We start from the raw sequence: 57,671 nt of genomic DNA, 5'->3' as shown, positions 1-57,671 counted from the left end.
GTAAGTACACACATTAAATTCGTTATTATACTTCTTGTTTTTCTTACTTTTGTACGCTCTTGGTACGGTGCTGGTATCGGGAATTTCTATCAATTTTACTTAATAGAGCATTACGGTTTATCTATAAAAAATGCACAGTATTTCGTATTCGCATTTATGATTGCTGGTGTGTTAGGAACTTTCTTCGGAGGACCGTTAGCAGATCGATTCGGTAAGAAAAAGATAATTGTATTTTCAATGCTTGGCTCAGCTCCACTTGCACTTTTATTACCTCACGTTTCGCTCGTGTGGGTTGTACCGTTATTTTTATGTATTGGTTTTATTAGTTCAAGTAGTTTTAGTGTAATTGTTGTATATGCACAAGAGCTTGTACCTGGAAAAGTGGGAATGGTGTCAGGATTAATCGTAGGTCTTGCGTTTGGACTTGGAGCATTAGGTGCAGTAGTTCTTGGGAAATTAGCAGATATATATAGCCTGCAATTTATTATGCTATTATGTAGTTGTCTACCATTAATTGGACTCACTTCATGGTTACTGCCAAGTGATAAGAAAACGATAGAATAGGGGATGCGCTATGAAATTGTGTGGAAACGTTACGGAATTAATAGGAGATACACCTGTCGTCCGATTATCTAAATTTATTCCGGAAGACGCAGCAGATGTGTATGTGAAACTAGAAATGTTTAATCCATCGCGCAGTGTGAAAGACCGTGCTGCTTATAATTTACTTCACGTTGCAGAAGAAAATGGTCTCATCAAACCAGGAGATACAATTATTGAACCGACAAGCGGGAATACAGGGATTGGTTTAGCGATGAATGCAGCAGCTAAAGGGTATAAAGCGATTTTAATTATGCCAGATAATATGTCAAAAGAGCGTATTAATTTATTGAAAGCATACGGAGCAGAAGTAGTTTTAACACCAGCAGAACAAAGAATGCCAGGAGCAATTGCGAAGGCGTTAGAACTGCAAAAACAAATACCGAATAGTTTTATCCCGCAACAATTTGAAAATCCAGCTAATCCGAATATTCACCGTTATACGACTGCGCTTGAAATTTACGAACAAATGGATGGAGAGCTGGACGCTTTTGTTGCAACGGCAGGAACAGGCGGAACGATTACAGGGACTGGTGAAACGTTAAAAGAGAAATTACCAAACTTATATATTGCAGTAGTGGAACCGAAAGGATCTCCCGTTTTATCAGGTGGTGTACCAGGTCCTCATAAACTAGTAGGAACAAGCCCAGGGTTTATCCCGAAAAACTTAAATACAGAAGTGTATAACGAAATTATTCAAATTGCAGACGAAGAGGCTTTAACGACAATGAGAAACTTAGCTAGACAAGAGGGATTATTAGTTGGGCCGTCTTCTGGAGCATCTGTTTACGCTGCAATCATGATAGCGAAACGTCTAGGCGCTGGTAAAAAAGTTTTATGTATTGCGCCTGATACAGGTGAACGTTATTTGAGCATGGGGTTATTTGAATAAAAAGGATAGAAACACCTTAATAGTGAATAGCTGCTATTAAGGTGTTTGTTTTATGGAATGAAGAGGGAGAGAAGAACAATGAAACTATTAAAACCAATCCATGAATATAGTGAGCATATTATGGCGTATAGACACGCATTTTTACACTCAGGGGAACAACCACATGGAAGTAGTTCTTTACAAAACTTTGATTCTCTTGATGAATGGTTTGAAAAAGTGAGTAAACAAGAACTAGGAGAAAATTTACTAGCTAATCGAGTGCCATCTAGCCAGTTTTTAAGTTTTGAAAAAGGGGAACTTATAGGCTTTGTGAATATTAGACATAGATTAAATCCAGAATTATTACGGGAAAGCGGTCATATTGGATATAGTGTCCATCCAAATAAACGTCGCCACGGTTACGCTACGAAACAACTAAAGCTTGCATTAGCTGAAGCGCAAAAATTAGGATGACAGAAAGTGTTAATAACTTGCGATAAATCCAATATCGGTTCTGCTAAAACGATTCAAAAGGTTGGTGGTGTGTTAGAAAATGAAGTAGTTTCTTCTCATACTGGTGAAATTGTTCAACGTTATTGGGTAGAAATATGAAAAGGTAATGCAAGCTGTAATATCGAAATAGATAAATGAAATATAGGGGATTACTGCAATTTTAGGGGGAAATGAAATGGGATTAAAAGAGAAAGCAATAGAGATGTCAGGGATTTATAGGCAAAATCCGAAAGTAGAAGCTATTATTTTAGCAGGTTCAGTAGCTAGAAAGCTAGAAGATGAACATTCAGATATAGAATTACATATTTTATGGTCAACACCGCCAGAAGATGAGGACCGTAGGGCTCCTATTCATCATATTGATGGGACAATATTATCGTATCATCCGTATGAGGAAGAAGAATGGTCGGAAACGTATTTAACGAAAGAGGGAATCAAATTAGAGATTAGTAACTTTTTAACAGAGACAGTAGAGAAAGTGATTTCGGATGTGGTGAATCAATATGATATAAGTTATGAAAAACAATGTATTGTATCATCCGTTCATGATGGTGTTAGTTTGTATGGAGAAGGGAAAGTGAATGAATTAAAAGATAGAGTAGCGGCATATCCAGATGAACTAGCAAAACGAATGATTTCAGAAAATCTATGGTTAAGTAATCGTTGGCACAATCGAAAGGCGCTTTTAAAACGGAAAGATTGGCTTATGCTTTATGACGTTATTTGCGAAGTACAAAGGAACGTATTCGGTGTTTTATTTGGTTTGAATAAAATGTACGTACACCATCCGGCGTTTAAATGGATGCCTAATAATGTGGAACGAATGACTATTAAACCTGAAAAATTATATGAACGTATGGCAGATACATTAATAGGGAATCCAGAAAATAGTGTGCAGGAGTTAGAGTTGCTAATAGAAGAAGTGTTGCAACAAGTTCATACATACGCGCCAGGAGTAAATGTGGATGAGCAAGAAAAATCTATTTTTTATTTTGTGAAATAGAAAATAGTAATAAGGGGGAAGTTATGGGTTTTTTTAATAGGTTTTTTAAAAAAGTTGAAAAAGTAAATGAGCAAGAAGCCACTCTTCATGAATTAAGTGAAGAATTGTATGTTGAATCACCGGTAGAGGAAGCGACTAGTTACTGGGTATCAATGGCACAAAATATAATTGTTAATGCTGTAAAGGCGGCTGACAATGATGTGGAACGTGCCTTCGTATTATTGAATTTGAAGAAAGGTGAGGCTTCATTTGATATTTTTTATCAAATAAATGGACAATTGTATTTCTGGGATCAGCTAGAAAATGAGGCGATAAGAATTAGAATTCAGAACGAGTTGTTACCGCAAGCCCTAGAAGTTTCAAAGGCAGTAAATGAGCAATTTCGTGAAGCTGATCACCCTATAATTTCGTTCGCACAATTGCAGTTTGAATGGGAAACGAAAGCCTGGTTCTCACATATAATTTGGGAAGATAGCCTTGCTGCTCAATTGTCCAAAACTCAAATTCTAAATGAATGGTTTTGTGTAATTAAAGAAGAAACGAAAAATAGGCCACTGGATAGTGATGCAAAATTTTCTTGGTATCCATCAAACTCTTAAAAAACTAATACAGATAGAGGCAGGTTATGTTTCTAGGTCAGTTGTATTATTGAATAAGTATCAATAATACGTAATTCTTTTTCTATTGCCTGTTAGAATTCGTTATGTACTAATCCACTTGTTTTCTAAACTAAAACTCACATTTCGAATTTTTAAATAGATTGTAATACATAAAAATTCAAAATATAAGTTGACACTATTTTTAATGTGTGATAAAAATGATAGTAATCAATTCGGAAAATAATATTTGGGCAATGAAAGGGTATAGTAGTGAATATCTCCCTATTTCAGAGAGCTGATGGTTGGTGTGAATCAGTATATAGATTATTCATGAAGTTCGTCCTGGAGCATCTTTCATAAATCTCACATTATGAGGAAATGAAAGACGGTAGTTTATACCGTTATCAAATAAAGTGGTGAAGATCTTTTCACAACTAGGGTGGTACCGCGATATTTATCGTCCCTACGTATTTACGTAGGGACGTTTTTTATTTAGGTCCTAACTTTGGTGTGGCTTCATAACTAGGGTGGTACCGCGATATTTTATCGTCCCTACGTTTTTGCGTAGGGGCGTTTTTATTTAGGTTGCTTCTTAGTGTTCTTCACAACTAGGGTGGTACCGCGATATTTTTGTCGTCCCTACGTATTTACGTAGGGACGTTTTTTTATTAGGGAGGAAGTGAGCGTATTAGAAAAGAGTATTGATAGAACAATATAAATACCGAATTGTAACAAAGAAAAAGAGACAGAGAGGAGATTAACAAATGAATTCACAGCAATGGACATCGAAATTAGGTTTCGTATTAGCTGCAGCAGGTTCGGCAATTGGCCTTGGGGCGATTTGGAAATTCCCATATATGGCCGGCATTGGAGGAGGCGGAGCATTCTTCCTTATTTTCATCGGTTTCACATTATTAATTGGTTTACCGCTATTATTAGCTGAATTTGTTATTGGAAGAAGTACACAAAAAGAGGCTGTGGATGCGTATAGAGAGATTGCTCCTAAAACGTTATGGCCTTGGTTAGGTAAATTAGGAATTGTAACATGTTTCATATTACTTTCTTTCTACAGTGTTGTAGGAGGCTGGATTATATTATATTTATGGAATGCAATTACAGGTAGACTATGGGAAGGAAATGGAGCATACGAAGCTACGTTTGGTGAAATCATTTCCAATCCATATTTAGCAGTTGGATCACAGCTATTATTCATCCTTATTACTATTTTTATCGTAAGTAAAGGTGTACAAAATGGTGTTGAAAAAGTAAATAAATATTTCATGCCAGCACTATTCGTTTTATTCTTTGTATTAATCGTTCGTGCACTTACGTTAGATGGTGCTGGAGAAGGCGTTCGTTTCTTCTTACAACCTGATTTCTCACATGTAACATCAGAAGTTATTTTATATGCAATGGGTCAATCGTTCTTCTCGTTATCTGTCGGAGTAGCCGTTATGGTAACGTATAGTTCATACTTACCGAAAGAAGAAAGTTTACCACGTTCGGCATTTTCTATCGTAGCTTTAACTCTTGTTATTACATTACTTGCAGGACTTGCAATTTTCCCAGTTGTGTTCGCATTTGGAATGGAACCATCTCAAGGGCCGGGACTATTATTTATCGTATTGCCAGCTATTTTCAGTAAAATGGCGTTCGGAAAATTATTCTTCATCGTTTTCTTATTACTATTCTTCTTTGCTACGATTACATCAGCAATTTCGATGTTAGAAATTAGTGTTGCATCTTTAACTGCAAAAGGTAAAGGGAAACGTGAAAAAATGGCCTTAATCGTAGGGTTATTAATCTTCGTTGTTGGGGTACCATCAGCATTATCATTCGGTATATTAAGTGATCTGAAGATTTTTGGAAAGACAGTCTTTGATTTAGCGGACTATGCAGTTAGTAACGTACTAATGCCACTTGGTGTATTATTAGTTTCTATCTTTGTTCCTTTAAAAATGAAGAAAGATGTATTAATGAAAGAGCTTGGTGTAAGTGAAAATAAGGGTTATAAACTGTTCGTATTATGGTTATTCTTACTTCGCTTTATCGCACCAATTGCGATTATTATCGTATTCTTAAATGTACTTGGCATTATTTAAAAAGAAAGGTAGCGTATCGTTATATGATACGCTACCTTTTTATTTCCCCCTTTTTTGTAATTCGTTTACTGTTACGAACTGATAGCCCTTCTTAGATAAAGAGTCTAAAATACCTTCAATTGTTTGTAAATTTTCATTAGACTCATCATACATAGAGTGCAGTAAAATGATAGAACCTGGTTTTACATTTTTATTAACGTATTCAATTTTATCAGCCGCAGATTTATAAAAAGTATCGGGCTCAAGATCCCATATAATTGTTTCGATATTATTTTTATTTAAATAATAGGGTAGTCCAATTAATTTTTTTCCGTTAGGGGGCCTAAAATCAATTTCGTTTGTAAATCCTGTTTGGCGGATTAATGAATTCGTTTTTTCTATTTCATCTTTAATAAAAGAAGGTGTTTTGAAAACCATTCTATTATGAGAATATGTATGGTTTCCAAGTTGGTGCCCAGATTGCGCGATAGCTTCTCCTAACGATAGATTTTTCTCTAATTCATTTCCAATTAAAAAGAAAGTAGCTTTAGCGTTGTATGTATCTAGTAGCGGTAATATTTGTTTTACATTGTTAGTAGGGCCATCATCAAAAGTTAAAGCGATCACTTTTTCATTTGTTTCTACGCGTTGTGTTAAATCTCCAAATAATTGAAAGCTTCTTGCGTTCATCAATTTGTATGTTCCGAATAATGCCGTGATAATAAAGAATAGTGTAACGATTGTAATGATAATTTTTTTCTTCATAATGTAACCTCACAATGATTTTTGATTCAATTAAAAAGTATTATATCAAACTAAGTAATTTCGTGCTTTAAGAAGGGTGTGGATGCAAGGAGAAGGAATTTATCATATAATAAAATGCAAAAGGTATATTAGGAGGTGTTTATATGGCGATTATAATTCAATTGCCAGACACTGCAACGTCTCATGCAAAGCCAAGTATGGAAATGGCGATACTTTGCGTGAGGTAGACCAGTAATATACAATCGCCTAGATGAGCTCGTATCATTTTTTATATTTGGCTTTGCACCTTATTGAAATGAACCATAAAAAATAAGGGGCGAGCAGAAATGAAATACGTAAAAGCTAATGCTGTTTTACCAGAGAGTTTAATTACTGAAATTCAAAAGTATATACAAGGTGAAACAATTTACATTCCGAAACAAGAAACGAAACATTATAAATGGGGTACACGATCTGGCGGAAGAAAACAACTAGATGAAAGAAATAAAGCGATTAAAGAAGCGTTTAAAAGTGGGATTGCTATTCATCAACTTGCAGAAGAATATTTTCTTTCTGGGGAAACGATTAAAAAGATTGTGTATTCTAAATAAGAGGAAAAGAGTCTGATTCATATATTACTTTGAATCAGACTCTTTTTGTTTTATATGTATTGGATATATGAAGTGTGAACGGGCATGATAATAGAAAAAATGTGCCGTTTTTTTATTAAATGGTATACAGAGCACTTGAAGAGTAGAAAGGTGAACATATATGAATCATATTGGACAAATAACGATAGAGCTTTTAATTGGTTTTTTTGTTCTATTAATTGCTACAAAAATATTAGGGAAAACACAAATATCTCAGCTAACGCCCTTTGATTTTATTTCTGCAATCGTCCTAGGTGAGCTCGTTGGAAATTCAATATATGATCCTAAAATTAAAGTATGGTCTATTTTATATTCAGTATTTGTTTGGGTCATTTTAATTTATACTATTGAAGTGATAACACAAAAAGTAAGAGGAACAAGAAGGTTTTTTGAAGGATATCCTTCAATTATTATTCGTAATGGAAAGATTGATCGTGAACAATTAAGCGTAAATCATTTGGATATAAATCAATTACAACAAATGCTTAGGCAACAAAAAGATATATTTTCAATCCGAGAAGTTGAATATATGATATTGGAACCTAACGGAAACATAAGCGTTTTGAAAAAAAGTAAATACGAATCTCCTACTGTAAATGATTTAAGTTTAAAACATAAGCCTGTATACTTACCAATTTCATTAATTAGTGATGGAAAAGTAGTTAAGGATAATTTGAGGGAAGCCGGATTTGATGAAGGGTGGCTTTATAAACAAATAAAGCAAAAAGGAATTACTAAATTTGAAGACGTATTATATGCGGAATGGAAAACAGATGATGGCTTCTTTTGTCAGGAAATGCAGCGGTAGAGAATAAGTGATATATGTAATGTTTGTTTCTAAGTTATCTTTTACATATCAAAAAACGTAATCATTGTATACAATAAAACTAGATCAACAATTTGTATGGAGTGATAAAGATGGAAGCGTTTATTAGAAGTGATCAATATAATTTTATAAAATCACAAGCTTATATTTTAGCAAACGGGCATGCGACGGCAAATGATAGAGGTGTAATTCAAGCGTTAAAATCGCTTGCGATTGAAAAGATAATACATGTATTTGAAAATTTAACGGATGAACAGAAAGAGTTAATTGATACGGTATTAACAGTTCAGAATAGAGAAGATGCAGAATCATTTTTAATGAAAATAAATCCGTATGTAATTCCGTTTCAAGAAGTTACAGCACAAACATTAAAAAAATTATTTCCTAAAGCGAAAAAGTTAAAACTTCCTGATATGGAAGAAATGGATATGAAAGAAATATCTTATTTAAGCTGGATTGATAAGGGGTCAAGCAGGAAATTTATTATAGCGAAAAATGATAAAAATAAATTTGTTGGTCTGCAAGGAACGTTCCAAAGTTTAAATAAAAAAAGCATTTGTTCGTTATGTCATGGACATGAAGAAGTAGGAATGTTTTTAGTTGAAATTAAAGGTGATGTACCAGGAACTTTCGTTAAAAAGGGAAACTACATTTGCAAAGATGGTGTAGCTTGCAATCAGAATATGAAATCGCTAGATAAATTGAACGATTTTATTGACCGCTTGAAAAAATAACGAGAAAACCTCTAGTATTTAAACTGGAGGTTTTTATTTTTGGAAGAAGTAAAATAAGCTTTCTTTGTAAATGTAGATTTATAATGAAATTTGATAAAAATATCTATTATGATACAGTTGCTTATATGCAAGGAGGTAAAACATGGATTACCTTTTATCGAAAGAAAAAGTGAAACGCTGGCCTAAAGATACGATAGCGGCGGGGCGTTGTCATACTGTTGGCCTTAAATCGGATGGCACAGTAGTAGCGGTGGGACGGAATAAAGAAGGGGAATGTAATGTAAGTGATTGGCGCGATATTGAAGCAGTCGCAGTGGGCAATGTTCATATGGCAACGAACACGGGTAATGCTCATACAATCGGTCTTACATGTGACAGTACTACGGTAGCAGTGGGTTGGAATAAGCATGAACAATGTGATGTAAACGATTGGCATAATATTGTAGCGGTTGCGGCGGGCTGGCGTCGTACCATTGGCCTTAAATCGGATGGCACGGTAGTAGCGGTGGGCCGAAATAAAGAAGGAGAATGCAATGTAAGCAGTTGGCAAGGTATTGTGGCAGTCACAGCGGGTGACTGGCATACAGTCGGTCTTAAATTGGATGGTACAGTAACGACTGTGGGGAATGATCGATATGGTCAATGCAATGTAAGTAGCTGGCGAGGTATTGTATCGGTCAAGGCTGGTTATCTTCATACTGTTGGTCTTAAACGAGACGGCACGGTGACGGCAGTGGGGAATGATAAACATAACCAGTGTGATGTAAGTGGCTGGAGAGACATTGTAGCAATAGCGGCTGGTACGAATCATACAATCGGACTTAAATCAAACGGTACCGTGGTGGCAGTGGGCTGGAATGAGTATGGTCAATGTAACGTAAGCGATTGGCGCGATATTGTAGCGATAGCGGCTGGTTGTGCACATACAGTCGGTCTTAAATCAAACGGCACGGTGGTCGCGGTAGGTAATAATGAATTTGGCCAATGCGATGTAGATAGCTGGCGCGACATTCGGTTGCCTGGCGAATAGTCAATTTACAATAAATAATTAGTAATATTATTCTATTTTAGGAGTAATTATGGAATAGGATATGTACAAAATAATTAAACTTAAATCTACTGAATAAGAATCTCTTTTGAAAAGGGATTCTTATTATTTTTCATAAAATGAGGGTCTAAATGGAATTTTTGAACAAACTATATTTCAAAATTACAGTAGAAGATATAAATAAAGTATAGAGGAGATAAAGGAATGCTTAAAAGGTTTTTACTTTCTTTACCGGATGTTTTACTTATATGTATCGTTCTCTACATAACGTACACAAATTCTTTTAGTTTTGGACAGATGTTAGTAATTTCAATTGCAATCGGAATTATTGGTGGTCTTGCTATTAGAATTTGTAAGGATGTATTCACGTATATAAGGTGGTCAATTAAACAAAGAACAACTTGAATATGTTCAATAGTTTTTAGGAGGGAATGAAATGACTAAGAAAAAGAATAGAGTGAAAAACGAGATAGTACTTTGGTCACTAACAGCAATTGTTCTATTAATTGTATGGTACTTTTATCAAAAATAAAAACGCATCGTACTAAAAAAGCACGATGCATTTTTATTATTTTTTTTGCCAATTTTCTTTTATAAAGTCTTCACGCCCAGATTTTTTTTGCTCAGTAGCATATTTCTCTGGATTCTTTTTATAGAAATGTTGATGGTATTCCTCTGCTTCGTAAAAAGGTGCAGCAGGACGAATTTCAGTCACGATTGGATCTTTAAACATACCGCTTTCTGCAAGAGCTTGTTTTGATTTTTCAGCAAGCCCTTTTTGTGTTTCGTTATGATAAAAAATAGCGGTACGATAAGATGAACCACGGTCAAAAAATTGTCCGCCATCATCAGTTGGATCGATTTGTGGCCAATATAAGTCTAGTAATTTTTGATAAGGAAAAATAGAAGGATCGAATGTAATTTGAACAACTTCTAAATGTCCAGATGTTCCAGCTTTTACTTGTTCATATGTTGGGTTTTCTACATGACCTCCTGCATAGCCAGAAAGTACTTTATGAATACCAGGAAGTTCATCAAATGGTTTTACCATGCACCAAAAGCAACCACCTGCGAAGGTTGCGAGTTCGTATGTTTTTTCGGACATTGCTGTAATCCTCCTAAATGTATATGTTTTATATAGTATTATATAAATTGTTTTATTGCGCAATAAAAAAGATTTGAAAATATATGTTTTTTATAAACAAGATCCTCCGCTCACATCAATTAATTGTCCAGTAACCCAGCGGCTGTCTGGAGAAGCAAGAAATGCAGCAGTATCGGCAATGTCTTCTACTTCACCTAAGCGATTGAAAGCGGAAATAGTAGTAGCGTACTGCTTCATCATCGGGTCGCCCAAGAGTTCTGCATTCATATCTGTTTTAATAAATCCTGGAAGTATTGCATTCACCGTTATTCCTCGTGCTCCAAGTTGTTTTGCTAGCGTAAAAGTCATTGTATTAATAGCGCCTTTCGTCATACTATATGCAACAAAATCAGGTAAAGAAATGCGGGTCGCAGCGGATGAAATATTAATAATTCGGCTATTGTCACGTAAACGTGGCAGTGCTTGTTGAATGATAAAGAATGGTGCTTTTGCATTTACTGAAACCATTCTATCAAAAAATTGTTCAGTCGTTTCTTCAATAAAAGCACCAGGACCAATGCCAGCATTGTTTATTAAAATATCAAATTGTATTTCACCAGTGCGCTTTTGTAATTCAGTATCTAAAGCGTTATAAAGGTTTTCTAAACCGTGTAAGGATTCTAGATTTGCGCCGATAGAAAAAGCTTGGCCACCATTTGATCGAATTTCATGAACAGTTTCTTCAGCGTCATCTTTTCGATTACCGTAATGAACAGCAACCAATGCACCGTCATTTGCTAAACGTTTAGCGATCGCTCGTCCAATTCCTCGGCTTGCTCCTGTAACTAACGCTACTTTCCCTTTTAACATAGTTTCCTCATCTCCTCATAAATTTTTCTTTATGTAGTAGTGCAAACATACTTAAGCAATATATGAGTGTATGTAAGTAATTCATTCCAATTTTAATTTGAGAAAAAATAAATAGGCTCTTAATAAATAGAATGAATTTCGATTTTTTTGAAAAAACATGTTGACAAGGAAAAGAACAACGTCCTATAATACGTGTAACAAATAAAAGTTAATTAAGAATTTTCTAACTTTATATGTTGTATATGCAAAGAAGAGGAAAGTAGATGATTATGATCGTTTCAGAGAGCTACTCCAAGGCTGTGAGGGTAGTAACAATCGAATCATTGAAGATCGCCTCGGAGCATCGCTTGCGAAAGGGAAACTGAGTAGAGGGCGGCGGCATCGTCTCCGGTAAAAGGACGGAGGTCTGATTGGACCTACAAAGCTTATATTTCGTGAGAAGTATAAGGAAGCTGAGTGGTAACGCGAAACTCTCGCCTCAGCAATCAAAGCTACTAAATTGTAGTAGTTGATTGCTGAGGCGAGAGTTTTTATTTTAAAAAATAGAATAAGAGAATGCGTGGAAGAGGAGAGTAAATGATAAAGATTGTTTCAGAGAGCTGCCCCGAGGCTGTGAGGGTGGTAACAATGCACTCATTGAAAATCACCTTGGAGCACTACTTTTGAAAACTAGTAAAAAGTAGCGGGGTTGTTCCCGATAGAAAAACAAAAGTCTAATTGGACTTGCAGAGCTTATATTTCGTGAGAAGTATAAGGAAGCTGAGTGGTACCACGATTCCCTCGTCTCAGCAATGGATTGCTACAAGTATGTAAGTAATCGATTGTTGAGACGAGTATATTTTTAATATTTATATACTGAATATTCTGTTAAAAATACTCATCTCAGCAATCGATGTAGAAATAGATTGCAAAAAATAGAGAAAAAAAGAGGAGCGATGTGAGATGGGAAACCAGTACATTTACATGAATGGGGAATTTGTAGAAAAAGAAAAGGCAGTTGTTTCAGTATATGATCACGGTTTTTTATACGGAGACGGTGTATTTGAAGGGATTCGTAGTTACGGAGGAAATGTATTTTGTTTAAAAGAACATGTGAAACGATTGTATGAATCAGCGAAATCTATTTTACTAACAATTCCAATGACGGTAGAAGAAATGGAAGAAGCAGTTTTACATACACTCCAAAAAAACGAATATGCTGATGCTTACATTCGCTTGATTGTCTCAAGAGGAAAAGGTGACTTAGGGCTCGATCCGAGAAGTTGTGTGAAGCCGAGCGTAATTATCATTGCAGAACAATTAAAGTTATTCCCACAAGAATTTTATGATAATGGGCTAAGCGTTGTATCTGTTGCATCAAGACGTAATACGCCAGATGCGTTAGATCCACGTATTAAGTCAATGAATTATTTAAATAACGTACTTGTAAAAATTGAAGCAGCACAAGCAGGAGTGTTAGAGGCTCTTATGTTAAATCAACAAGGATATGTTTGTGAAGGTTCTGGTGATAATGTTTTCGTTGTGAAAGATGGAAAAGTGTTAACCCCGCCATCCTATTTAGGAGCATTAGAAGGTATTACGAGAAATAGTGTTATCGAGCTATGTGAGCGACTGAGTATTCCATGTGAGGAAAGACCGTTCACTCGCCATGATGTATATGTAGCGGATGAAGTATTTTTAACAGGAACAGCAGCGGAGTTAATTCCAGTTGTAAAAGTTGATTCGAGAGAAATTGGAGATGGGAAACCAGGAAGTGTAACGAAACAATTGACCGAAGAATTTAAAAAATTAACGAGAGAAAGAGGAGTACGTGTTCCCGGGCTGACGGAAAGCTTAGCGTAAATAAGGAGAGGAGTTAATGGAAATGAAGCAGCAGTATACAGCGTATGAGAAATTACAGTATGAAGAAATGACAGGCGCTGGGCATGTGATTCAATGTTTAAAGAGATTAGGTGTAACGTCCGTTTTCGGCTATCCGGGCGGAGCAATCTTGCCAATATACGACGCTTTATACGAAAGTGGTTTGAAACATGTTTTAACTCGTCATGAACAAGCTGCCATTCATGCGGCTGAAGGATATGCGAGAGCTTCTGGAAAGGTCGGGGTAGTCTTTGCTACCTCTGGACCAGGGGCGACAAATTTAGTTACGGGCTTAGCAGACGCTTATATGGATTCGATTCCTTTACTTGTCATTACCGGGCAAGTTGCAACGTCTTTAATTGGTAAAGATGGATTTCAAGAAGCAGATGTTGTTGGAATTACAGTACCTGTTACGAAGCATAATTACCAAGTTCGTGATGTAAATCATGTATTACGAATTGTGCAAGAAGCTTTTTACATCGCCGAAAGCGGAAGACCCGGACCAGTATTGATCGATATTCCAAAAGATGTTCAAAATGCAAAAGTCACCAGTTTCTTTAATGAAGAAGTTGATATTCCGGGGTACAAACCAGAACTTGTACCAGACAGTATGAAACTTAGAGAGGTGGCTAAAGCAATTTCAAAATCAAAGCGTCCACTTCTTTATATTGGAGGAGGTGTCATTCATTCAGGTGGATCCGATGAACTCTTCGAATTCGCAAGGGAAAACCGTATTCCAGTCGTTTCAACTTTAATGGGACTTGGTGCATATCCACCGGGAGATCCATTGTTTTTAGGGATGCTTGGTATGCATGGGACATACGCTGCTAATATGGCGGTAACAGAATGTGATTTACTACTTGCATTAGGTGTTCGCTTCGATGATCGTGTAACAGGAAAATTAGAACTTTTTTCTCCGAACTCGAAAAAAGTACATATTGATATTGATTCTTCTGAGTTTCATAAAAATGTAACTGTAGAACATCCGATTGTTGGTGATGTAAAAAAAGCGTTACACATGCTGTTACATATGTCTATTTATACACAAACAGACGAATGGCTTCAGAAAGTAAAGACATGGAAAGAAGAATATCCACTTTCTTATAAGCAAAAAGAATCTGAGTTAAAACCACAGCATGTGATCAACTTAGTAAGTGAACTAACGAATGGTCAAGCGATTGTCACAACAGAAGTAGGTCAGCATCAAATGTGGGCTGCTCACTTCTATAAAGCAAGAAAACCTCGGACGTTCCTTACCTCTGGAGGATTAGGAACAATGGGGTTTGGTTTTCCAGCAGCAATTGGTGCTCAGCTAGCTAAAAAAGAAGAACTTGTCATTTGTATTGCAGGTGACGCTTCTTTTCAAATGAACATTCAAGAACTACAAACAATTGCTGAAAATAACATCCCTGTAAAAGTATTTATCATAAATAACAAATTTTTAGGGATGGTAAGGCAATGGCAAGAAATGTTTTATGAAAATCGTTTATCAGAATCAAAAATTGGATCACCAGATTTTGTGAAAGTAGCAGAAGCTTATGGAGTAAAGGGATTAAGAGCAACAAATTCAACCGAGGCAAAACAAGTGATGTTAGAAGCATTTGCTCACGAAGGTCCTGTCGTAGTTGATTTTTGTGTAGAAGAAGGTGAAAACGTATTTCCGATGGTTCCGCCAAACAAAGGGAATAACGAAATGATTATGAAGAGGTGGGAAGAATGAGTCATACTTTTTCACTCGTTATTCATAACGAGCCAAGCGTCTTATTACGTATAAGTGGGATTTTTGCTCGGCGTGGTTATTATATTTCTTCTTTACATTTAAACGAAAGAGATACTAGTGGTGTTTCTGAAATGAAACTCACAGCAGTTTGTACTGAAAATGAAGCGATATTACTTGTTAGTCAGTTGAAAAAATTAATTGATGTTCTGCAAGTAAATAAATTATAAGGGGTGTATGGAATATGAAAACATATTATGAAAAAGATGCAAATGTAGAGTTATTACAAGGAAAAACTGTTGCAGTAGTTGGTTATGGATCACAAGGTCATGCGCAAGCACAAAATTTACGTGATTCTGGTGTAGAAGTTGTAGTTGGTGTTCGTCCTGGTAAGTCGTATGAAGTAGCGAAAGCTGATGGATTTGAAGTAATGTCTGTTTCAGAAGCGGTTCGAACCGCACAAGTTGTACAAATGTTATTGCCAGATGAACAGCAAGCTCATGTGTATAAAGCAGAGGTAGAAGAGAATCTTCGTGAAGGACAAACGTTACTTTTCTCGCATGGATTTAACATTCACTTCGGACAAATTAATCCGCCAAGTTACGTAGATGTAGCGATGGTCGCGCCAAAAAGTCCAGGTCATCTCGTTCGCCGTGTATTTCAAGAAGGAAATGGTGTTCCAGCATTAGTCGCAGTGCATCAAGATGCGACGGGAACAGCGCTACATGTAGCACTGGCGTATGCAAAAGGTGTAGGGTGTACACGTGCGGGGGTAATTGAAACGACATTCCAAGAAGAAACCGAAACGGACTTATTTGGAGAGCAAGCTGTACTTTGCGGCGGGGTAACTGCACTTGTGAAGGCTGGATTCGAAACGTTAACGGAAGGTGGGTATCGTCCTGAAATTGCATACTTTGAATGTTTGCATGAATTAAAGCTAATTGTCGATTTAATGTACGAAGGTGGATTAACGACTATGCGCCATTCTATTTCAGATACGGCAGAGTTTGGAGATTATGTAACAGGATCGAGAATTGTTACAGATGAAACGAAGAAGGAAATGAAGCGTGTTCTTACAGAAATTCAGCAAGGTGAATTTGCGAAGAAATGGATTTTAGAAAATCAAGCAGGGCGTCCGACGTATAATGCAATGAAAAAAGCAGAGCAAAATCATCAGTTAGAAAAAGTAGGAGCAGAGCTTCGTGAAATGATGAGCTGGATTCATGCACCGAAAGAATTAGTAAAGAAATAGAGTAAGAGAGTATAAATGAAAAATATGTAAGAGGGGATTTGACAAGATGAGAAGTGACATGATTAAAAAAGGTTTTGATAAAGCGCCGCACCGTAGTTTATTAAAAGCAACTGGTTTGAAAGATGAAGATTTTGATAAACCTTTCATAGCAATTTGTAATTCTTTTATTGAAATTATTCCAGGGCATAAACACTTGAACGAGTTTGGGAAACTTGTAAAAGAAGCCGTTCGCGCGGCAGGTATGGTACCATTCGAATTCAATACAATTGGAGTTGACGATGGTATTGCGATGGGACATATCGGTATGCGTTATTCTCTGCCGAGTCGTGAAATTATTGCAGATTCAGTAGAAACGGTTGTAAATGCACACTGGTTTGACGGCATGATTTGTATCCCAAACTGTGACAAAATTACACCAGGTATGATGATGGCTGCACTTCGTATTAACATTCCGACTGTGTTTGTTTCAGGCGGCCCGATGGCGGCTGGAAAAACGTCAAAAGGAGAAGTTGTTGATTTAAGCTCTGTTTTTGAAGGGGTAGGAGCTTATCAATCTGGGAAAATTTCAGAAGAAGAATTAAAAGATATTGAAGATCATGGCTGTCCATCTTGTGGCTCTTGTTCGGGTATGTTTACCGCGAACTCTATGAATTGTTTATGTGAAGTGTTAGGTTTAGCTCTTCCTGGTAACGGGAGTATTTTAGCAATTGATCCAAGACGTGAAGAGTTAATTAAACAAGCAGCAGAGAAATTGAAAATTTTAATTGAAAGAGATATTAAGCCGCGTGATATTGTAACAGAAGAAGCAATTGACGATGCTTTTGCACTTGATATGGCGATGGGTGGATCAACGAATACAGTATTACATACGCTAGCACTCGCACAAGAGGCAGGACTAGATTATGATATGAACCGTATTGATGCAGTTTCAAGACGTGTACCTCATTTATGTAAAGTAAGTCCAGCCTCAAATTGGCATATGGAAGATATTGATCGTGCGGGCGGGATTAGTGCAATTTTGAAAGAGATGAGCCGGAAAGAAGGAGTACTTCATCTTGATCGAATCACTGCTACTGGGCAAACATTAAGAGAAAATATTGCTGAGGCAGAGATTAAAGATAAGGAGGTTATTCACTCTCTCGAAAACCCTCATAGTGAAGAGGGGGGCTTACGTATATTAAAAGGAAATCTTGCTAAAGATGGAGCGGTTATTAAAAGCGGTGCAACAGAGGTAAAGCGTTTTGAAGGGCCTTGCGTTATTTTTAATTCACAAGATGAGGCACTTGCTGGCATTATGCTTGGGAAAGTGAAAAAAGGAGATGTAGTTGTCATTCGTTATGAAGGACCAAGAGGTGGCCCTGGTATGCCAGAAATGTTAGCCCCAACATCAGCAATTGCTGGAATGGGATTAGGTGCTGAGGTTGCATTATTAACGGATGGACGTTTCTCTGGAGCTTCACGTGGAATTTCAGTAGGACATATTTCACCAGAAGCAGCAGCTGGCGGGATGATTGCACTTCTTGAACAAGGGGATATTGTATGTATTGATGTTGAAGAACGCTTACTAGAAGTAAGAGTGAGTGATGAAGAATTAGAAAAGCGTAAAAAAGAATGGAAACGACCAGAACCGAAAGTAAAAACTGGCTGGCTTGGACGTTATGCACAAATGGTAACATCGGCGAATACAGGGGCTGTTCTGAAAATCCCACATTTTGATTGAGCCAATTTAAAAGAGATAAGGATGATATATAATGGTGCAAAAGGTAAAGGAGAGAGTGAAAATTGAAGATATCTTAATGGCGCATAATTGCCTGAAAGATATCGTTATTAAAACACCGTTACAACGTGATACAGTTTTATCTGAGAAATATGATTGTGACGTTTATGTAAAACGAGAAGACTTACAATTAATTCGCTCTTTCAAAATTCGTGGTGCGTACAATTTAATTCAAAGCTTACCGAAAGAAAAATTACAAAACGGTGTTGTTTGCGCAAGTGCTGGTAATCATGCGCAAGGAGTTGCTTATACGTGTAATTTATTGAAGATTACGTCAAAAATATTTATGCCCACAACAACACCGAAACAAAAAGTATCACAAGTACAATTTTTCGGTGGTGATTTCGCAGAGATTGTATTAGTTGGTGATACATTCGATAGCTCTTTCCAAGAAGCACAGCGCTATTGTGAAGAAAATAAGATGACATTTGTTCATCCGTTTGATGATCCGTATGTCGTTGCAGGTCAAGGGACAGTGGCAGTTGAAATTATGCATGATATGGAGAAATCAGTTGATTATATCTTTACAGCAATTGGCGGTGGTGGATTAGCATCAGGAGTTGGTACATATGTAAAAGGTGTTAGTCCTACTACAAAGGTTATTGGTGTAGAGCCAATGGGAGCTGCATCTATGAAAGAGGCTTTTCTTCAAAATGAAAATGTCGCATTGGAGAAAATAGATAGTTTTGTTGATGGGGCAGCTGTTAAAAAAGTAGGAAAGTTAACATTTGAAACTTGTAAAGATGTAATTGACGATATTATTTTAGTACCAGAGGGGAAAGTTTGTACGACGATTTTAGAACTGTATAAGAAAAATGCGATTGTAGCTGAACCGGCTGGTGCACTCTCTATTGCAGCGCTTGATTTATATAGAGATGAAATAAAAGGTAAAACAGTTGTATGTACGCTAAGTGGTGGAAATAATGATATTGATAGAATGCAAGAAATGAAAGAACGTTCTCTCGTTTATGAAGGGTTAAAGCATTATTTCATCATTGAATTTCCGCAGCGTTCAGGTGCGCTAAGAGAATTTCTTGATAAAGGATTAGGACCAGAAGATGACATTACGCGCTTTGAGTATATTAAGAAACATAATAAAGAAAATGGTCCAGCATTAGTCGGCGTAGAATTAAAACATAAAGAAGATTATGAGCAATTAATTACTCGCTTTAAAGAAAATAATATTCAATTTATGGAGCTTAATAAAAACCCTGTTTTGTTTGATTTACTTATTTAATAGAAGGAAAGAGTTAGCACCCAAATAAAAAAGATAGATACAAGCGGGGAAAAATAATGCTTGTTCTATCTTTTTTATAGTTAAACTAGATACGCATTAAATTCAAGAAGAATAAAGCTAGCTAACCAAAAAAATATCGCAATGCGAATAATTACATACATTGTAAATTCAAAGGGAGTAAGATTTCTCTCTCGCTTTATTTTTTTTAATAGTCTCACAGAATAAAAGGAACATAAAAGCAGGATTGCTATAGACATTTTATAGATGTTTTCTAAGAGGTTTATATTTTCTAATAACTCTTTCAGCATGTTTATCACCTATTCTGTAAAGTATATTACAGAGAAATAGATCTTGAGCTGTCTAGTTTCGTTTGTTTTTTATTTTCCCTGTATCATCAATTTCTACATCAGTTGAAATTGTTTGTAAATATTGAAGAGCTTTTTTCTTTTCTCCTTCATTTACAGGGGAAACTTGGTTGTTGCGAATGATATAAGGATTGAATGACATTTGGACATCCTTTCCTTTAAAAGTTAAAGTTAATACGCCAGTTTCAGCGCTTTTCCCATTCACATAACTCGGGAATAAAAAGTTACCTAATGAGTAAGCGATAGGAACTTTATTATAATACTCAAACCCTTGTAACCAATGTGGATGGCTTCCGACAATTGCGTTAGCTCCTGCTTCAACCATTTTAGGTACATATTGCTTTTGGTATTCTACCGGACGATTTGATTTTTCAACGCCCCAATGCATATAGACGATTAAATAGTCTGCATCTTTCTTTTGTTCTTTAATTGTTTTTGTTACAAGATTTAAATCATAGCCATTCGCAACGCCAGGTTTATTCTCACCAGCTACCCAATTAGAATCAGGCATAAATCGAACGAAGGAAAGAAATTTGAACTTTTTCCCTTTTACGGTCATTTCTCGTGCTGTATATGCATCTTTCGCATTTTTTCCGGCTCCAATGTAAGGGAACTTTAATTTTTCTACGTGAGAAATCGTATCTAATAATCCATCTTGCCCATAATCAAGTGTGTGGTTATTCCCAATATTTACGATGTCATATCCAGTGTTTTTAATAGCTTGTAGTGTAGATGGATCACTTTTAATCCAAAACAATTGCCCAGGTGCTTTCTTTTCTTTCGTTGTAAATGCCGACTCTAAATTCACAAAAGAAATATCAGCTTTTTTTATTTCTTCTTTTACATGTTGGAATGGGTAATCAGCCCCATTCTTTTCGATTATAGGACGTAATTGCCAATCAAACATTGTATCACCAGAGAAGGTGAGCGTGATTTCTTGGTCTTCTATTTTCTTTTCGCTTTTTGAAGCGGTTTTACTAGATTTGTTTTGCAAATCGGGTTTGTCTTTTGCTTTTGAAATAAAAGAGTAATTGATTAATAAAACAATCGGTGTAATGAAAAAGGCTATTAACAAAAATCGTTTTAGTAAAGTTTTCATATATACCTTCCCTTTTAATATTATCCCGCAATTAAATTAACACTGAATCTATTAAAGGTAATTAAAGTTACAAAAAATAGCGGGTTATGTAGTGGAAAACATTTGTTAATATTCTCAATATTAAGTTAACATATAGATAACCTGTAAATCAATGTATAAACCAAAATATAGAAATAAAGAATTCGAAGGGTGAAGAATGAGAAATGGTTATATTAGGAGCAGTTGTAAATGGGATTTGTATTATATTTGGTACTTTACTTGGTAAATTATTTAGTAGGATTCCAGAAAGTATGAAAGGGACGATAATGCACGCAATCGGTTTAGCGGTTACTGTGCTTGGACTTCAAATGGCATTAAAAAGTGAAAACTTTCTTGTTGTCATACTGAGTTTAGTGATTGGTACGGTAATTGGAGAATGGTTACAATTAGAAGAAAAGTTAAAACATTTAGGGGATTGGCTAGAAAATAAAGTTGGATCGAAAGGGAAAGGTAGCATATCAGAAGGTTTTGTAACAGCTACTTTAATTTTTGCAATTGGCGCGATGGGGATACTTGGTGCACTTGACAGTGGGATTCGCGGAAATCATGATATTTTATTTACAAAAGCGATTATCGATGGATTTATTTCTATTATATTAACGACAACTCTAGGAATTGGCGTAGTATTTTCGGCGATTCCAGTTGTTTTATATGAAGGTGGTATTGCAGTTTTTGCAACACAAATTAATAGTTTTGTCCCGAAAGAATTAATGAACCAATTTATAGTGGAGATGACGGCTACGGGCGGCATTATGATATCTGCTATTGGATTGAACTTGCTTAGTATTATTAACATCAAGGTGGCAAATTTACTTCCAGGTATATTGGTAGTGGGTGTAATTGTTTCAATTATTTATGGTTACGGTTTGTTAGTAAATTAGTAGAGGATGGAAATACATATGGAGGAATTTCAATTTACAAAACGTGTGCATAAAATATTGGAGATTGCAGCAAAAGAGAGTGAGTGTAACATAATTCACCCGGTCCATCTGTTTATAGGTATGTGTAAAGAAGGTACAGGAGTTTGCGCTGAGTTATTTATGTATTTGTTTCATAAAGTGGGTCCAGATTTTTTAGAAAAACTTTCGTTACGAAAACGATTCGAGTTACATAATCAAGAATATAAAAAAATAGGGCAATATAAACTATCTTATAAAGCGATAGAAATTTTACAAATAGCGAAGAAACGTATGGAACGCTTTCAGCAAGTAGTAATTAATGAAGGACATATTATGTATGCATTATTTCGTATAGATACAGATATTGGTGAATTTATACATACACAAATGCAAGAAGATATATTACGTATTACAGCTGTCCCGAGAGACTTAGTGGTAGATTTAAATCGTTTTAAATCTATTTATAATACATTATTTTGTCATATAAGAAGAGCTAGTCCTTCTGATTTTGATAAGTTATCACGATTTGTAGCGGATGAATTTGGTGAACGGTGGTTACAGTCGGTTGTTTATGGATTTCGGACATATAACGAAAAGTTACCTATCTATATTGCACAGCAGGAGGAAGTAATAATTGGTTTCGCCTGTTACGATGTAGTGAGAGGAAAGAAAGGATTGTTTGGTCCGATGGGCATAGCGAAACAAAATCGTGTGAAAGGTGTAGGAAAAGAATTATTGCATCATTGTTTATATAATATGAAGCAAGATGGATATGAATATGCGATTATTGGACAAGCAGGTCCCATTGAGTTTTACGAGAGAAATTGTAATGCTCGTTTAATACCGATAGATAATAATTAACCAACTTCATTTAGGGGAGTTGGTTTTATTATGAAAATGATGTAGAGATGTAGTGGTTTTTACTAGAAAATAGCGGGTTTTGTAGTAAATCTTACATATAAAGCAAATTACTAAACTTTTTACAAGAAAGGGTGTAGAATGGGTATCTAAAGAAAGAAGGTGTGAAAATGGCCAGCTGGAAACGAAATTTGATGATTTGTTGGCTAGGTTGTTTTACCACTGCAGCCGGTATGAGTTTAGTAATTCCTTTTTTATCTTTTTATATTGAGGAATTAGGAGTAACCGGCACTTCTAGTATTGCACAGTGGTCGGGACTTGCATTTGGTATAACATTTTTAATGGGTGCGATCGTGTCACCAATATGGGGAAAGCTTGGTGATATACATGGACGGAAATTGATGCTGATTCGTGCGAGCCTTGGTATGGCGATTATTATGACGCTTATGGGGTTTGTAACGGATGTGTATCAACTAGTCGCACTAAGATTTTTGATGGGAGCAGTATCTGGTTTCCTTTCAACGGCGATGACATTTATTGCAGCAGAAACTCCGAAAGAACATTCAGGTTGGGCAATTTCTACAATTTCAACTGGTGGTGTGAGCGGTTCGTTACTTGGCCCGTTATTTGGAGGTTATTTGTCTGAGTTAATTGGAATGCGTCATGTCTTTCTTGTTACAGGAGCTTTTTTATTCCTTTCCTTTCTCATCGTTTTTTTCTTCCTGCATGAAGAAAATCACTCTGCTCAAGCAAAAAAAACACAGCCGAAAAAAGTATGGACGATGGTCCCAGCGAAGCATTTAATTATTAGTTTATTTGTAACAACATTTATTATTCAACTTGCTAATATGTCAGTTCAACCCATTGTTACATTGTACGTGAAAAATTTAGTAGGTCCTCATACTGCACATATTGAAACAATTGCGGGAGCAGTTATGTCAGCGACAGGATTAGCAGTTATTTTGGCAGCACCAAGACTAGGAAGATTATCAGATCATATCGGTCCTCAAAAAACGTTAGTTGTAGCGTTATTTGCAGCAGGAATTATTTTTATCCCGCAAGCATTTGTAACCTCAGCTTGGCAACTATTAATTCTTCGATTTTTATTAGGTATCGCACAAGCAGGATTATTGCCTTCCGTACAAACTCTACTAAAACAACATACACCAACCCATGTTACGGGACGAATATTTGGATATAATCAGTCGTTTCAGTTTTTAGGAAATATGATTGGTCCAGTGCTCGGGGGACAAATTGCAGCGCATGCAGGCTTCCAATATGTTTTCCTCTCTACATCATCACTATTATTTATTGCGTGTATTTGGGTTTATTTTCATAATAAGAACGAAGAAGTATCAGAGAAACGACATTTGGAAGTTAGTTAACTAAGTGAATGAAAAAGAAAAAGGATGAAGCAACGATTGCTTCATCCTTTTCTTTAAAATTGAAGACAGAGATAACTTAATGTACCAAGCTCATAACTACGGTGAATGACTTCACCGCTATTCTCGCCACTTCCCATTGCAATAAACAAAGGAACAAAATGCTCTGCTCTTGGTACTGCTAATTGTGCATGAGGGGCATTATTCTCCCAATTAAACAATGCATCTTTATCGTTATTCTGCATATGTTTAATAATCCAATCATCAAATTCAATTGCCCATTGTTCGGGTGTCGTTTGATTCCATTTCAAAGCTCGTAAGTTATGAACGGTAACACCGCTACCGATTATTAAAATATCTTCTTGTCCAAGTCCTTTAAGTGCTTCTCCAATGTTAAATTGCTCTTTTGCAGGAAGGAATGGATTGACTGAAATTTGGATGACAGGAATATTTGCTTCTGGATACATGCGGTGCAGAAGAGTCCATGAGCCATGATCTAAACCTCTCGTCATATTATGATGGACTGGAATACCTTTGTTTTTAAATTTTGTTTCTAACATAGATGCAATGTAAGAAGAACCTTTCGCACGATATTTGATTTCGTATAACTCAGGAGGAAAACCTCCAAAATCATAAATTGTTTCATATTCGTTATCTGATGAAGAAATTGTTAATACCTCACTTTCCCAGTGAGCAGTGAAAATAACAATCGCTTTCGGTTTATATGTTTCTCCAAGTTTTTTTAAAAACCTTGTATAGTCTGTATCTTGAATAGCGAGCATAGGCGAACCATGTGCTAAAAATAGTGATGGCATCATAATAGTAGAAACCTCCTAAAAATTATATAATTACTTTATGTAAGTAACTATATAATTTTATTTTTGATTCGTCAAGAGATTAGTTTGAAAGCAAGTCTGAAAAATACATCATTTGTCATAATGAAAGCAATTACATATAATATAAAATAAGAAAAGTGAATGGATATTCATTTTTCTTAAAGGTATACATAATAAATTTGGAGGCTGACGAAATGAATGTACAGGAAAGTTTCGTTACGGCATTGGATGGATCGGAAATTTATTTGCGTAAATGGTTACCAGAAGGAGATCCGAGAGGAATTATTCAAATTGCACATGGCATGACAGAGCATGCAGGGGTGTATACAGAATTTGTAGATGCTTTATTGGAAGCAGGGTATGGTGTTTATGCGCATGATCATAAAGGACATGGGAAAACAGTAAAAAAAGAAGAAGATTATGGTCATTTTGAACCAAATATAGGGTGGAATCAAGTTGTATCGGATGTTATCTTTGTTTCAGAAAGGATAAAAGAAGAGCAGTCAAGTCCTTTGTTTTTACTTGGACATAGTATGGGTTCTTTTTTATCAAGACGTGCTGTACAACTTAGGGGTGAACTATACGATGGATTTCTGATTTCAGGAACAGGTGGAAATCCAGGGCTTTTAGGAGCTATTGGTCATAAAGTAGCAACAATCGAAATGAAATTGCGCGGGGCAAAAACGAAAAGTCCAATGTTAAACTTTTTATCTTTCGGAAACTTCAATTCGAACTTTAAGCCAAATCGTACAAAATTTGATTGGTTATCTTCAGATAATAATCAAGTTGATAAATATATTGCGGATCCGTTATGTGGTTTCATTTGTACGACGAGTTTTTACCGAGAATTATTTTCTGGAGTATTAGAAGTAAATAAACTAGAAGAATACAAGAAGACGCCAAAGAATCTTCCAATACATATATTCTCTGGTGATCGTGATCCTGTTGGCGATATGGGGAAAGGTGTAAAAGAAGTATATGAAAACTATAAAAAATGTGGTGTGAAAGACGTGACACTACGTTTATATGAAAATGGTAGACATGAAATGTTTCATGAAGTAAATAAGGATGAAGTATTTAAAGATTTAATTTCGTGGTTAGATGCGCATAATAAATGAGAAAGATAATCCCAAACTGTTTGTAGTTTGGGATTATTTATTATACAGAAATAGGGGCAATAAATTCTTAAATTCACTTTACTTAATAAAAAATAAATCTTATTCTATATAATTAAACAGATAGCAAGCTCTGTGTAAGTAAGGAGATGAATGTATGAGATTTGGAATTATCGGTCCATCAGAAGATGAAATTACGCCTTTTATTGAAGAAATGTCTAATAAGGAAATAACGAATCTTGCGATGTTAACATTTCACAGTGGGAAATATGAGAATGTAGAAGTTGTTGCCTTATATTGTGGTGTATGTAAAGTTAATGCAGCTATTGCAACTCAAATATTAATCGATAAATTCAATGTAACGCATATTATTGTCACAGGTGTTGCAGGAGCAATCGACAAAGTATTGAAAATTGGAGATACAGTAATTTCAACAGAAATAGCATATCATGATGTTGATGAAGGGATATTAACTGAATATCATCCTTGGATGGAAAGTGTATATTTTAGAACGGATAGAAACCTGCTTGAATTAAGCAGAGAAGTGGTTGAGAACAATCAATTCGCTCAAAATGTTTATTTTGGAAAAGTTGTTACTGGAGAAGCGTTTATTAGTGAGAGTGGTCGTACAGAAATAATCTCTAAATACAATCCACTTTGTGTAGATATGGAAACTGCAAGTATAGCCCACGTCTGCTATGCAAATACGATTCCGTTTTTAGCAGTGAGATCAATAACAGATACAGAAGAAGCGTCTGGCATAGAAGTGTTCGAAGATAATTGTGTATCTGCTTCGCATAATTCAATTTATTTTGTTAAAAAGTTACTAGAGTCTTTAAAAAAATAAAGAAATATTGTATGAGAGGAAACCTCACTTTTCTGAAGTGAGGTTTTTTGTAGTAACGAAGTAATAGTGAATAAAACTAATTTTAAAAGTAACTTAAAATCAAACTTTTTATAAAGCAACAGATGCTCGTTCATAATAGTAGTATAATAGTGAATGAGGTGTTAATAGAATGGAAGATAGAACGTTAGGTTTATTACTAGATGTTGTTGGTGAATTATTTTCAGATGAAATTTCAATTGCTGTTTCGAATACGAAAGAATATATTTACTACCGGCCAAGTAAACGAATTGATTTAAAGATTAGTGTCGGGGATCCTATAAAGGAAGGAACGATTGCTCATAAATCGATGGTGATGAATCAAAAAACATCTGAGTTTATTAATCGGGATGTTTTTGGTATTCCTTATCATGGAATGGCTGTACCATTTTCAAACAATGGAAAGCTTGAAGGGTGCGTAACGGCAATTTATCCAGCTTTAACGGATGGAAAGTCAGTCGTTACTTTAAAAACAACAGACGGCTGGATTCCGGTTCCTTTTTCAAAGGTTATGTATTTAGAGGCTAAAGATAAAAAGACGTATGTGAATTCAGAAGAGTTATCAGGAACACATAAATACTCTCTACAAGAATTCGAATACTTGCTTCCGAAAGATTCATTTATTAGATGTCACCGTTCGTTTATTGTAAATGTTAATCATATTAAAGCGATTTATCCTGATACCCATTCTACTTTTGTACTTTCGATGGATAATGGTGAGAGGGTACCAGTTAGTCAATCATACGCTAGTTATTTCCGTAAGCTTCTAGGATTCTAAATTTTTCTGCTTTAGAACCTAGATTTGCTGTTCTGTCTGAATTTTCGGCATTGTATACTAAAATCCCTATTTTGATAGTGTTAATGTGTAAAATAATTATGAATATTCAATGAGAGAGGGATTACATATGGAGAACAATTTAGATAGAATCAGAGATCAACGTCTAAAAGATCGGGTAGTTACACCTGAAGAAGCAGCTTCCTGGATTCAAAGTGGAATGACTTTAGGCTTAAGTGGGTTTACACGTGCAGGTGATGTGAAAGCAGTCCCATTTGCGCTTGTAAACCGAGTTAAGAATGATGAATCTTTTAAAGTAAATGTTTATACTGGGGCTTCTTTAGGCTCGGATGTAGACAAATTATTTGCTGAGGCAGGAATTTTAGGGAAACGATTGCCTTTCCAAGCTGATGCGACAATGCGAAAAGGAATTAATAACGGAGACTTTTTATTTGTAGATCAGCACTTATCTCATACAGCAGAGTTACTTCGTGCTGACGTTCTAGATATAGATTTCGCTATTTTGGAAGCGGTTGCGATTACAGAGGACGGAATGATTATTCCAACCACTTCAATTGGAAATTCCTTAGCGTTTTCCTTAAATGCTAAGTCTATTATTATTGAAATGAATATGGCTCAATCCGCGCAATTAGAGGGGCTACATGATCTATATGAACCAGGTAAACAAGGAGAGAGGCTTCCAATTCCGCTTGTGAAAACGGATGACCGAATTGGAACAATCGGTATTCCAATTGATCCTGAAAAAGTAAAGGGAATTGTGTTTACGAATCAATTGGATTCGCCATCGACAATTGTTCCTCCGGATGAAGAAACTGTTATTATGGCACAGCATTTAATAGAATTCCTTCGAGAAGAAGTCAAAGTAGGCCGATTAACAAATCGTTTAGCGCCGTTACAATCAGGAATTGGTTCAGTGGCTAACGCCGTATTGCATGGAATGTTAGATTCAGAATTTGAAGATTTAGAAGTATATTCCGAGGTTTTACAAGATGCAGTTTTTGATCTTATGGATGCTGGAAAAGTCAATTTTGCTTCTTGTTGTTCTATCACGCTTTCTGAAGAGAAAATGCAACAAGTATTTTCTAACTTTGAAAAATATCGTGACAAATTAATGATGCGTCCACAAGAGATTTCCAATCATCCTGAAATTATTCGTCGCCTTGGATTAATCTCAATTAATACTGCATTAGAATTAGATATATACGGAAATGTTAACTCTACTCATGTTTTAGGTACAAAAATGATGAATGGTATTGGTGGGTCTGGCGATTTTGCAAGAAATGCACGCCTAGCTATCTTTGTTACTAAATCGATTGCGAAGGGTGGGAACATTTCAAGCATCGTTCCTTTCGTTTCACATGTAGATCATACAGAACATGATGTAGATGTTATCGTCACTGAACAGGGGTATGCTGACTTAAGAGGGCTTGCGCCAAGAGAAAGAGTGGAACTTATTATTGAGAATTGCGCACATCCAATGTATCGTGATCAACTACGTGCTTATTACGAAGAAGCAAAAACAAGAGGTGGACAAACTCCTCATATTTTAGAAAAAGCTTTTTCTTGGCATACGAATTATGCTAAAAATGGAACAATGCTTGCAGCGGTAGTAGAAACTGTATAGGTTTGTATCGTACGAAATAGTAAAACGAATGAGTGAGCTTGAAGATTAAAATTTAGAAAAAGAGAACGCCAACTTTTAGGGATGGCGTTCTTTTTCTTTAAAAAAATTGTTGAAAATCGTACTGATTATAATAAAGATTTATAAAAATAATTTCTAATTTATGGAAAATAAAGGTTTTTTTGAAGTGCTTTCCGAATCAATTTAGTAGTGTACATATTGAAAGTGAGGAAAAAGAACCATGAAGATAAGAGAAGCATTATTAAGTGAAGCAAATGAATTAAGTGAACTCGCACTACATTCAAAAGCAACGTGGAATTATAGTGAAGAATTCATACTTGCTTGTAAGGAAGATTTAACAATTACGGAAGAGTACATAAAAAATAATTTTGTATATGTTTTAGTAAACGATAATGCGAAGATTGGTTTTTTCTCATTTTTACGTAATGATAAAGCTCTCGATTTCTTGTACATTCATCCTCATTACAAAGGAAAAGGTTACGGGAAAATACTTTGGGAGTATGTAATAGAAAAAGCCAATGAACTAGGATTAAAAAGTTTTACAATTGATAGTGATCCGAATGCAAAAGGATATTACTTGAAAATGGGAGCACAGTTAATAGGAGAGACACCATCAACTGTCTTTAAGGGTCGTTTACTGCCTCTTTTGAAATATGATGTGTAAAACTATTAATAGTAGGGGAAGATTAGAATGGATGATGTAAAGAAAAAGCAAATATATGAGGCGTTAATAAGATCTTGGTCAATAGCAACAAGTTCAAAGTGGACAATTGAAAACCCAGCAAAGGGACAATGTGGTGTTACAGCTCTTGTCGTTCAAGACATACACGGAGGAGAAATTAAAAAGACAAAAGTAAGAGAGGTATGGCACTTTTATAACTTTATAGATGGGCAGAGATTTGATTTTACAGAGACTCAATTCAATGGGAAATTGAATTATATGGATGAAAAGTCAAATCGGGAAGAAGCATTTGCAGATACAAATGAAAAACAATATAGCATTTTGAAGGGAAAAATAACGAAAGAATTAAAATTATCTTTTGACTCTTAATCTTTAATAAGTTACTATAATGGTGGTAACTTATTAAAGGGAACTTCATAGAGTTGAAAGGGGAAATACTTTTGAAAACAACTTATGTAAACGCTACAATTGTAACGATGAATGAACAAAACGAAGTGATAGAAAATGGATATATCATTGTAGAAAATGATCAAATTATAGATGTAAAGAGCGGAGAATTTGCAAATGATTTTGAAGTAGATGAAGTAATTGACATGAAAGGAAAGTGGGTTTTACCAGGGCTTGTAAATACACATACACACGTTGTAATGAGTCTCCTAAGAGGTATTGGAGATGATATGTTATTACAGCCATGGCTGGAGACGAGAATTTGGCCACTGGAAAGTCAATTTACTCCAGAGCTTGCGGTCGCTAGTACGGAATTAGGATTACTTGAGATGGTGAAAAGTGGTACAACATCATTCTCTGACATGTTTAATCCAATTGGAGTAGATCAAGACGCAATTATGGAAACGGTATCAAGGAGCGGGATGCGAGCTGCTGTTTCAAGGACTTTATTTAGCTTCGGAACGAAAGACGATGAAAAGAAAGCGATTGAAGAAGCTGAGAAATATGTGAAGCGTTATTATAAAGAAAGTGGCATGTTAACTACGATGGTTGCACCACATAGTCCATATACATGTAGTACAGAATTGTTAGAAGAGTGTGCTCGTATTGCAGTAGAGAATCAAACAATGGTTCATATCCACCTTTCTGAAACAGAGCGTGAAGTACGTGATATTGAAGCACAGTACGGAAAACGTCCAGTAGAATATGCAGCGAGCTGCGGATTGTTTAAACGCCCAACAGTTATTGCACACGGTGTAGTATTAAATGATGATGAGCGTGCATTTTTAGCAGAACATGATGTTCGAGTAGCACATAACCCAAATAGTAATTTAAAACTAGGTTCTGGTATAGCGAATGTAAAAGCGATGCTAGAAGCAGGAATAAAAGTAGGAATTGCAACAGATAGTGTTGCGTCTAACAATAATTTAGACATGTTTGAAGAACTGCGTATAGCAACTTTATTGCAAAAAGGTATACACCAAGATGCAACAGCATTACCAGTTGAAACAGCTCTTTCTCTTGCGACAAAAGGAGCTGCGGAAGTCATTGGGATGAAACAAACGGGATCACTTGAAGTTGGTAAGTGTGCCGATTTTATTACGATTGACCCGTCTAATAAGCCGCATTTACAACCAGCGGATGAAGTGTTATCACACCTTGTATATGCTGCTAGTGGAAAAGATATAAGCGATGTAATTATTAACGGAAAACGTGTCGTTTGGAATGGCGAATGTAAAACGTTAGATGAAGAGCGTATTATATTTGAAGCAAGTCGTTATAAACGAGGTTTACAAAGATAACTTTTTTAGGCTGTGGAGAGAATCTTCTCCACAGCCTATTTCTAATTTGTAAACCTCACTATATTTTTTAAAACTTTGCAACAGAAGTGATAATGCTAACACTACCCAAAAAATTAGATGTTGACGCTAGTTTTAGAGTACATTGATAGTTAGGACATGTATTTATTTTTGGTTTTTAATAAACTTATTGTATTATTGTGTATTAAATGAACTATTAAGGAGATTAAAGGTAAAGAAGCTCCAATGAGTAAAGTTACTTCACTATTAAATTTATAGTAAGTATAACTTCCAATCCATGAACCAAAGGCTCCTCCCAAAAAGAAAATAGTCATATATAATCCATTAAGTCTGTTTCTTATCTCGGGATTCAAACCAAAGATAATTTTTTGACCTAATAATAAATTTCCTGCTACACCAATATCAATGCAGATACCTGAGATAAGAATTAAAATTATGCTAAATAGTGAATGATCTTGAACAAAGAATAATAGTACGATCGATAATAGTACGAGTGCCATTGATACATTAGTCATTGTAAAAATATAACCTTTATCTGCTATTTTACCAATAGTAGGAGTTAATAAAGCTCCAGCAATTGCAACAAAGCCAAATAATGCAATTTCATTATTTGAAAAATGTAATGGCTCTGATCTTAATAAAATTGGAATAGCTGTCCAATAAAGGCTAAATGCAGCAAATAAACATGCGTGATAAAAAGCTCTTTGTTGTAAAGGAGAAGTATTTATTAGTAGCTTTACCATAGAAGTTATTAAATTTGGATATGTCATGTTACTAGTTGAGATAACTTCATAGTTGGGTAAAAATTTTAGAATTAACAGTAATACGGTAACTAGGGTTATTAATGAAAAAAGAAATACCATTCTCCAGCCAAACCACTCTGTTATTCCGATAGATAATGGGCGAGCAATCATAATCCCAATCAATAAACCACTCATCACTTTACCCACATATTTACCTGCCTCTTCAATTGGCACGATTCTCATTGTTAGTGGAACTAACATTTGAGCTGCACAGGCCCCAATGCCAATTATAGTTGTTAATAGTAAAAAAATAATTCTGTTTGTCGAAATTAGCGTACCAATTAATGAAAAAATAGTTAGCCCGATAAGAATTCCTATTATTTTCTTACTTTTCAATAAGTCAGCGATCGGTACGATAAAAAATAACCCCAATCCATACCCAATTTGTGTCAAAGTAGTGAGCAATCCAGATAAATCAGAAGAAATGTTCAGATCTTTTGCAATGAATTGTACAATTGGTTGTGCATAATAAATATTTGCAGCAAGTGAACCACAACTAATTGCTAAAATAAATATTAGAAAATTTGTCTTTTTAGTCAATTTTATCATTCCTTTCTTTTTGGAACGTTCATTCCGAAATCATTAAAAAAGAAAGACTATAGGTCTGCAATAGTCTTATCTACTAGATGATAGGCTGAATTTTTCTCTTTTTTATATTTAGACATTACATTCAAACTATGATTTAAACTTAATAAAGAATATGCAACTAATTCAGTATCAACCTCTTGTGAAATTTCTCCTTTCTTTTTTCCTTCTTCGATAACTTGCTTAAATACTTTTTCAAGTTCATTAAAATCATTTATGAGTATTTCTTCTATGGCAGGGTCAATTTGTCCAATAAGCAGTGAAGAATTAGTTATCATACAACCTTTTGGAATCTCACCTGAATAACATTTTTCAATATGTTGATAAAAAAAGGATTTAAGTGATGCTTTTGTGTTTATACCACTAAAAAGTAAATTTCTCTTTTGAGAGCCATAATTTTTATAATGTTCCAAAACTAGTTTAAATAGTGCATCCTTATCTCCAAAGCTATCGTAGAGAGTAGATCGACTTATACCCATCGTTTCAATAAGATCTGATATATATGTAGCATCATAACCTTTTTCCCAGAATAAATGCATAGCTTTATTTAACGCGTGTTCTTTGTTAAAACTAATACTTCTACCCAATTTATAACACCTCCATTCATGTAACTTAGTATAAATATTCCGGAACGATAAGTCCAGAATATTCGTCTTAATTTCCGAAAGTTTCGTAAAATATCCGTAAATGTTAATTTTGTATTGTGGTATTTAGATGCTATAAAATAGAAAGTATGTATTGAAGCGACAATTAAATTCGATTTTATTGAGGAAAAGTTAAGCTCCTATTAGTTTATATGTTTTTTTCGTTAAAAATCGAAAAGATTCCAAGGTAATCCATATCCTTTTAAAAGGATAGCTTTTTTCTTGAACGAATAAATATTCAAAAGAATGTCGCGTCTTTCTGTTAGTATTTCTGCTATAATATATTACGCTTTATAATATTTTATATTTAAGGAGAACAACTCATGAAGCGAAAAAAGAGTCATTTAATGGTAATGGCACTTGTTACATCTTTATTATTAACAGCTTGTAATAATAAAGCGGATAAAAGTGACACAGAGGTTAAAAAACAAGTGTTAAATGTAACAGTATCAGAAGAAATTCCTTCTCTGGACACTGTGAAAACAACAGATGGTACATCAGCACACATTATGCAGAATATATTTGAAGGGTTATATGTATTAAACGATCAAGATCAGCCTACTCCAGCCATAGCAAAATCGTTTAAAAGAAGTGAAGATGGTAAGAAATATACATTTGACTTGCGTAAAGATGCAAAATGGTCAAATGGGGATAATGTAACAGCAAATGATTTTATATTTGCTTGGAAACGTGCAATTAACCCTGAAACAGCCTCTCAATATGCGTCCATGCTCTTTTATGTAAAAAATGCGAAAGAGATCAATAAGGGAACAATGCCTCTTGATGCACTTGGGGTTAAAGCGATAAATAACTATACGTTAGAAGTTGAACTCGAACAGCCAGTTCCGTATTTTTTACAGTTGTTAGCACTACCTATATACTTACCACAGCATGAATCATTTTTGAAAGAACAAGGAAACAATTATGCATTGGAACCTAGTAATCTCATATATAACGGTCCATTTGTATTAGAAAAATGGAAGCATGAACAAGAGTTTCAATTAAAGAAAAATACTACATATTGGGATCGAAAGAAAGTGAAATTAGATGAAATAAACTTTCATATCCTAAAGGATACAATGACAGCTGTAAATTTATATGAAGCCGGAGATTTGGATCGAGTACCTATTAATTCGCAAGTTGTAGACAAGTATAAAGGGAATAAGGAATTACATATGTCGAGTGATCCCGGAATTGCTATGCTTCGTTTTAATGAAAAAAATAACGCGTTAGCAAATAAAAAGGTGCGTCAATCTATTTCATTAGCGTTAAATAAAGATGATTTCGTTGCTCACTTTATTAATAACGGAGCAAAACCTGCAAGTGGACTTGTACCAGTTGGTCATGTAAATGAAGTGACTGGTAAAGATTTTAGAAAAGAAAATGGAGATATTTCCTCATATGATTTGCAAAATGCGAAAAAACTTTGGGAAGAAGCGAAAAAAGAGCTTGGGGTAGAACAAGTAAACCTAGGGTTCTTAACGTTCGAACAAGATAACGCAATACGTATGGCAGAATATATAAAAGGTGATTTAGAGAAGAATTTGCAAGGGTTAACGATACAAATTAAACAACAGCCATTTAAGCAAAAATTACAGTTAGAACAAATAGGTGATTACGATATAACTATGGCAAATTGGGGACCTGACTATAAAGACCCAATTAGTTATTTAGAGTTATTTACGACAGGGAATCCGAATAATAAAATGAATTATTCTAATGTTCGTTACGATGAATTAATAAAGAAAGTGAAAACGGATTTTGTACTAGATACGGAAAAACGATGGGAAGCGTTGCGAGAAGCCGAGCAGGTATTATTAGAAGATGCTGCGGTGGCGCCGCTTTATCATATTGGCTCAGCATATGTACAAAAGGATTATGTAAAAGGAATTGAAAAGCATCAATTTGGTGGTATTTATACTTATAAGAATGCTTATATTGCTAATGAATAAATACAAAAAACCTTACTTTTTAAAAGTAAGGTTTTTTACACATAAATTCTATTAAACTGATTTTAATAAAGCGTAAAAATTCGTATCATATGGGATATCATCTTGATACATATAATTTTTTAGAACGCCTTCTTTTTCAAAACCTAATTTTAATAGTACTTTATTGGAAGCTTCATTTTCAAGAAATACAATTGCTCCAATCCGCTTTAAATGAATCGTATGGAAACCGTATGATATAACCTCAGAAACAGCTTCAGTCGCATATCCTTTTCCCCAGTGTTCAGGCAAAAAGGCATAACTTATATTGGCTCGTTTATGCTCAGAAGACCAATCGTGAAAACCAATGGTACCGATGAGTTCTTTCTTGTCTTTTAATTCGATCCCCCATTTTATACCGCTTCTTGCATTGTAACTCAACTTAAAGTTATGAATGATTTGTTTCACTTGATCAACATCTTGTAACGGTTTTTGACCATAATAGCGCAGTACATTAGTATTAGAAAAGCATTGTAGTATACGTGGTGCATCTTCTTCGGTAAGTTCTCTTAAAATAAGTCTTTCAGTTTTTAATAAAGGAAACATATTTTCGCTCCTTTTCACATGAAAATAGAATGTATTTGTTATTATATAATTTAATCTGAAAATAAAGATTATTCAAGGTGTAATGGTAGATTTGATTTATGATAAACTTAGATGTGGAATATATTTCAAAAAAGAGGTTTGGAAATGGAAAAAAATTCGATATTAATTGTAGATGACGATAAAGATATTATTCAATTTATTAATGTGAATTTAAAACAAGAAGGTTTTAAAGTTTTTAGTGCTCATAACGGAGAAGAGGCTTTAGAAATAATAAATAATAACAGTATTCAACTTGCTATTTTGGATATTATGATGCCTCAAATGGATGGTATAGAACTTTGTAGAAGGATTAGAGAGAAACATAGTTTACCAATTATGTTTTTAAGCGCGAAATCATCGGATGTAGATAAGGTAATTGGATTTAGTACTGGGGCAGATGATTATATTGTGAAGCCGTTCAGTACAATTGAATTTATAGCAAGAGTGAAAGCCCAATTAAGAAGGTATACATATTTCAATCAAAATGCTCCCCAAGTAATGGAAAAGAAAATAAACATTAGAGGTTTAGAAATAGATGAAGTGTCGAGAACAGTAATGTTATATGGAGAAACAATGAATCTTACGAAAACTGAATATGAAATTTTACACTTAATGGCAGTTGCAAGGAACCGTGTGTTCACGATCGAAGAAATATATGAGAGCGTTTGGAACGAAAGAGCCTATGAAAGTAATAATACAGTAATGGTTCATATTGCAAGATTGAGAAATAAAATTGAAGAGAATCCAAAAGAACCGAAGTTTATACAAAATGTTTGGGGAGTCGGATATAAAATTGAAGATTAGATTTTTACAGGGTATTAGGGCGAAATTTTTTATTGCTTTCATATGTAGCATCTTGTTAGCGACTGTAAGTATAATAGTGTTTCAAATTTTGGCTGGAAATATATATAGTCAGGTTAATGTTTTAGAGGAAAAATATTCATTTTTATATTTTATAGTTTTTTTGATTTTTACTACAACATACTTTGCGTTAATGACAAAAACGCTGATGAAAAGGTTGTCTCAAATTAACAAGAACGTGAAGGAAATAAGTGACGGTAATTTTGAAATACATATACCTATTTCGAAAAGCGATGAGATTGGTGAACTAGCGGCAAATGTTAATAGAATGGCGAAAAGCTTAAAAGAGTCTATTGAGAATGAAAAAAAATCACAGGAAATGAAAAATGAAATGATTAGTAATATTTCTCATGACTTACGAACGCCAGTAACATCTTTAATCGGTTATGCGGACCTGTTAGGAAATAAACTCCATTCGAATGGAGAAGAATGTGAACAGTATGTAAGTATATTAAAGCGAAAAAGTTATGAATTAAAACATCAAGTAGATGATTTATTAGAATACTGTCAAATAAATTATAGAGAGATTGAATTACATAAAGATGAAGTAGATATGAAAGCATTAATTGAACAAATCATGATTGACTTTGTACCACAATTAGATGATGCCAATATGAACTTTTATATTAAAAATGATGAAGTGCTACATGTAGAAGTTGATGTGACACTTATAGTGAGACTATTTGAAAATATAATAGGCAATAGTATTATGTACGGGAGAGATGGAAAGGAAATTGCAATTGAAATTTTCAATAAAACAATGAATGTTGAAGTAGAAATTAAAAATTTTGGACAATGCATTCCGAAAGAGGACCTTCCTTACATTTTTGAGAAGTTTTATCGTAGTGAAAAATCACGTAGTTCTCATACGGGCGGGAAAGGAATAGGACTTGCAATTTCAAAAAGTATAGCCGAGCTCCATCAAGGGGATATCACTGTACGTAGTAACGATAAAGAAACAGTTTTTACTGTGAAATTACCGCAGTATAAAAAAGTAAGAAAGTCGTAAGTATTTCTTTCATATGCTGTAATTTTTACTTTGTATCATTGAGGAAAAGGATATGAGAGTAGGGATGCGACATGTGGAAGAAATTTTTATTAGTAATTATAGTTTCTTTTTTAATTATAAGTTGGATCTTAGTTTATGTAGCTAATGATGTTACATCAGTTTTTGTTTGGTGGAGTATACAGGCTTTTAGTTTTATTTCAGTTTTCCTCTTGATAGGATCAGTAATAATATTTTTTTTGAAAGGCATTTTTAGAAAGCGGATAGATAGAACGCTATTTTTAATCATTCTGTTTTCTATCATTGGAGCTTGGCCTGTCGGTTGGTTTGCTAATATAGGTAGAATTGCTTACCCAGCAGATATACAATCTATGAGTCCTAAAGCAGTAGTTCGTTTTCCTTTGAATGAACGAGCATTAATAGGTTGGGGTGGTGATCGGTTAGAAACGAACTATCACGTTATAAAACCAAATGAAAGGTGGGCATATGATATTCTCATTCCACCTGCTGAAGTGAAAAGTAGTAAGTTAGAGGATTACGGAATATATGGAGCGAAAGTAATGGCACCAGCTTCTGGGACGGTTGTATCAATTAATAATAATGAACAAGATTTAGTTCCGGGATCGGATAATTTTCAGTCAATGGCTGGGAATCATATTTATTTACGACTAGATGAAACAGGCACATTTTTAATTCTTGCCCATTTAAAGAAAGGATCAATTAATGTGAGAGAAGGACAACGTGTAAATGAAGGAGAGTTTCTTGCTCAAGTCGGTAACTCAGGAAGTTCAAGTGAGCCGCATTTACATATTCATCATCAAAGGCAAGATCCGTCCAAGGTAAGTATGTTTTTTGCGGAAGGATTGCCACTTTACTTTCGAACTGAAAATGGTTTCATGATGCCGGAAAAAGGAGAATATATAAAAGGGAATTAGGGGGGAAGCGCTAATGTGGGAGAAGTATTATGTTGAAACTGATAGAGGGAGATTTGAGTATTTTCAAAAGGGTGAAGGAAAACCACTGTGTGTAACGCATTTATACAGTGAGTTTAATGGCAAGGGTAACTTATTTGCTTCGGCATTTACGAATCATTACACAGTGTATCTTATAAACTTAAGAGGGTGCGGAAACTCTACACATGACACCACTAAATATAATCTAGGAATGGTAGATGCAGTACGTGATTTAGAGGCGATACGTAAAGCATTAAATATTGAAGATTGGACGTATGCAGGTCATTCGACTGGTGGAATGCTTGCTTTACAGTATGCGATAATGTGTCCGGAGAAGCTTGTGAAAATTATAGCTGGCGGATTATGTGCATCAGCTGAGTATATAAATCACAAAAATAGTATTTATTGTAGAGATAATAATCAAAATGCTCGTTTAAGAGAAATATTTGCAGTACTTAGGGACACGGCTTCTACAATTGATGAGAGGCGTGCCGTAAACAAAGAATGGACAATGATGTCTTTATATAATGAATCAGCTTATGATGAAATGATTACTAGACCGAACAGCGGTAAAACAGTTTCAAAACGTCTTGATTATTTTTCTTATAAGGAGTTACCTACATTTGATGTGCGTTTACAATTAGAGAATGTAAATATACAAGCCCGTATTTACGCTGGAATTTATGATGCACAGTGTCCTCATGAATTTGCAGTAGAAGTAGCCGAACTTATGCCAAATGCAATAATGTCGACATTTGAATACAGTAATCATTTTCCATTTATTGAGGAGGAAGAAGAGTTTGAAAAATTTGTTGAAAGCACGGTGTGACATGTGAATAGATGATGAAAATTTATAATTCAAAAAAGAAGGCTGTCTCCAAATAATCTTGGGACAGCCTTCTTTTTTCATTACCCTACAAATGTTTGATACAATAAGAAAATATTTAAAATGATAACAAGTGCAGCAATGATCCAAGCGATAAAGGTTGTTATGCGGTGATTAACGAGCGCACCCATAATTTTTTTATTGCTTGTAAACATAATAAGTGGTACTAATGCAAAAGCAATACCGAATGATAAGACGACTTGGCTCATGACTAGAGCGTAAGTTGGATTTACACCTAAAGCGATAATTACTAGTGGTGGAATCATTGTAATAAATCGGCGTAAGTATAACGGAATATGCATTCGAATGAAACCTTGCATAATAATATCACCTGACATTGTACCGACAGAAGAGCTAGATAGTCCTGCTGATAAGAGCCCAATTCCAAATAACGCAGCTGATACAGGACCGACTAAGTTACTAAACTGAGTGTATGCCACATCTAAATCTTCAACGTGCATACCATTTTTAAAGAATAGTGCAGCAGCAACAATTAACATACTCGCATTAATTGCTCCAGCGATAACCATTGCGATAATGATATCAATAAATTCGAAACGGAAAATCTTTTTCTTTTGTTCATCAGTTGTTCCAACCACGCGGCGTTGTGTTAATGCAGAATGCAAGTATATTGCATGCGGCATAACTGTTGCACCTAAAATCCCTGCTGCAAGTAATATACTGTCTACACCTTGGAATTTTGGAATAAATAGTCCTGAAAGAAGGGGACTTAATTCTGGTTTTGCATAAAAAACTTGAATCCCAAAAGCGATTACTACAATGAAAATCATTCCTGTAATAATAGCTTCTAGTGGACGAAATCCTCTACGTTGAAATTCAAGGATAATAAATGATCCGGCTGCTGTAATTAAAGCGGCAGGTAGCATCGGGATTCCAAATAGTAAGTAAAGCCCCAATGCAGCTCCAATAAATTCCGCTAAATCTGTAGCCATAATAACTAGTTCACCTTGTATCCATAAGCCGATAGACACAGGCTTTGGAAAGTTTTCACGAGCTATTTCGGGTAAATTGTTTCCTGTAGCAATTCCTAATTTAGCTGATAAAGTTTGGATTAATACAGCCATTAAGTTAGAAGCGAGTATAACCCATAATAGTAAATATCCATATTGTGAACCAGCTGCGATATTTGTAGCAAAGTTGCCAGGATCAATATAAGCAACGGACGCGATAAAAGCGGGTCCTAAAAATGGTAACAGTCTTTTCCAACCTTTTGTTTCTCCACTTAAAGCTAAGTGGGCTGATTGTACAGTTGTACTTTCAGAAGGGAGATGTTCATCTTTTGTTATATCTTTATTCATAGTAGTTTTCCCCTTTAAAATGTTAACTTGATGAAATTATTGTATTTATTCTTACTCATTATTTCAATACATTTAAATATGTTATGTGATAATTTCATTTGAACACGAAAGTTTCCTTAATGCAAATTATATGCCTTTATGCAATGGATGGTGTGATAATGTAAAATGAATTGGGAGTTTATGGTGTGATGACATGGGGAAACATAGTGAATTAAAGGGCTGTTTTTGAAATTTATGTGAACATAAAGCCGATAATACAGCATATTAATTGATGGAATTGCAATTGTATGATATATAATATATTGGGATTACAACATAACCATAGTGTTATGATGTGTAATCTTGTTTTTTATTTTTGTTAACTGATAGAAAATAGTATAAAGAAAAGAAAATGGGATTCATTTTCTTATTATATATGTTTTGATATGAACGTTAACTTATACATGATTTTAAAAATTAGATAGGTGGTAGAAATACATTGGCAACTACAAAACCATACAGAGTATTACTATATTACATGTACACAACAATTGAAAACCCAGAAGAATTTGCTGCAGAGCATTTAGAATTTTGTAATTCACTTGAATTAAAAGGAAGAATTCTTGTAGCAAAAGAAGGTATTAACGGAACTTGTTCTGGAACTGTAGAGCAAACAGAGAAATACATGGAAGCAATGAATAATGATCCACGTTTTGATGGTATCGTATTTAAAATAGATGAAGAAGAAGGGCATGCATTCAAGAAAATGCACGTACGTCCTCGTCCAGAGTTAGTTACACTTCGTCTAGAAGATGACATTAACCCACACGAAATAACTGGGAAGTATTTAGAGCCAAAAGATTTTTATGAGGCAATGAAACAAGAAGATACAGTTATCATTGATGCACGAAATGATTATGAGTTTGATTTAGGACACTTCAAAGGTGCGATTAAACCTGATATTGAATCATTCCGTGAATTACCAGATTGGATTAGAGAAAACAAAGAAACACTTGAAGGTAAAAAGATTTTAACGTACTGTACAGGTGGAATTCGTTGTGAGAAATTCTCAGGTTGGTTAGTTCGTGAAGGTTATGAAGATGTAAGTCAGCTTCACGGCGGAATTGTAACGTACGGAAAAGATCCAGAAGTACAAGGTGAGCTTTGGGATGGACAATGTTACGTGTTTGATGAGCGTATCGCTGTGCCAGTAAACCAAAAAGAACATATTATCGTTGGTAAAGATCACTTTACAGGTGAACCTTGTGAGCGCTATGTAAACTGTTCAAATCCAGAATGTAATAAGAAAATTTTATGTTCGGAAGAAAACGAAGCGAAACATTTACGTGCATGCTCTCATGAATGTCGTGTAAGCCCACGTAACCGCTATGTAATACAACATGAATTAACTGAAGAACAAGTAGCTGCTGCATTAGAGAAAATCGAAGCAGGGAAGTAAGCTGAATTCGTATAATAAAAAGGGTACTCCAAGTTTTATTTTGGAGCACCCTTTTTTTATTATACAGTCCTGTCATTTGTCGTTTTTTGTCGGTAAGTCGATATATTTAAAAAAATCGCTGATATATTTTGAGTTGCGCTGATATAATCGGAAAATCGCTGATAAAAATTTCATTTACTGCAGCATACCATGTATTTGAAAATAACCTTCTTTAATTTTTATCCTCTTTTTCTTTTACAGCAGACAGTACCGTTTGTTTTACCCAAGCTTTTCTTTGTTTATGCTGTAGACCCCATTGATATAAACTTTGGGCTCCTAAAATAAGTGAAATGACAATGCCGCTAATCGCAATTAATAGAGCGAAAAATTCAAGAGGTGAAGATATTTTGTTTGAATCGGTGTTTCTTAAAAGGTCGATCATAGTAAACCCTAACATTTGGCCCACTACAGAGTAGAGCGTTAAAATTAATAATAAAAGGCTATCTTTTTTAGAGGCGACATTTTCTTGATATTTAAACAAACTATCAAGATTTTGTTTTGCGTTCGAGTATAAAACCTCAATATTAAAAAGTTTTCTTAAGCGGAAGAAAATATCTTCACTTTGTGATTGGGATACTAATTCTAAAGAAAAATAATTAGCGGTGAACGAATTGATCGAATAAATTAATTTCTCTATTTCATTAGTATCTTGTTCAATATTTAGCTCAGCATAGGCGTTTGCCATTTTTAATAAAACAATTTTATGGAATAGGTTTAATAATAAAGCGTAATAAAATTCCCCGTACATTTGACTAGCAAGTTTAGAGATTTCGCGTTCTCCTTCATTTGTTACACATGTAAAAATATGTTCTTCCATTATGAAATAACGATTTGGAGCCCATCTCTGATAAGCATGTTTTTTTAAATATTCATGAATGTAAGGAAGGTTATTTGCGCTTACATATGGTTTACCATCACTTGTTAATCCGGAAAGACTGGAAGTACGATAAACATCCACTTCATTAAGTTCCATACCTTCTTTTAGTGACAATAAAGTTTGAACGTACATTCTTTGGTCTTCAAAGAAAGGGAAGGTTTGAAAGTATGAACTTCTTAATCTCTTCTTTTCAAAGAAATCAGTTACGCCATGAAATAAATAACCAAAAATGAATTTTTCAACTTGGGAATACTTTTTTCCGTTACATTCAATACAAATAGACTCATTTGTATCAGTTTTAGTTTCAAGTACACGGAAGCGAGCAGCGAATTCGATTGCTTCAGATAAAGTCATATTTGGAGCAGTGTTTACTTTTGTTCGAATTGTTAAGAAGCCAAGTTCATAAGGACAAAGTGTTACATCAATAGAGTGTATCTTGAATGGAATTGAAATAAGGTTTGTTGTTAAATGTCCAGTTAAGTTAAGATCCTTTGAATAACGTTGCAAGCCCTTTTGATGCTCTGAGTGAGGAAAGAGAATTTTATTTGTAAATGAAAGATAGTATGCTTCCATATTTTGATGTGAAACTTTAAACTCCCCATAATATGTATTTTCATCATCGAGATGATCGAGCCGAAAAGGACGAAAATCGTTTTTTTGTAAGAAAGGGAACATATCTTGTTCATATCCAGCTTTAAACGAAAACGGGAATATAAATTGAAATATAGCTGTTGCTACACCTTTTTCCTCAATTGCTTGTATTGCCTCCATCTACATTGTTTCCTTTCCATATATACTATAGAAACAACATGCCCAAATTTATTTGAAAATAACCACTGTTTTATACTTGTTTAAGAGTGAAAATTCAGCTTGTTTAGCAGGGAACATGTATAATGTTATGTATACTAAAAGTTATAAAATTGTATTTTAAAAAGGGGGATGCTGTATGCGGATTTTAGTATTAGGCGCTGGTGGAGTCGGAGGATTTTTTGGTGGCAGATTAGTCGAGAAGGGAGAAGATGTTACGTTTCTTGTTCGTAGTAACCGGAAAAAACAATTAGAGGAAAAAGGACTTGTAATCCGAAGTGTTAACGGAGATTTTACCTTCCAACCGAAATTAATAACGAAAGAAGAGAGAACTTCTCAATTTGATGTTATTTTATTTTCAACAAAAGCGTATCACTTAAACGAGGCTATTCAAGATTTGAAGCCGTTTGTTGGCGATAATACTGTAATCATTCCATTGTTAAATGGTATCGCTCATTTATCACTACTACAAAAAGAATTCGGCGAAGAAAAAGTAATTGGCGGTTTATGCTTTATCGAGACGACGTTAAACGATCAAGGAGAAATTGTACAAACTAGCGCTGCCAACAGACTTGTGTTTGGAGAAATTAAGTCTCAAAATTCAGAGAGAGTAAAGCATATTTCTAAAGCATTTTCAGGTACGAAGTCTAGTTTTGTTTTAAGTGAAAATATTACGCAAGATATGTGGCATAAATATTTATTTATTACTGTAATGTCAGGTGTAACAACGTTAATGCGTGCACCAATTGGACCAATCCGTGAAAGTGAAGGCGGCCGTGATTTTATCCGTAATGTGTTTGAGGAATCTGTACAAATCATGAGAGTATTAGGAGCTCCGGTAAAGGAAAATATTGTCCAGGAACATATGAAAACGATTGATACAATTTCGTATGATATGAAGTCATCGATGCAGCGTGATATGGAAAAGGGTTCGTTTATTGAAGGGAAGCACTTGCAAGGATATTTACTGGATGTAGCAGAGAAATTTTCTATAGCGGCACCATTATTAGGAACTATATATCAAAATTTAAAGGTGTATGAAGAGATGACCTTTAACAAATCTGTAATAGAATTAGATGTATGAAAAAATAAAAAAGATAGCAATATATAAGTGTATTGCTATCTTTTTTATTTTTTTGTATGACAAATTATTTATTTCTTTTCGTTCTATCTGTCAAATTTATTTCCTGTTCACGTTTACCATATAACTGATTAATTTCATTTGCTACTGCATCTAAATATGAATCGGAAAAAATAGGCTTCTTTTCTTTAGACATATGGGTCTCCTTTGCGGATTTTTAATATTCATTATGTATATTTCTCAGCGGATTATGCGCAATCATTTTAATTTTTTTCTTATTAAAAATTTTTGTTTACTTTTTGAAAATAAAGGAGTATTATAATCCACAGTTTCAATTTTCTAAATCGCTGAAACCGCATGGTACGGGGGACCCGTTTTTACGGATTAGTACATAATCCGATGGGGTGAATCCTTGAAAAAGGTAGGGCTACTCATAGGCCCGAATCCGACAGCTAACCTCGTAAGCGTTATATTGAGAAGGAAGGTGGAGCTTGTGCGACAAAAAAAATAATGTCTACAAGTCTATTTCGCTATGGCTTGTAGACATTTTTTGTTTTCTGAAGAAATCGTTTACTTGCTGTAAAAAGCAGAAAAGTTCGTACAAAATTATTGGAGAGTGGACAGCATTGGTTTCATCTATTAAAAGATTTTTAATTGGAAGACCGTTAAAATCAACAGAGCTTGGAGAACAAAAGCTTAATAAAACGAAAGCTTTAGCTATTTTATCTTCTGATGCATTGTCATCAGTTGCTTACGGTCCAGAGCAAATTTTAATTGCTTTAGCAGGTGTGGGAGCGATCGCTTATTGGTATTCCATTCCGATCGCTGTTGGGGTATTAGTATTATTGACAGCCCTTATTTTATCTTATCGTCAAATTATTTTTGCTTATCCGCATGGCGGGGGAGCGTATGTTGTATCAAAAGAAAATTTAGGGATGAATCCAGGCTTAATTGCTGGAGGATCTTTATTAGTCGACTATATTTTAACTGTTGCGGTAAGTGTATCTGCAGGTACAGATGCGCTAACATCTGCTTTTCCTAGTTTACATGCACATAATGTAATCATTGCGATTATATTTGTTATATTTATTACGATCTTAAATTTAAGAGGAGTAACGGAATCAGCTTCCGTTTTAGCATATCCTGTTTATTTATTTGTTTTAGCACTATTTATATTAATTGGTGTAGGCATATATAATATTTTGACTGGTCACGTTTCGCAGGCTTTACACACGCCGATCGGAACGCCGGTTGCGGGCATTAGTTTGTTTTTACTGTTAAGAGCATTTGCATCAGGTAGTTCTGCTTTAACAGGTGTTGAAGCAATTTCAAATGCAATTCCGAACTTTAAAGATCCTGCGCCAAACAATGCTGCAAAAACATTGCTTGCAATGGGTGCATTACTTGCTGTGTTATTTTCAGGAATTGTATTTTTAGCTTATTATTACGGAGTGACGCCGAGTAAAGAAGTAACAGTTGTTTCTCAAATTGCTGAACAAACATTTGGACGTAATTTCATGTACTATTTCATACAAGGTACAACAGCTTTAATATTAATTCTCGCAGCTAATACAGGCTATTCTGCATTTCCTTTATTAGCGGTTAACCTCGCAAAAGATAAATTCATACCGAGAATGTTTACGATTAGAGGAGACCGTCTAGGTTACTCAAACGGTATTATAATACTTGGAGTTGCTTCGATTATTTTAATTGTAGCTTTCCAAGGACAAACAGAACATTTAATTCCGTTATATGCAGTAGGTGTATTTATTCCATTTACACTTTCTCAAACAGGGATGGTATTAAAGTGGCTTCGTGAAAAACCTGAAGGATGGGCTTTAAAATTAACGGTTAATTTAATTGGTGCAGTTATTAGTTTTATCGTAATGAGCATGTTCTTTTTAACTAAATTTGCACAAGTTTGGTCGATTCTTATTTTCTTACCTGCTATTATCTTCTTGTTTCATCGAATTAAGAAGCATTATGATGCAGTGGGTGATCAATTAAGTTTAAAAACTTGTGAACCTCTTATTCCAATTGAGGGGAATGTAATTGTCGTTCCTGTAGCAGGTATGACGCATGTAGTAGAAAATTCATTGAACTATGCGAAATCTCTTTCTGCAGATCAAGTTATCGCTGTATATGTTGCTTTTGACAGAGAAGAGGAAAAGAAATTTGAAGAGAAATGGAAGGTGTGGCAACCTGAAGTAAGGCTTGTTACATTACATTCTCATTATAGAAGTATTATTCAGCCGCTAACGAAATTCATTGATACAGTGCAGTATAAGGCAAGTGAATCGAATTACCGCGTTACGGTCGTTATACCACAGTTCATTCCGAAAAAAGGTTGGCATAACATTCTTCATAATCAATCCAGTTTACTCATACGTGCGTATTTACTTTATAAAAGAAATGTTGTTATTACGACAGTTCCATATCATTTGAAAAAATAAGAAGATTTTTGAAGGATAGCTTCGTGAAAATGAAGCTATCCTTTTTGTGTATATCCTATGCATAATTGCATATGGGTTTAAAAATTATATCGATATAATTTTATCGGTTATTTGCAAGTAGTGTTTTCTGTGGTGATATGTAGATATTTCAATCGATAAAGTGAATCGGATTATATTTTGAAATAAGGACATGAAAGCTTGAAAATAAAGGGAATGAAAATACTTCTTTACGTTATATAAACAGCTGTGTTTAAATGACCTTACAGTACAAAACATATATGAAAACAAAACGAAATTTCATATTTACGCATGTTGTTTAGTTTAAAATGAATAATATTTTTACGTAATATATTCACTATGTGAATGTGGGAATTTCGATGGAATAGAAAATTTATACAATGTTATTCATACTAAACACATATGAAAAATAATAAAATGTTTTGTGACGATAAGTAAGTACTGTAGCAATACGAGAGAGGTGGTTCATACATGGATCGCGGTGAGAACGTTCTCTATTTTAACCATCTCAAATTATGGGCAAGAAAATAGAATAATAAAATGCGATAGTAATAGTTGCTAATATATAGGAGGAGTTAAAGTGAAAAAGACTTTAATTACAGGGTTATTGGTTACAGCAGTATCTACGAGTTGCTTCATTCCTGTAAGCGCTTACGCCAAGGAGGGGCAAACAGAAGTGAAAACAGTATATGCGCAAAATGTAATTGCTCCAAATACATTATCCAATTCAATTAGAATGTTAGGATCACAATCACCGCTTATTCAAGCATACGGATTAATTATTTTGCAACAGCCAGACATTAAGGTAAATGCGATGAGTAGCTTAACGAATCATCAAAAGTTTGCAAAGGCGAATGTACGAGAATGGATTGATGAATATAATCCGAAGCTAATTGACTTAAATCAAGAAATGATGAGATACAGCACTAGATTTAATAGCTATTATAGTAAGCTCTATGAACTAGCAGGAAACGTAAATGAAGATCAGCAAGCAAAAGCAGATTTTATGAGTGCATATGGAAAATTACAATTGCAAGTACAAAGCATCCAAGAGAGTATGGAGCAAGATTTATTAGAGTTAAATCGATTTAAAACAGTATTAGACAAAGATAGTAACAACTTATCAATTAAAGCCGATGAAGCAATAAAAACACTGCAAAGATCAAGTGGAGATATTGTGAAATTAAGAGAAGATATTAAAAGAATTCAAGGGGAAATTCAAGCTGAACTAACTACTATTTTGAATAGACCTCAAGAAATCATTAAAGGTTCTATTAATATCGGTAAACAAGTATTTACAATCACAAATCAAACTGCACAAACGAAAACAATCGATTTTGTTTCTATCGGTACTTTAAGTAATGAAATTGTAAATGCTGCAGATAGTCAAACGAGAGAAGCAGCTCTTCGCATTCAACAAAAGCAAAAAGAGTTATTGCCACTTATTCAAAAGTTATCACAAACTGAAGCAGAGGCGACTCAAATTACATTCGTTGAAGATCAAGTAAATAGCTTTACAGAATTAATTGATCGTCAAATTACAACTTTAGAAACGTTATTAACGGATTGGAAAGTTTTAAATAATAATATGATTCAAATTCAAAAGAATGTTGAAGAAGGCACGTATACAGACAGTAGTTTACTTCAAAAACATTTCAATCAAATTAAAAAAGTAAGTGATGAAATGAATAAACAAACAAATCAATTTGAAGATTACGTTACAAACGTTGAAGTACATTAAGCAGAAAAATAATTAGCGATATAGGGAGAGAAGAAAAATGACAAAAAAACCATATAAAGTAATGGCTCTATCAGCACTTATGGCAGTATTTGCAGCAGGAAACATTATGCCAGCCCATACGTATGCAGCTGAAAGCACAGTGAAACAAGCTCCAGTTCATGCGGTAGCAAAAGCTTATAATGACTATGAAGAATACTCATTAGGACCAGAAGGCTTAAAAGATGCAATGGAAAGAACAGGTTCAAATGCTTTAGTAATGGATCTGTATGCTTTAACAATTATTAAACAAGGTAATGTTAACTTTGGAAATGTATCGTCTGTTGATGCGGCTTTAAAAGGAAAAGTCATTCAGCATCAAGATACAGCGAGAGGAAATGCGAAGCAATGGTTAGATGTATTAAAACCACAGCTTATTTCAACGAATCAAAATATCATTAACTACAATACGAAATTCCAAAACTATTATGATACTTTAGTTGCTGCAGTTGATGCAAAGGATAAAGCAACTCTTACGAAAGGCTTAACTAGATTATCAAGTAGTATTAATGAAAATAAAGCGCAAGTGGATCAGTTAGTAGAAGACTTGAAGAAATTCCGAAATAAAATGACTTCGGATACGCAAAACTTCAAGGGTGATGCAAATCAAATTACATCTATATTAGCTAGTCAAGATGCAGGAATTCCGCTTCTGCAAAATCAAATTACAACGTACAATGAAGCAATTAGTAAATATAATGCAATTATTATCGGTTCATCTGTTGCGACAGCTCTAGGACCAATTGCAATTATCGGTGGTGCAGTAGTTATTGCTACGGGCGCAGGAACACCGCTAGGAGTAGCATTAATTGCAGGTGGCGCAGCAGCTGTAGGCGGTGGTACAGCTGGAATCGTATTAGCGAAGAAAGAGCTTGATAATGCACAAGCAGAAATTCAAAAGATAACAGGACAAGTTACAACTGCGCAATTAGAAGTAGCAGGATTAACGAACATTAAAACACAAACAGAGTATTTAACAAATACAATTGATACTGCAATTACAGCGTTACAAAATATTTCAAACCAATGGTACACAATGGGATCAAAATACAATTCTTTACTTCAAAATGTAGATTCTATTAGTCCAAACGACCTAGTTTTCATTAAAGAAGATTTAAACATTGCGAAAGATAGCTGGAAAAACATTAAAGACTATGCAGAAAAGATTTATGCGGAAGATATTAAAGTAGTAGATACGAAAAAAGCATAATCGAATACGAATTGTTAGAGCGTTAAGTGTTGATGAATGATTTGAAGCTCCTGTTCAGTTGTGAGCAGGAGCTTTTGATATCCTTATAAGGAGAATAGGTGAAAAATATGCAGAAAAGTTTTTATAAAAAATGCCTTTTAACGTTAATGATTGCTGGGGTGGCAACGAGTAACGCATTTCCTTTACATCCTTTTGCAGCAGAACAAAACGTAAAAACATTGCAAGAAAGTGCGCAAAATTATTCTCTAGGGCCAGCTGGATTCCAAGACGTTATGGCGCAAACGACATCGAGCATATTTGCAATGGATTCATATGCAAAATTAATTCAAAATCAGCAAGAGACAGATTTAAGTAAAATAAGTTCGATTAATAGTGAATTTAAAGGGAATATGATTCAGCATCAAAGAGATGCAAAAGTTAATGCAGCATATTGGTTAAATAATATGAAGCCTCAAATTATGAAAACGGATCAAAATATTATAAATTACAATAATACTTTTCAATCGTATTATAATGACATGTTAATAGCGATTGATCAAAAGGATAGCGGAAAATTAAAAGCGGATTTAGAAAAGTTGTATGCGGATATTGTAAAGAATCAAAATGAGGTAGATGGATTATTAGGAAATTTGAAAGCTTTTCGCGATAGAATGGCGAAAGATACAAATAGTTTCAAAGAGGATACAAATCAGTTAACAGCGATATTGGCAAGTACGAATGCTGGTATTCCAGCTCTAGAGCAACAAATAAATACATATAACGATTCGATTAAAAAGAGTAATGATATGGTCATTGCTGGTGGCGTACTTTGCGTAGCTCTAATAACATGTCTTGCTGGCGGGCCGATGATTGCGGTTGCGAAAAAAGATATCGCAAATGCAGAAAGAGAAATCGCTAATTTAAAAGATAGAATTTCAGGAGCACAAGCAGAAGTCTTAATTTTGACTGATGTAAAAAATAAAACAACAAACATGACAGAAACAATTGATGCAGCAATTACAGCACTACAAAACATATCAAATCAATGGTATACAGTAGGTGCAAAATATAATAATTTACTACAAAACGTAAAAGGAATTACTCCAGAAGAGTTTACGTTTATAAAAGAAGATTTACATACAGCGAAAGATAGCTGGAAAGATGTAAAGGATTATACAGAAAAATTACATGAAGGTGTGGCAAAGTAAACAGTGGACTAGTTCTGCTGTTTATTTTTTTATCCTGTTTTTTGTGAGAGTTGAACTTGCAATTATATATAAGTTTGTCATGTGTTTTATCCATGTGTGTATAAAAATCTTTTTGTTATCGCTCCCTTTGATAGAATCCATTTTCATATGGTTTTTTTTACCGAATTTTTTAAAAATTAAATTTTATGGCTTGATAATTCATTTGAAATGATTTAATCTTATGTCAAATGATATGTTTATCTATCAAAAATGCTTTTGTAAAGATAAAGGAGTGATTGAGAATGTTAAACGCCCTATTGATGGTAAGTCTTTAGGTACAGCAGCATTGAAAAGATTGGGAAGAAATGAGTGAGCTTTCACAATAAAGAACTCTATAACTTTATGTAGTGTTTGATACCCTTCGATTAGATTTTTTGAAAAACAAATCAATATTAATTGAATCAAAGTTTAAAAATTAAATATATGAGTAGTAGAAAAAATCCATTAGTTGTTATCATGTTCTAATAAAAAATGGGAAATGGAAATTCTGAGAAAACCTGTTCAGAAAGTAAGTTAGTGAGGGGAATTCAAAACCAATTTAATAAAAGCGAGGTAAATAATATGACTTTTGAAGAAAAATTACAAGCATATGCAGAACTTACGGTGAAAATCGGTGTCAATATTCAACCAGGGCAATACTTATTAGTCAATACATCAGTGGATGCATTGGATTTCGCCCGTATAATTGTGAAAGAGGCTTATAAGGCTGGGGCAGGGCGTGTTCATGTTAATTTTTCGGATGAAGAAATGGAACGTGCTTACTTTGATTATGCCTCAGATGAAGAATTTAATCGCTTCCCAGAGTGGATAGTCAAAATGAATGATGAGCTGATCGAACGTAAAGGAGCACTATTAATGATAGATGCTACAGATCCTGATAAATTTACAGGTATTTCATCTGATCGCCTAGCTACCTATCAAAAGGTAGCAGGAGCTGCTCTGAGAAACAATCGCAACGCCGTAATGAAGGATTCAATAGCTTGGTCGATGGTAGCAGTTCCTTCACCAAAGTGGGCATCGAAGGTGTTCCCAGGTTTAGCAACTGAGGATCAAGTACCAGCATTATGGGAGGCTATTTTTAAAGCTGTTCGTATTGGTGACGGCAGTGCTATTGAAAAATGGCGTGAACATGTAACAAATTTAGAATCTCGTGCGGTCCTACTGAACGATAAAAAATATATGAAGCTTCACTATACAGCGCCAGGTACTGATTTAACAATTGCATTAGCACCACAGCATAAATGGGTTACTGGAGGTGGTAAAACTCCTGATGATACTATCTTTATGGCTAATATGCCGACAGAAGAGGTTTATACGTTACCGATGAAACAAGGTGTAAATGGCTATGTAAGCAATACAAAACCATTAGTTTATCAAGGGAATATTATCGATGGCTTTAAACTGACATTTGAAGAAGGAAAAATTGTTAAAGCTGAAGCACAGGTAGGACATGATTTATTACAGGAGCTTATTAATGTGGATGAAGGCTCTTGCTATTTAGGTGAAGTAGCACTTGTACCACATGAATCACCGATTTCAGCATCGGGAATTTTATATTTTAATACATTGTTTGATGAAAATGCATCGAACCATTTAGCGATTGGTAAAGCTTATCCAACTTGCTTAGAGGATGGAAGAGATTTAGAAAACGATCAGCTTGAAACGTTAGGGGCAAATATTTCAATAACACATGAGGACTTTATGATTGGCAGCAGTGAGATGGATATCGATGGTATTCTACCAGATGGAAATGTAGAACCAATTTTCCGTAAAGGTAGCTGGGCATTTTAAGTTTTTAATTTGAATAAAGGAGTAGAGTGGATGCAACGGTTACTAAGCATAATTGGTGCAACTATATAGGTGTTTCATCTGCTTTTGCTTAGGCTGAAAACTACCTCTTTAATTAGAAGTAAAATGCATGCAAAGGAGATAGGCCAATGAATTTCTGGGAAGTTGTTTTGATAGTAGTGAATTTTAGTCTATTGAGTTGGATACTGTTAATAGGCAGAGAAACGAAAAAGTGGTCTAAATTAGCTACTTTGATTGCCGTTGTAATGGTTACAGTTCAGTTATTGGCAGAAGGTTTTAGGTGGCAGATGATTCCGGCATATGTATCCCCAGTTATCTTAATTTTATGCTATTTATTAACTGGGCGGAAAAAGGGCTTTAGAAGTTCGGGTATATTCATAGTTAAGACTTCGTTACTATGTATCTATTTGTCTGTAGCAGTTGCGCTACCCTTACTTATGCCAGTATTTTCATTTGAAGAACCAACTGGTCCACATAGGGTCGGTACGAAGCTATATCATTGGGTTGATCATCAGAGAAATGAACCATATTCGAAAAATCCAAACGATCGGCGCGAACTGATGGTGCAAATTTGGTATCCTGCAGCTGAAAAAAGCAAGGGGGATCCAGAACCTTATATTCGTAACATAAATGAGCTCTCCAAGGGATTGGAAAAAACATTGTCTATTCCTGCATTTGCATTCAGCCACATGGAATTGGTAAAGTCTCATTCGTTTATGGATTTACAACTCTCAGACTCAGAGAATCACTATCCCATATTACTCTTCTCTCATGGTTTTAATGGTTTTCGTAATCAAAACACGTTTCAAGTTGAGGAGTTGGCTAGTCAAGGATATATTGTTCTAAGTATCGATCATACCTTTGATGCTGCAGCTACCGTCTTTCCAGGTGGTCGAACTGCTTACGTGCAGCCCATCAATTTAACTGATGAAGGAGATAGCCACATAAAATTATGGGAGGAAGATGTCAGCTTTGTCCTCAATCAGATAGAGAAACTTAACGAAAACGATGAGACCGGTTTCTTTACAGGAAGACTGGATACCTCGCGAATTGGAATGTTTGGCCACTCTTACGGTGGAGCTACCGCAGCACAAATACTTGCAAAAGATTCTCGTGTCAAAGCAGCTATCAATATGGATGGTACATTGTATGGTGAAATTTTGCCTGAAAGTGGCATTGGAAAACCATTTCTGCTCATGAGTGCAGAAGAGCCTGATGAAGCAGATCCCTTTGAAGTGAGGGAGCGATACGGACGTGGGTTAGCTGGTGGTGGTATGTCAATGGTCATTCCTCATACGGATCATACAAGCTTTACCGATTTACATTTGTTCTCACCTCTGTTGCAGAGCCCAGGTGAAAATCCAAAGGAAGTTCATCGTATTATTAACGAATTCAGCCTGGCATTTTTTGACCAGTATGTAAAACAGAAGGATGACGGCTCAACCCTTAAAAGGCTGATGACCAAATACCCGGAAGTGAATTTTAAAGTAAACCGATAACTTTATGCAGAAAGTAACTTCATTATAAAATATTCAATAATTAAATGAAGTGCAAACGGATTTAATAAAAGTAGAAAAATTACTGTAATTATTAATTCGTCATAAAAATAGTTAAAAAAACCAGATAAGGTAATCATTTTTTCTACTAAGAAAGCGATTCGTACCATTTCCTTTGGCTCTTGTATTTATTACATTAAAGAATTTAATTTCTTCATCGTTATCTAAATAATGAAATGCTAAAAATGAAACATTCAAAGTGCTATCAGTTTCAGTAATATAATTCTTTTTGAAAAGCTACATTCAGCAGCTGGACACTTTATTTGAGATTGTTTATTATAATATCAAATGATATATTCATCTATCAAAAATGACGACTTTATACAGAAAAAGGGAGAGATTGACGATGAAGAAAGACTTGTCAGCGTTGAAGGAAGCGAGATTTAATGCAATTCTTGATTCAGCTACTATATTGCTTGTTGAAAATCCTACTGCTTCGATGAATGAAATTGCGGAATATGCGGGAATTGGAATTGCTACACTCCATCGCTACGTCGAAAGCAGGGAGAAATTGATGCTGTTCTTGGGCCATCGGGCTATACAAATGGTAAGTGATACTGTAAACCAGATTCCACTGGATGAGGAAAGAAGTGAAAACTATATCCCGGAACTCATTGAAGCGTTAATCCCTTTAGGTGACAAAATCTATTTTCTAGGTCATGATGCATCTGTATTTAACAACAAAGAATTAGGTGAAGCAGAAGAGAAGCTGAGGGAACCCTTAAGACGCGTTATTGAATTGCTACAACAAAGAGGTTACTTTCAGCAAACAGTTAGCAGCGAATGGATTTTGAATACGCTTTATGCTCTGCTTTTCCATACCTGGGAACAGGTACATGAAGGAAATGTGGCTAAAAAATCTGCTGCAGAGCTTGTTTTAAATACATTTTATTATGGTTTCAAAGCTAAGGATGAATTGAGAGGGAAGTGAACTGAACTGATTCAAATCCATGATAATTAATATTAATAATATAGAAAGTGAAAAGGAGCAATAGGATAATGAATAAAATCTCTATTGTAAAGGCTGTTCATCAATCCATGGTCGGCGCCCAGCTAAATGTAATGGCATTGGAATACATGGCGTTTCCACTTGCAGGATCTGAGGAGAAGAACACAGTCGATTGGACATTTTGTAAGCTATGGCGGCAGGAGAACAACCGTTTCAGTCATCAATACGCTTATGAAGCTCAAATGGATGGGAAAACTTTAGGGATGATTACTTGCTATCCCATACCCGTTTTAAATCGTCTTGCCTGGCCCACTTTTAAACAGCTGCTTTCGTTCCGAAAGCTGGGTTTTGTTGTTTATAACATACTGAATATCAAAATGCTTTATTCCATGTTTACCTTGAAGGAGGGAGAAGATGACGAGTTTCACATCGGAACAATTGCCTTACTGCCCGAAAGTCGAGGACTAGGGATAGGTACCAGACTAATTGAGTTTGCTGAGGAACAAGCTTCGCTGCAAGGCTTTGCCAAATGCTCTCTGACGGTAAAGAAAGAGAACCAACTTGCCATTAAATTGTATCAGAGGATAGGATACCAGATTACAGGTGAAATCAATAAACCAAAGTTATCGTTGTACAGAATGGTCAAAAACGTAGAACCTTACAACCATTTATAAAAAATTTGTACAGTATTAGAGGGTACCACCACATGCCCATAAACTTAAGGATTCAAAATTACCCCAAAGTAAAAAATGTAAATTTTGTACAAGTTAACACAAAATTTTAGCTTGATAGTGATGGGATGGGGCCTCTATATAAAAAAACACAGTTTACACTCAAACTGTGTTTTTTCGACGTATAATGATTTATCAACATTTCTTTTTATTCTTTAAAATCAGCAACAGAACCAGGCCTCTCCTCAAAGTATAAATTCCAAGGGAGGAACCGTTTTTTTATTTACTTATATACGTACAGC

54 protein-coding genes, 1 pseudogene, 1 riboswitch and 3 other annotated features (1 of these 59 running past the window's edge) are annotated in these 57,671 nt (G+C 34.9%); of the genes and pseudogenes, 42 read left to right on the top strand and 13 right to left on the bottom strand.

The features are described 5' to 3' along the window. The 6 genes and pseudogenes from RT27_RS17940 to RT27_RS17915 all read left to right on the top strand — a co-directional run. Positions 1–564: the 3' end of an MFS transporter gene (locus RT27_RS17940; RefSeq protein WP_016082092.1), read on the top strand. It extends 648 nt beyond the left edge of the window; 564 of the gene's 1,212 nt are visible here — the last part of the coding sequence; the start codon falls outside the window, past its left edge; its stop codon occupies positions 562–564. A gap of 10 nt (positions 565–574) precedes the next feature. Beyond that, positions 575–1,492: a cysteine synthase A gene (cysK, locus tag RT27_RS17935; protein WP_029441968.1), complete on the top strand. Its 918-nt coding sequence runs from the start codon at positions 575–577 to the stop codon at positions 1,490–1,492. Positions 1,493–1,570: 78 nt separating this feature from the next. After that, a pseudogene (locus tag RT27_RS17930) lies at positions 1,571–2,083 on the top strand (GNAT family N-acetyltransferase). 76 nt (positions 2,084–2,159) lie between these two features. After that, positions 2,160–2,987: a DUF4037 domain-containing protein gene (locus RT27_RS17925; RefSeq protein ID WP_016082090.1), complete on the top strand. Its 828-nt coding sequence runs from the start codon at positions 2,160–2,162 to the stop codon at positions 2,985–2,987. Between the two features lie 23 nt (positions 2,988–3,010). After that, positions 3,011–3,586 (top strand): hypothetical protein, encoded by a 576-nt coding sequence (locus tag RT27_RS17920; RefSeq protein WP_043936857.1) that lies wholly within the window; start codon positions 3,011–3,013, stop codon positions 3,584–3,586. 245 nt (positions 3,587–3,831) lie between these two features. Beyond that, positions 3,832–4,054, top strand: a binding site (T-box leader). Positions 4,055–4,350: 296 nt separating this feature from the next. Next, positions 4,351–5,688 carry a sodium-dependent transporter gene (locus RT27_RS17915; protein WP_016082088.1) on the top strand — a complete coding sequence of 446 codons (1,338 nt, stop codon included), beginning with the start codon at positions 4,351–4,353 and terminating at the stop codon, positions 5,686–5,688. 39 nt (positions 5,689–5,727) lie between these two features. On the opposite strand, the gene RT27_RS17910 is transcribed toward RT27_RS17915, so the two are convergent. Further along, positions 5,728–6,432, bottom strand: coding sequence for a polysaccharide deacetylase family protein (locus tag RT27_RS17910; RefSeq protein ID WP_016082087.1), 705 nt, complete (start codon positions 6,430–6,432; stop codon positions 5,728–5,730). 326 nt (positions 6,433–6,758) lie between these two features. Here RT27_RS17910 and RT27_RS17905 point away from each other — a divergent pair, with 326 nt between their 5' ends. The 5 genes from RT27_RS17905 to RT27_RS17885 all read left to right on the top strand — a co-directional run bounded on the left by RT27_RS17905 (position 6,759) and on the right by RT27_RS17885 (position 10,074). Then, positions 6,759–7,022 (top strand): CD3324 family protein, encoded by a 264-nt coding sequence (locus RT27_RS17905; protein WP_000878325.1) that lies wholly within the window; start codon positions 6,759–6,761, stop codon positions 7,020–7,022. Between the two features lie 160 nt (positions 7,023–7,182). Then, positions 7,183–7,869 carry a DUF421 domain-containing protein gene (locus RT27_RS17900; RefSeq protein ID WP_001015535.1) on the top strand — a complete coding sequence of 229 codons (687 nt, stop codon included), beginning with the start codon at positions 7,183–7,185 and terminating at the stop codon, positions 7,867–7,869. 110 nt (positions 7,870–7,979) lie between these two features. Next, a complete protein-coding gene (locus RT27_RS17895; RefSeq protein WP_000387073.1) occupies positions 7,980–8,621 on the top strand; it encodes an elongation factor G-binding protein in 642 nt (213 codons plus the stop codon). Between the two features lie 142 nt (positions 8,622–8,763). Beyond that, positions 8,764–9,651 carry a chromosome condensation regulator gene (locus RT27_RS17890; RefSeq protein WP_043936855.1) on the top strand — a complete coding sequence of 296 codons (888 nt, stop codon included), beginning with the start codon at positions 8,764–8,766 and terminating at the stop codon, positions 9,649–9,651. 222 nt (positions 9,652–9,873) lie between these two features. After that, on the top strand, positions 9,874–10,074 hold the full coding sequence (locus tag RT27_RS17885) for a hypothetical protein (protein ID WP_029441974.1): 201 nt from the start codon (positions 9,874–9,876) through the stop codon (positions 10,072–10,074). A 163-nt stretch (positions 10,075–10,237) separates the two neighbouring features. Here RT27_RS17885 and msrA read toward each other — a convergent pair whose 3' ends face one another. Then, on the bottom strand, positions 10,238–10,774 hold the full coding sequence (gene msrA / locus RT27_RS17880) for a peptide-methionine (S)-S-oxide reductase MsrA (protein ID WP_043936854.1): 537 nt from the start codon (positions 10,772–10,774) through the stop codon (positions 10,238–10,240). Positions 10,775–10,864: 90 nt separating this feature from the next. After that, entirely contained in the window at positions 10,865–11,623 is a 759-nt protein-coding gene (locus tag RT27_RS17875) for an SDR family oxidoreductase (protein WP_043936852.1), read from the bottom strand. A gap of 238 nt (positions 11,624–11,861) precedes the next feature. Beyond that, positions 11,862–12,107: a binding site (T-box leader), on the top strand. A gap of 67 nt (positions 12,108–12,174) precedes the next feature. After that, positions 12,175–12,414, top strand: a binding site (T-box leader). Between the two features lie 151 nt (positions 12,415–12,565). Between RT27_RS17875 and ilvE the strand changes: the two genes are divergently transcribed. Genes ilvE through ilvA form a run of 6 tightly spaced genes read left to right on the top strand, consistent with a single transcriptional unit; the run spans position 12,566 to position 19,466 of the window. Next, on the top strand, positions 12,566–13,465 hold the full coding sequence (gene ilvE, locus RT27_RS17870; protein WP_000528156.1) for a branched-chain-amino-acid transaminase: 900 nt from the start codon (positions 12,566–12,568) through the stop codon (positions 13,463–13,465). A gap of 22 nt (positions 13,466–13,487) precedes the next feature. Continuing rightward, on the top strand, positions 13,488–15,203 hold the full coding sequence (gene ilvB, locus RT27_RS17865; protein WP_043936929.1) for an acetolactate synthase large subunit: 1,716 nt from the start codon (positions 13,488–13,490) through the stop codon (positions 15,201–15,203). After that, on the top strand, positions 15,200–15,430 hold the full coding sequence (locus RT27_RS17860; RefSeq protein WP_016082082.1) for an ACT domain-containing protein: 231 nt from the start codon (positions 15,200–15,202) through the stop codon (positions 15,428–15,430). The genes ilvB and RT27_RS17860 overlap by 4 nt, the downstream gene beginning before the upstream one ends. A 14-nt stretch (positions 15,431–15,444) precedes the next feature. Beyond that, positions 15,445–16,452 (top strand): ketol-acid reductoisomerase, encoded by a 1,008-nt coding sequence (ilvC, locus tag RT27_RS17855; protein WP_043936850.1) that lies wholly within the window; start codon positions 15,445–15,447, stop codon positions 16,450–16,452. 46 nt (positions 16,453–16,498) lie between these two features. Further along, complete coding sequence (ilvD, locus tag RT27_RS17850) at positions 16,499–18,172, top strand: dihydroxy-acid dehydratase (protein ID WP_001255814.1); 1,674 nt, start codon at positions 16,499–16,501, stop codon at positions 18,170–18,172. Positions 18,173–18,203: 31 nt separating this feature from the next. After that, positions 18,204–19,466, top strand: a complete 1,263-nt coding sequence (gene ilvA, locus RT27_RS17845; protein WP_029441978.1) for a threonine ammonia-lyase IlvA — start codon at positions 18,204–18,206, stop codon at positions 19,464–19,466. Positions 19,467–19,546: 80 nt separating this feature from the next. On the opposite strand, the gene RT27_RS17840 is transcribed toward ilvA, so the two are convergent. After that, positions 19,547–19,774 carry a hypothetical protein gene (locus tag RT27_RS17840; protein ID WP_043936848.1) on the bottom strand — a complete coding sequence of 76 codons (228 nt, stop codon included), beginning with the start codon at positions 19,772–19,774 and terminating at the stop codon, positions 19,547–19,549. 52 nt (positions 19,775–19,826) lie between these two features. Further along, the gene (locus RT27_RS17835; protein ID WP_000854536.1) at positions 19,827–20,930 is read right to left on the bottom strand and encodes a CapA family protein; all 1,104 of its coding nucleotides are present in this window, start codon (positions 20,928–20,930) and stop codon (positions 19,827–19,829) included. Between the two features lie 203 nt (positions 20,931–21,133). Between RT27_RS17835 and RT27_RS17830 the strand changes: the two genes are divergently transcribed. The 3 genes from RT27_RS17830 to RT27_RS17820 all read left to right on the top strand — a co-directional run bounded on the left by RT27_RS17830 (position 21,134) and on the right by RT27_RS17820 (position 24,111). Continuing rightward, a complete protein-coding gene (locus RT27_RS17830; protein ID WP_043936847.1) occupies positions 21,134–21,850 on the top strand; it encodes a DUF554 domain-containing protein in 717 nt (238 codons plus the stop codon). Between the two features lie 18 nt (positions 21,851–21,868). After that, complete coding sequence (locus RT27_RS17825) at positions 21,869–22,729, top strand: GNAT family N-acetyltransferase (protein WP_029441980.1); 861 nt, start codon at positions 21,869–21,871, stop codon at positions 22,727–22,729. A 167-nt stretch (positions 22,730–22,896) separates the two neighbouring features. Next, positions 22,897–24,111 carry a multidrug efflux MFS transporter gene (locus RT27_RS17820; protein WP_043936846.1) on the top strand — a complete coding sequence of 405 codons (1,215 nt, stop codon included), beginning with the start codon at positions 22,897–22,899 and terminating at the stop codon, positions 24,109–24,111. Between the two features lie 53 nt (positions 24,112–24,164). Here the strand turns inward: RT27_RS17820 and RT27_RS17815 are convergent, their stop codons facing one another. Continuing rightward, a complete protein-coding gene (locus RT27_RS17815) occupies positions 24,165–24,926 on the bottom strand; it encodes a class III extradiol ring-cleavage dioxygenase (protein WP_043936845.1) in 762 nt (253 codons plus the stop codon). A gap of 212 nt (positions 24,927–25,138) precedes the next feature. Between RT27_RS17815 and RT27_RS17810 the strand changes: the two genes are divergently transcribed. The 7 genes from RT27_RS17810 to RT27_RS17780 all read left to right on the top strand — a co-directional run bounded on the left by RT27_RS17810 (position 25,139) and on the right by RT27_RS17780 (position 31,810). Continuing rightward, a complete protein-coding gene (locus RT27_RS17810) occupies positions 25,139–26,062 on the top strand; it encodes an alpha/beta hydrolase (RefSeq protein WP_001102583.1) in 924 nt (307 codons plus the stop codon). A 154-nt stretch (positions 26,063–26,216) separates the two neighbouring features. Next, positions 26,217–26,906 (top strand): 5'-methylthioadenosine/adenosylhomocysteine nucleosidase, encoded by a 690-nt coding sequence (locus tag RT27_RS17805; protein WP_016082075.1) that lies wholly within the window; start codon positions 26,217–26,219, stop codon positions 26,904–26,906. A gap of 169 nt (positions 26,907–27,075) precedes the next feature. Then, positions 27,076–27,720 carry a LytTR family DNA-binding domain-containing protein gene (locus tag RT27_RS17800; RefSeq protein ID WP_029441983.1) on the top strand — a complete coding sequence of 215 codons (645 nt, stop codon included), beginning with the start codon at positions 27,076–27,078 and terminating at the stop codon, positions 27,718–27,720. A gap of 127 nt (positions 27,721–27,847) precedes the next feature. After that, positions 27,848–29,362, top strand: a complete 1,515-nt coding sequence (locus RT27_RS17795) for an acetyl-CoA hydrolase/transferase family protein (RefSeq protein ID WP_043936843.1) — start codon at positions 27,848–27,850, stop codon at positions 29,360–29,362. A 238-nt stretch (positions 29,363–29,600) separates the two neighbouring features. Then, entirely contained in the window at positions 29,601–30,044 is a 444-nt protein-coding gene (locus tag RT27_RS17790; protein WP_029441985.1) for a GNAT family N-acetyltransferase, read from the top strand. 27 nt (positions 30,045–30,071) lie between these two features. Next, positions 30,072–30,431 carry a hypothetical protein gene (locus RT27_RS17785; protein ID WP_043936841.1) on the top strand — a complete coding sequence of 120 codons (360 nt, stop codon included), beginning with the start codon at positions 30,072–30,074 and terminating at the stop codon, positions 30,429–30,431. 53 nt (positions 30,432–30,484) lie between these two features. After that, a complete protein-coding gene (locus RT27_RS17780) occupies positions 30,485–31,810 on the top strand; it encodes a bifunctional S-methyl-5'-thioadenosine deaminase/S-adenosylhomocysteine deaminase (protein WP_003270044.1) in 1,326 nt (441 codons plus the stop codon). Positions 31,811–31,959: 149 nt separating this feature from the next. Here RT27_RS17780 and RT27_RS17775 read toward each other — a convergent pair whose 3' ends face one another. After that, positions 31,960–33,180 (bottom strand): MFS transporter, encoded by a 1,221-nt coding sequence (locus tag RT27_RS17775; protein WP_082044835.1) that lies wholly within the window; start codon positions 33,178–33,180, stop codon positions 31,960–31,962. A 47-nt stretch (positions 33,181–33,227) separates the two neighbouring features. Continuing rightward, a complete protein-coding gene (locus tag RT27_RS17770; RefSeq protein ID WP_000533752.1) occupies positions 33,228–33,803 on the bottom strand; it encodes a TetR/AcrR family transcriptional regulator in 576 nt (191 codons plus the stop codon). A 380-nt stretch (positions 33,804–34,183) separates the two neighbouring features. Between RT27_RS17770 and RT27_RS17765 the strand changes: the two genes are divergently transcribed. After that, positions 34,184–35,812, top strand: a complete 1,629-nt coding sequence (locus tag RT27_RS17765) for a peptide ABC transporter substrate-binding protein (protein WP_043936838.1) — start codon at positions 34,184–34,186, stop codon at positions 35,810–35,812. 51 nt (positions 35,813–35,863) lie between these two features. Here RT27_RS17765 and RT27_RS17760 read toward each other — a convergent pair whose 3' ends face one another. After that, complete coding sequence (locus RT27_RS17760; RefSeq protein WP_000484225.1) at positions 35,864–36,394, bottom strand: GNAT family N-acetyltransferase; 531 nt, start codon at positions 36,392–36,394, stop codon at positions 35,864–35,866. Between the two features lie 144 nt (positions 36,395–36,538). Here RT27_RS17760 and RT27_RS17755 point away from each other — a divergent pair, with 144 nt between their 5' ends. From RT27_RS17755 to RT27_RS17740, 4 genes are all read left to right on the top strand, one after another. Beyond that, a complete protein-coding gene (locus RT27_RS17755) occupies positions 36,539–37,237 on the top strand; it encodes a response regulator transcription factor (protein ID WP_016082070.1) in 699 nt (232 codons plus the stop codon). Continuing rightward, positions 37,203–38,303, top strand: coding sequence for a HAMP domain-containing sensor histidine kinase (locus RT27_RS17750; protein ID WP_173927838.1), 1,101 nt, complete (start codon positions 37,203–37,205; stop codon positions 38,301–38,303). Before RT27_RS17755 ends, RT27_RS17750 begins: the two co-directional genes overlap by 35 nt. A 71-nt stretch (positions 38,304–38,374) precedes the next feature. Further along, positions 38,375–39,235 (top strand): M23 family metallopeptidase, encoded by an 861-nt coding sequence (locus RT27_RS17745; protein WP_016082068.1) that lies wholly within the window; start codon positions 38,375–38,377, stop codon positions 39,233–39,235. Between the two features lie 13 nt (positions 39,236–39,248). After that, a complete protein-coding gene (locus RT27_RS17740; protein WP_000263707.1) occupies positions 39,249–40,082 on the top strand; it encodes an alpha/beta hydrolase in 834 nt (277 codons plus the stop codon). An 80-nt stretch (positions 40,083–40,162) separates the two neighbouring features. Here RT27_RS17740 and RT27_RS17735 read toward each other — a convergent pair whose 3' ends face one another. Beyond that, complete coding sequence (locus RT27_RS17735; protein ID WP_029441990.1) at positions 40,163–41,458, bottom strand: Nramp family divalent metal transporter; 1,296 nt, start codon at positions 41,456–41,458, stop codon at positions 40,163–40,165. A gap of 478 nt (positions 41,459–41,936) precedes the next feature. Here RT27_RS17735 and RT27_RS17730 point away from each other — a divergent pair, with 478 nt between their 5' ends. Further along, positions 41,937–42,896, top strand: coding sequence for a rhodanese-related sulfurtransferase (locus RT27_RS17730; protein WP_043936834.1), 960 nt, complete (start codon positions 41,937–41,939; stop codon positions 42,894–42,896). 211 nt (positions 42,897–43,107) lie between these two features. Here RT27_RS17730 and RT27_RS17725 read toward each other — a convergent pair whose 3' ends face one another. After that, the gene (locus tag RT27_RS17725; protein WP_029441992.1) at positions 43,108–44,583 is read right to left on the bottom strand and encodes a hypothetical protein; all 1,476 of its coding nucleotides are present in this window, start codon (positions 44,581–44,583) and stop codon (positions 43,108–43,110) included. A 175-nt stretch (positions 44,584–44,758) separates the two neighbouring features. Here RT27_RS17725 and panE point away from each other — a divergent pair, with 175 nt between their 5' ends. Next, positions 44,759–45,703 (top strand): 2-dehydropantoate 2-reductase, encoded by a 945-nt coding sequence (gene panE, locus RT27_RS17720; protein WP_029441993.1) that lies wholly within the window; start codon positions 44,759–44,761, stop codon positions 45,701–45,703. Between the two features lie 64 nt (positions 45,704–45,767). On the opposite strand, the gene RT27_RS36120 is transcribed toward panE, so the two are convergent. Continuing rightward, a complete protein-coding gene (locus RT27_RS36120; RefSeq protein ID WP_000031873.1) occupies positions 45,768–45,896 on the bottom strand; it encodes a hypothetical protein in 129 nt (42 codons plus the stop codon). Between the two features lie 139 nt (positions 45,897–46,035). Further along, positions 46,036–46,182, top strand: a riboswitch (cyclic di-AMP (ydaO/yuaA leader). Between the two features lie 144 nt (positions 46,183–46,326). Here RT27_RS36120 and RT27_RS17710 point away from each other — a divergent pair. From RT27_RS17710 to RT27_RS17685, 6 genes are all read left to right on the top strand, one after another. Then, positions 46,327–48,153, top strand: a complete 1,827-nt coding sequence (locus RT27_RS17710) for an APC family permease (protein ID WP_016082062.1) — start codon at positions 46,327–46,329, stop codon at positions 48,151–48,153. Positions 48,154–48,751: 598 nt separating this feature from the next. Next, positions 48,752–49,912, top strand: a complete 1,161-nt coding sequence (gene nheA, locus RT27_RS17705; RefSeq protein ID WP_043936832.1) for a non-hemolytic enterotoxin NHE subunit A — start codon at positions 48,752–48,754, stop codon at positions 49,910–49,912. Positions 49,913–49,949: 37 nt separating this feature from the next. After that, positions 49,950–51,158 (top strand): non-hemolytic enterotoxin NHE subunit B, encoded by a 1,209-nt coding sequence (gene nheB, locus RT27_RS17700; RefSeq protein ID WP_000162968.1) that lies wholly within the window; start codon positions 49,950–49,952, stop codon positions 51,156–51,158. A 107-nt stretch (positions 51,159–51,265) separates the two neighbouring features. Next, on the top strand, positions 51,266–52,345 hold the full coding sequence (nheC, locus tag RT27_RS17695) for a non-hemolytic enterotoxin NHE subunit C (protein WP_043936928.1): 1,080 nt from the start codon (positions 51,266–51,268) through the stop codon (positions 52,343–52,345). 600 nt (positions 52,346–52,945) lie between these two features. After that, on the top strand, positions 52,946–54,175 hold the full coding sequence (locus tag RT27_RS17690) for an aminopeptidase (protein ID WP_043936829.1): 1,230 nt from the start codon (positions 52,946–52,948) through the stop codon (positions 54,173–54,175). 146 nt (positions 54,176–54,321) lie between these two features. Continuing rightward, positions 54,322–55,692 carry a carboxylic ester hydrolase gene (locus tag RT27_RS17685; protein ID WP_043936827.1) on the top strand — a complete coding sequence of 457 codons (1,371 nt, stop codon included), beginning with the start codon at positions 54,322–54,324 and terminating at the stop codon, positions 55,690–55,692. 2 nt (positions 55,693–55,694) lie between these two features. Here the strand turns inward: RT27_RS17685 and RT27_RS35275 are convergent, their stop codons facing one another. Next, positions 55,695–55,859, bottom strand: a complete 165-nt coding sequence (locus RT27_RS35275) for a hypothetical protein (RefSeq protein ID WP_016082058.1) — start codon at positions 55,857–55,859, stop codon at positions 55,695–55,697. A 236-nt stretch (positions 55,860–56,095) separates the two neighbouring features. Between RT27_RS35275 and RT27_RS17680 the strand changes: the two genes are divergently transcribed. Together RT27_RS17680 and RT27_RS17675 are read left to right on the top strand one after the other, a co-directional pair. Next, on the top strand, positions 56,096–56,680 hold the full coding sequence (locus RT27_RS17680; RefSeq protein ID WP_043936825.1) for a TetR/AcrR family transcriptional regulator: 585 nt from the start codon (positions 56,096–56,098) through the stop codon (positions 56,678–56,680). Positions 56,681–56,748: 68 nt separating this feature from the next. Beyond that, positions 56,749–57,372, top strand: a complete 624-nt coding sequence (locus RT27_RS17675) for an N-acetyltransferase (RefSeq protein ID WP_001033856.1) — start codon at positions 56,749–56,751, stop codon at positions 57,370–57,372. Positions 57,373–57,671: the final 299 nt, after the last annotated feature.

This window comes from Bacillus sp. L_1B0_5 (genome assembly GCF_000836715.1).
GTDB lineage: Bacteria > Bacillota > Bacilli > Bacillales > Bacillaceae_G > Bacillus_A > Bacillus_A thuringiensis_S.
The sequence above is the reverse complement of the archived record's forward strand: the minus strand, read 5'-3'. Positions and strand labels throughout refer to the sequence as shown.

Bases quoted from the DNA above. Each gene is read 5' to 3' on its own strand.
- RT27_RS17680 (WP_043936825.1), top strand. From the start codon at position 56,096: ATGAAGAAAGACTTGTCAGCGTTGAAGGAAGCGAGATTTAATGCAATT.
- RT27_RS17785 (WP_043936841.1), top strand. From the start codon at position 30,072: ATGGATGATGTAAAGAAAAAGCAAATATATGAGGCGTTAATAAGATCT.
- RT27_RS17800 (WP_029441983.1), top strand. From the start codon at position 27,076: ATGGAAGATAGAACGTTAGGTTTATTACTAGATGTTGTTGGTGAATTA.
- ilvB (WP_043936929.1), top strand. From the start codon at position 13,488: ATGAAGCAGCAGTATACAGCGTATGAGAAATTACAGTATGAAGAAATG.
- RT27_RS17920 (WP_043936857.1), top strand. From the start codon at position 3,011: ATGGGTTTTTTTAATAGGTTTTTTAAAAAAGTTGAAAAAGTAAATGAG.
- RT27_RS17895 (WP_000387073.1), top strand. From the start codon at position 7,980: ATGGAAGCGTTTATTAGAAGTGATCAATATAATTTTATAAAATCACAA.
- RT27_RS17685 (WP_043936827.1), top strand. From the start codon at position 54,322: ATGAATTTCTGGGAAGTTGTTTTGATAGTAGTGAATTTTAGTCTATTG.
- RT27_RS17875 (WP_043936852.1), bottom strand. From the start codon at position 11,623: ATGTTAAAAGGGAAAGTAGCGTTAGTTACAGGAGCAAGCCGAGGAATT.
- RT27_RS17725 (WP_029441992.1), bottom strand. From the start codon at position 44,583: ATGGAGGCAATACAAGCAATTGAGGAAAAAGGTGTAGCAACAGCTATA.
- RT27_RS17835 (WP_000854536.1), bottom strand. From the start codon at position 20,930: ATGAAAACTTTACTAAAACGATTTTTGTTAATAGCCTTTTTCATTACA.
- RT27_RS17860 (WP_016082082.1), top strand. From the start codon at position 15,200: ATGAGTCATACTTTTTCACTCGTTATTCATAACGAGCCAAGCGTCTTA.
- ilvA (WP_029441978.1), top strand. From the start codon at position 18,204: ATGGTGCAAAAGGTAAAGGAGAGAGTGAAAATTGAAGATATCTTAATG.
- RT27_RS17805 (WP_016082075.1), top strand. From the start codon at position 26,217: ATGAGATTTGGAATTATCGGTCCATCAGAAGATGAAATTACGCCTTTT.
- RT27_RS17825 (WP_029441980.1), top strand. From the start codon at position 21,869: ATGGAGGAATTTCAATTTACAAAACGTGTGCATAAAATATTGGAGATT.
- RT27_RS17775 (WP_082044835.1), bottom strand. From the start codon at position 33,180: ATGATAAAATTGACTAAAAAGACAAATTTTCTAATATTTATTTTAGCA.
- cysK (WP_029441968.1), top strand. From the start codon at position 575: ATGAAATTGTGTGGAAACGTTACGGAATTAATAGGAGATACACCTGTC.
- RT27_RS17925 (WP_016082090.1), top strand. From the start codon at position 2,160: ATGGGATTAAAAGAGAAAGCAATAGAGATGTCAGGGATTTATAGGCAA.
- RT27_RS17690 (WP_043936829.1), top strand. From the start codon at position 52,946: ATGACTTTTGAAGAAAAATTACAAGCATATGCAGAACTTACGGTGAAA.
- RT27_RS17815 (WP_043936845.1), bottom strand. From the start codon at position 24,926: ATGATGCCATCACTATTTTTAGCACATGGTTCGCCTATGCTCGCTATT.
- RT27_RS17750 (WP_173927838.1), top strand. From the start codon at position 37,203: ATGTTTGGGGAGTCGGATATAAAATTGAAGATTAGATTTTTACAGGGT.
- RT27_RS17905 (WP_000878325.1), top strand. From the start codon at position 6,759: ATGAAATACGTAAAAGCTAATGCTGTTTTACCAGAGAGTTTAATTACT.
- RT27_RS17820 (WP_043936846.1), top strand. From the start codon at position 22,897: ATGGCCAGCTGGAAACGAAATTTGATGATTTGTTGGCTAGGTTGTTTT.
- RT27_RS17760 (WP_000484225.1), bottom strand. From the start codon at position 36,394: ATGTTTCCTTTATTAAAAACTGAAAGACTTATTTTAAGAGAACTTACC.
- RT27_RS17735 (WP_029441990.1), bottom strand. From the start codon at position 41,458: ATGAATAAAGATATAACAAAAGATGAACATCTCCCTTCTGAAAGTACA.
- nheB (WP_000162968.1), top strand. From the start codon at position 49,950: ATGACAAAAAAACCATATAAAGTAATGGCTCTATCAGCACTTATGGCA.
- RT27_RS17915 (WP_016082088.1), top strand. From the start codon at position 4,351: ATGAATTCACAGCAATGGACATCGAAATTAGGTTTCGTATTAGCTGCA.
- RT27_RS17890 (WP_043936855.1), top strand. From the start codon at position 8,764: ATGGATTACCTTTTATCGAAAGAAAAAGTGAAACGCTGGCCTAAAGAT.
- RT27_RS17675 (WP_001033856.1), top strand. From the start codon at position 56,749: ATGAATAAAATCTCTATTGTAAAGGCTGTTCATCAATCCATGGTCGGC.
- RT27_RS17885 (WP_029441974.1), top strand. From the start codon at position 9,874: ATGCTTAAAAGGTTTTTACTTTCTTTACCGGATGTTTTACTTATATGT.
- RT27_RS17755 (WP_016082070.1), top strand. From the start codon at position 36,539: ATGGAAAAAAATTCGATATTAATTGTAGATGACGATAAAGATATTATT.
- ilvC (WP_043936850.1), top strand. From the start codon at position 15,445: ATGAAAACATATTATGAAAAAGATGCAAATGTAGAGTTATTACAAGGA.
- RT27_RS35275 (WP_016082058.1), bottom strand. From the start codon at position 55,859: ATGGTACGAATCGCTTTCTTAGTAGAAAAAATGATTACCTTATCTGGT.
- RT27_RS17830 (WP_043936847.1), top strand. From the start codon at position 21,134: ATGGTTATATTAGGAGCAGTTGTAAATGGGATTTGTATTATATTTGGT.
- RT27_RS17810 (WP_001102583.1), top strand. From the start codon at position 25,139: ATGAATGTACAGGAAAGTTTCGTTACGGCATTGGATGGATCGGAAATT.
- RT27_RS17765 (WP_043936838.1), top strand. From the start codon at position 34,184: ATGAAGCGAAAAAAGAGTCATTTAATGGTAATGGCACTTGTTACATCT.
- ilvE (WP_000528156.1), top strand. From the start codon at position 12,566: ATGGGAAACCAGTACATTTACATGAATGGGGAATTTGTAGAAAAAGAA.
- ilvD (WP_001255814.1), top strand. From the start codon at position 16,499: ATGAGAAGTGACATGATTAAAAAAGGTTTTGATAAAGCGCCGCACCGT.
- RT27_RS17745 (WP_016082068.1), top strand. From the start codon at position 38,375: ATGTGGAAGAAATTTTTATTAGTAATTATAGTTTCTTTTTTAATTATA.
- nheC (WP_043936928.1), top strand. From the start codon at position 51,266: ATGCAGAAAAGTTTTTATAAAAAATGCCTTTTAACGTTAATGATTGCT.
- msrA (WP_043936854.1), bottom strand. From the start codon at position 10,774: ATGTCCGAAAAAACATACGAACTCGCAACCTTCGCAGGTGGTTGCTTT.
- RT27_RS36120 (WP_000031873.1), bottom strand. From the start codon at position 45,896: ATGTCTAAAGAAAAGAAGCCTATTTTTTCCGATTCATATTTAGATGCA.
- RT27_RS17790 (WP_029441985.1), top strand. From the start codon at position 29,601: ATGAAGATAAGAGAAGCATTATTAAGTGAAGCAAATGAATTAAGTGAA.
- RT27_RS17910 (WP_016082087.1), bottom strand. From the start codon at position 6,432: ATGAAGAAAAAAATTATCATTACAATCGTTACACTATTCTTTATTATC.
- RT27_RS17900 (WP_001015535.1), top strand. From the start codon at position 7,183: ATGAATCATATTGGACAAATAACGATAGAGCTTTTAATTGGTTTTTTT.
- RT27_RS17795 (WP_043936843.1), top strand. From the start codon at position 27,848: ATGGAGAACAATTTAGATAGAATCAGAGATCAACGTCTAAAAGATCGG.
- RT27_RS17740 (WP_000263707.1), top strand. From the start codon at position 39,249: ATGTGGGAGAAGTATTATGTTGAAACTGATAGAGGGAGATTTGAGTAT.
- panE (WP_029441993.1), top strand. From the start codon at position 44,759: ATGCGGATTTTAGTATTAGGCGCTGGTGGAGTCGGAGGATTTTTTGGT.
- RT27_RS17840 (WP_043936848.1), bottom strand. From the start codon at position 19,774: ATGCTGAAAGAGTTATTAGAAAATATAAACCTCTTAGAAAACATCTAT.